Source organism: Halomonas eurihalina (assembly GCF_008274785.1).
In the GTDB taxonomy this organism is placed as follows: domain Bacteria; phylum Pseudomonadota; class Gammaproteobacteria; order Pseudomonadales; family Halomonadaceae; genus Halomonas; species Halomonas eurihalina.
Genome location: NZ_VTPU01000002.1, coordinates 171121 through 227794 on the forward strand (window position 1 = coordinate 171121; position 56674 = coordinate 227794).

At 65.0% G+C, this 56674-nt stretch carries 47 protein-coding genes, 1 tRNA gene and 1 pseudogene (2 of these 49 running past the window's edge); 25 read left to right on the forward strand and 24 right to left on the reverse strand.

Translation table 11 applies throughout. The annotated features are described in order from the left end of the window. Both FZZ93_RS03750 and FZZ93_RS03755 read right to left on the reverse strand, forming a co-directional pair. Positions 1-629: the 5' end (the start) of a Na+/H+ antiporter NhaC family protein gene (locus FZZ93_RS03750; protein WP_149320988.1), read on the reverse strand. 715 nt of this gene lie to the left of the window's left edge; 629 of the gene's 1344 nt are visible here — the first part of the coding sequence; its start codon is at positions 627-629; its stop codon lies off the left edge, out of view. A gap of 64 nt (positions 630-693) precedes the next feature. Continuing rightward, complete coding sequence (locus tag FZZ93_RS03755; RefSeq protein WP_149320989.1) at positions 694-2112, reverse strand: aminotransferase; 1419 nt, start codon at positions 2110-2112, stop codon at positions 694-696. A 390-nt stretch (positions 2113-2502) separates the two neighbouring features. Between FZZ93_RS03755 and FZZ93_RS03760 the strand changes: the two genes are divergently transcribed. From FZZ93_RS03760 to FZZ93_RS03775, 4 genes and pseudogenes are all read left to right on the forward strand, one after another. Continuing rightward, positions 2503-3741, forward strand: coding sequence for a M20 family metallo-hydrolase (locus FZZ93_RS03760; protein ID WP_149320990.1), 1239 nt, complete (start codon positions 2503-2505; stop codon positions 3739-3741). Positions 3742-3891: 150 nt separating this feature from the next. Beyond that, positions 3892-4086: pseudogene (locus FZZ93_RS03765) on the forward strand (aldehyde dehydrogenase family protein); the annotation flags it as partial. A 211-nt stretch (positions 4087-4297) separates the two neighbouring features. Further along, a complete protein-coding gene (locus tag FZZ93_RS03770) occupies positions 4298-4930 on the forward strand; it encodes a DUF1326 domain-containing protein (RefSeq protein WP_149320991.1) in 633 nt (210 codons plus the stop codon). A gap of 11 nt (positions 4931-4941) precedes the next feature. Beyond that, positions 4942-5721, forward strand: coding sequence for a DUF2182 domain-containing protein (locus tag FZZ93_RS03775; RefSeq protein ID WP_149320992.1), 780 nt, complete (start codon positions 4942-4944; stop codon positions 5719-5721). Between the two features lie 24 nt (positions 5722-5745). On the opposite strand, the gene FZZ93_RS03780 is transcribed toward FZZ93_RS03775, so the two are convergent. Beyond that, the gene (locus FZZ93_RS03780; RefSeq protein WP_149320993.1) at positions 5746-6570 is read right to left on the reverse strand and encodes a helix-turn-helix transcriptional regulator; all 825 of its coding nucleotides are present in this window, start codon (positions 6568-6570) and stop codon (positions 5746-5748) included. 20 nt (positions 6571-6590) lie between these two features. Here FZZ93_RS03780 and FZZ93_RS03785 point away from each other — a divergent pair, with 20 nt between their 5' ends. Both FZZ93_RS03785 and FZZ93_RS03790 read left to right on the forward strand, forming a co-directional pair. After that, the gene (locus FZZ93_RS03785) at positions 6591-7655 is read left to right on the forward strand and encodes a cobyrinic acid a,c-diamide synthase (protein WP_246146098.1); all 1065 of its coding nucleotides are present in this window, start codon (positions 6591-6593) and stop codon (positions 7653-7655) included. Between the two features lie 32 nt (positions 7656-7687). Beyond that, on the forward strand, positions 7688-8857 hold the full coding sequence (locus FZZ93_RS03790; protein WP_149320994.1) for a toxic anion resistance protein: 1170 nt from the start codon (positions 7688-7690) through the stop codon (positions 8855-8857). A gap of 172 nt (positions 8858-9029) precedes the next feature. Here the strand turns inward: FZZ93_RS03790 and FZZ93_RS03795 are convergent, their stop codons facing one another. Then, positions 9030-9317 carry a sll1863 family stress response protein gene (locus FZZ93_RS03795; RefSeq protein WP_149320995.1) on the reverse strand — a complete coding sequence of 96 codons (288 nt, stop codon included), beginning with the start codon at positions 9315-9317 and terminating at the stop codon, positions 9030-9032. A 262-nt stretch (positions 9318-9579) separates the two neighbouring features. Between FZZ93_RS03795 and FZZ93_RS03800 the strand changes: the two genes are divergently transcribed. The 3 genes from FZZ93_RS03800 (at position 9580) to FZZ93_RS03810 (ending at position 14378) form a co-directional block, all read left to right on the forward strand. Continuing rightward, a complete protein-coding gene (locus FZZ93_RS03800; RefSeq protein ID WP_149320996.1) occupies positions 9580-10887 on the forward strand; it encodes an ATP-grasp domain-containing protein in 1308 nt (435 codons plus the stop codon). Between the two features lie 14 nt (positions 10888-10901). After that, on the forward strand, positions 10902-12929 hold the full coding sequence (locus FZZ93_RS03805) for a CocE/NonD family hydrolase (RefSeq protein WP_149320997.1): 2028 nt from the start codon (positions 10902-10904) through the stop codon (positions 12927-12929). A gap of 93 nt (positions 12930-13022) precedes the next feature. Next, positions 13023-14378, forward strand: a complete 1356-nt coding sequence (locus FZZ93_RS03810; RefSeq protein WP_149320998.1) for an MFS transporter — start codon at positions 13023-13025, stop codon at positions 14376-14378. Between the two features lie 16 nt (positions 14379-14394). Here the strand turns inward: FZZ93_RS03810 and FZZ93_RS03815 are convergent, their stop codons facing one another. Continuing rightward, on the reverse strand, positions 14395-15006 hold the full coding sequence (locus tag FZZ93_RS03815; RefSeq protein WP_149320999.1) for a flavin reductase family protein: 612 nt from the start codon (positions 15004-15006) through the stop codon (positions 14395-14397). A gap of 115 nt (positions 15007-15121) precedes the next feature. Here FZZ93_RS03815 and FZZ93_RS03820 point away from each other — a divergent pair, with 115 nt between their 5' ends. From FZZ93_RS03820 to FZZ93_RS03830, 3 genes are read left to right on the forward strand one after another with little or no spacing between them, the layout of a single operon-like run. Beyond that, complete coding sequence (locus tag FZZ93_RS03820) at positions 15122-15652, forward strand: retropepsin-like aspartic protease family protein (protein ID WP_149321000.1); 531 nt, start codon at positions 15122-15124, stop codon at positions 15650-15652. A 33-nt stretch (positions 15653-15685) separates the two neighbouring features. Beyond that, a complete protein-coding gene (locus FZZ93_RS03825; protein ID WP_149321001.1) occupies positions 15686-17365 on the forward strand; it encodes a VRR-NUC domain-containing protein in 1680 nt (559 codons plus the stop codon). Further along, positions 17362-19635, forward strand: a complete 2274-nt coding sequence (locus FZZ93_RS03830; RefSeq protein WP_149321002.1) for an ATP-dependent DNA helicase — start codon at positions 17362-17364, stop codon at positions 19633-19635. Before FZZ93_RS03825 ends, FZZ93_RS03830 begins: the two co-directional genes overlap by 4 nt. A 204-nt stretch (positions 19636-19839) precedes the next feature. Here the strand turns inward: FZZ93_RS03830 and FZZ93_RS03840 are convergent, their stop codons facing one another. From FZZ93_RS03840 to FZZ93_RS03865, 6 genes are read right to left on the reverse strand one after another with little or no spacing between them, the layout of a single operon-like run. Beyond that, a complete protein-coding gene (locus FZZ93_RS03840; protein WP_149321004.1) occupies positions 19840-21669 on the reverse strand; it encodes a monovalent cation:proton antiporter-2 (CPA2) family protein in 1830 nt (609 codons plus the stop codon). A gap of 28 nt (positions 21670-21697) precedes the next feature. Further along, complete coding sequence (locus tag FZZ93_RS03845) at positions 21698-21904, reverse strand: DUF3565 domain-containing protein (protein WP_149321005.1); 207 nt, start codon at positions 21902-21904, stop codon at positions 21698-21700. 18 nt (positions 21905-21922) lie between these two features. Beyond that, positions 21923-22360 (reverse strand): NUDIX hydrolase, encoded by a 438-nt coding sequence (locus FZZ93_RS03850; protein WP_246146099.1) that lies wholly within the window; start codon positions 22358-22360, stop codon positions 21923-21925. Next, on the reverse strand, positions 22357-23004 hold the full coding sequence (locus FZZ93_RS03855; protein ID WP_149321006.1) for a CerR family C-terminal domain-containing protein: 648 nt from the start codon (positions 23002-23004) through the stop codon (positions 22357-22359). The genes FZZ93_RS03850 and FZZ93_RS03855 overlap by 4 nt, the downstream gene beginning before the upstream one ends. Before the next feature lies 1 nt (position 23005). Then, positions 23006-26104, reverse strand: coding sequence for an efflux RND transporter permease subunit (locus FZZ93_RS03860; RefSeq protein WP_149321007.1), 3099 nt, complete (start codon positions 26102-26104; stop codon positions 23006-23008). Positions 26105-26142: 38 nt separating this feature from the next. Further along, positions 26143-27258 carry an efflux RND transporter periplasmic adaptor subunit gene (locus FZZ93_RS03865; RefSeq protein ID WP_149321008.1) on the reverse strand — a complete coding sequence of 372 codons (1116 nt, stop codon included), beginning with the start codon at positions 27256-27258 and terminating at the stop codon, positions 26143-26145. Between the two features lie 580 nt (positions 27259-27838). On the opposite strand from FZZ93_RS03865, the gene FZZ93_RS03870 reads away from it, so the two are divergent. The 4 genes from FZZ93_RS03870 (at position 27839) to FZZ93_RS03885 (ending at position 31181) form a co-directional block, all read left to right on the forward strand. Beyond that, positions 27839-28612, forward strand: coding sequence for an SDR family oxidoreductase (locus FZZ93_RS03870; RefSeq protein WP_149321009.1), 774 nt, complete (start codon positions 27839-27841; stop codon positions 28610-28612). Between the two features lie 149 nt (positions 28613-28761). After that, positions 28762-29019: a hypothetical protein gene (locus tag FZZ93_RS03875; protein WP_149321010.1), complete on the forward strand. Its 258-nt coding sequence runs from the start codon at positions 28762-28764 to the stop codon at positions 29017-29019. A 57-nt stretch (positions 29020-29076) separates the two neighbouring features. After that, a complete protein-coding gene (locus FZZ93_RS03880) occupies positions 29077-30258 on the forward strand; it encodes a low temperature requirement protein A (protein WP_149321011.1) in 1182 nt (393 codons plus the stop codon). A gap of 5 nt (positions 30259-30263) precedes the next feature. After that, positions 30264-31181, forward strand: coding sequence for a LysR family transcriptional regulator (locus FZZ93_RS03885; RefSeq protein WP_149321012.1), 918 nt, complete (start codon positions 30264-30266; stop codon positions 31179-31181). Between the two features lie 15 nt (positions 31182-31196). On the opposite strand, the gene FZZ93_RS03890 is transcribed toward FZZ93_RS03885, so the two are convergent. From FZZ93_RS03890 to FZZ93_RS03900, 3 genes are all read right to left on the reverse strand, one after another. Next, entirely contained in the window at positions 31197-31946 is a 750-nt protein-coding gene (locus FZZ93_RS03890; RefSeq protein WP_149321013.1) for a 2OG-Fe(II) oxygenase, read from the reverse strand. After that, the gene (gene ada, locus FZZ93_RS03895) at positions 31943-33016 is read right to left on the reverse strand and encodes a bifunctional DNA-binding transcriptional regulator/O6-methylguanine-DNA methyltransferase Ada (protein ID WP_246146100.1); all 1074 of its coding nucleotides are present in this window, start codon (positions 33014-33016) and stop codon (positions 31943-31945) included. The genes FZZ93_RS03890 and ada overlap by 4 nt, the downstream gene beginning before the upstream one ends. Before the next feature lie 112 nt (positions 33017-33128). Further along, positions 33129-35186: a TonB-dependent receptor family protein gene (locus FZZ93_RS03900; RefSeq protein ID WP_149321014.1), complete on the reverse strand. Its 2058-nt coding sequence runs from the start codon at positions 35184-35186 to the stop codon at positions 33129-33131. A 320-nt stretch (positions 35187-35506) separates the two neighbouring features. Between FZZ93_RS03900 and FZZ93_RS03905 the strand changes: the two genes are divergently transcribed. Further along, positions 35507-35983: a virulence RhuM family protein gene (locus tag FZZ93_RS03905; RefSeq protein ID WP_149321015.1), complete on the forward strand. Its 477-nt coding sequence runs from the start codon at positions 35507-35509 to the stop codon at positions 35981-35983. A gap of 263 nt (positions 35984-36246) precedes the next feature. On the opposite strand, the gene FZZ93_RS03910 is transcribed toward FZZ93_RS03905, so the two are convergent. From FZZ93_RS03910 to FZZ93_RS03920, 3 genes are all read right to left on the reverse strand, one after another. After that, positions 36247-36561 carry a hypothetical protein gene (locus tag FZZ93_RS03910; protein WP_149321016.1) on the reverse strand — a complete coding sequence of 105 codons (315 nt, stop codon included), beginning with the start codon at positions 36559-36561 and terminating at the stop codon, positions 36247-36249. A 422-nt stretch (positions 36562-36983) separates the two neighbouring features. Beyond that, positions 36984-38231 carry a ribonucleotide-diphosphate reductase subunit beta gene (locus tag FZZ93_RS03915; protein ID WP_149321017.1) on the reverse strand — a complete coding sequence of 416 codons (1248 nt, stop codon included), beginning with the start codon at positions 38229-38231 and terminating at the stop codon, positions 36984-36986. A gap of 142 nt (positions 38232-38373) precedes the next feature. Beyond that, the gene (locus FZZ93_RS03920; protein WP_149321018.1) at positions 38374-41280 is read right to left on the reverse strand and encodes a ribonucleoside-diphosphate reductase subunit alpha; all 2907 of its coding nucleotides are present in this window, start codon (positions 41278-41280) and stop codon (positions 38374-38376) included. A 447-nt stretch (positions 41281-41727) separates the two neighbouring features. Here FZZ93_RS03920 and FZZ93_RS03925 point away from each other — a divergent pair, with 447 nt between their 5' ends. Together FZZ93_RS03925 and FZZ93_RS03930 are read left to right on the forward strand one after the other, a co-directional pair. Next, complete coding sequence (locus FZZ93_RS03925; protein WP_149321019.1) at positions 41728-42447, forward strand: winged helix-turn-helix domain-containing protein; 720 nt, start codon at positions 41728-41730, stop codon at positions 42445-42447. Beyond that, positions 42447-44090 (forward strand): ATP-binding protein, encoded by a 1644-nt coding sequence (locus FZZ93_RS03930; protein WP_149321020.1) that lies wholly within the window; start codon positions 42447-42449, stop codon positions 44088-44090. Before FZZ93_RS03925 ends, FZZ93_RS03930 begins: the two co-directional genes overlap by 1 nt. Positions 44091-44114: 24 nt before the next feature. Here FZZ93_RS03930 and FZZ93_RS03935 read toward each other — a convergent pair whose 3' ends face one another. Continuing rightward, positions 44115-45029 (reverse strand): LysR family transcriptional regulator, encoded by a 915-nt coding sequence (locus tag FZZ93_RS03935; protein ID WP_149321021.1) that lies wholly within the window; start codon positions 45027-45029, stop codon positions 44115-44117. Between the two features lie 103 nt (positions 45030-45132). Here FZZ93_RS03935 and metE point away from each other — a divergent pair, with 103 nt between their 5' ends. The 3 genes from metE to FZZ93_RS03950 all read left to right on the forward strand — a co-directional run bounded on the left by metE (position 45133) and on the right by FZZ93_RS03950 (position 49147). Next, the gene (gene metE / locus FZZ93_RS03940; protein ID WP_149321022.1) at positions 45133-47439 is read left to right on the forward strand and encodes a 5-methyltetrahydropteroyltriglutamate--homocysteine S-methyltransferase; all 2307 of its coding nucleotides are present in this window, start codon (positions 45133-45135) and stop codon (positions 47437-47439) included. A gap of 104 nt (positions 47440-47543) precedes the next feature. Next, the gene (locus FZZ93_RS03945; RefSeq protein WP_149321023.1) at positions 47544-48284 is read left to right on the forward strand and encodes a COG3650 family protein; all 741 of its coding nucleotides are present in this window, start codon (positions 47544-47546) and stop codon (positions 48282-48284) included. 260 nt (positions 48285-48544) lie between these two features. Further along, complete coding sequence (locus tag FZZ93_RS03950; protein WP_149321024.1) at positions 48545-49147, forward strand: FMN-dependent NADH-azoreductase; 603 nt, start codon at positions 48545-48547, stop codon at positions 49145-49147. Positions 49148-49152: 5 nt separating this feature from the next. On the opposite strand, the gene FZZ93_RS03955 is transcribed toward FZZ93_RS03950, so the two are convergent. Together FZZ93_RS03955 and FZZ93_RS03960 are read right to left on the reverse strand one after the other, a co-directional pair. Further along, positions 49153-50286 (reverse strand): metal-dependent hydrolase, encoded by a 1134-nt coding sequence (locus tag FZZ93_RS03955; RefSeq protein WP_149321025.1) that lies wholly within the window; start codon positions 50284-50286, stop codon positions 49153-49155. Between the two features lie 7 nt (positions 50287-50293). Continuing rightward, positions 50294-50833, reverse strand: coding sequence for a DNA-3-methyladenine glycosylase I (locus FZZ93_RS03960; RefSeq protein WP_149321026.1), 540 nt, complete (start codon positions 50831-50833; stop codon positions 50294-50296). A gap of 81 nt (positions 50834-50914) precedes the next feature. Here FZZ93_RS03960 and FZZ93_RS03965 point away from each other — a divergent pair, with 81 nt between their 5' ends. Continuing rightward, positions 50915-51355, forward strand: coding sequence for a VOC family protein (locus FZZ93_RS03965; protein ID WP_149321027.1), 441 nt, complete (start codon positions 50915-50917; stop codon positions 51353-51355). A gap of 45 nt (positions 51356-51400) precedes the next feature. On the opposite strand, the gene FZZ93_RS03970 is transcribed toward FZZ93_RS03965, so the two are convergent. Then, entirely contained in the window at positions 51401-51805 is a 405-nt protein-coding gene (locus FZZ93_RS03970; RefSeq protein ID WP_149321028.1) for a DoxX family protein, read from the reverse strand. Between the two features lie 123 nt (positions 51806-51928). Here FZZ93_RS03970 and FZZ93_RS03975 point away from each other — a divergent pair, with 123 nt between their 5' ends. Then, positions 51929-52372, forward strand: coding sequence for an META domain-containing protein (locus tag FZZ93_RS03975; RefSeq protein WP_149321029.1), 444 nt, complete (start codon positions 51929-51931; stop codon positions 52370-52372). Positions 52373-52437: 65 nt separating this feature from the next. Here FZZ93_RS03975 and FZZ93_RS03980 read toward each other — a convergent pair whose 3' ends face one another. Beyond that, positions 52438-53376 carry a tetratricopeptide repeat protein gene (locus FZZ93_RS03980; protein WP_149321059.1) on the reverse strand — a complete coding sequence of 313 codons (939 nt, stop codon included), beginning with the start codon at positions 53374-53376 and terminating at the stop codon, positions 52438-52440. A gap of 612 nt (positions 53377-53988) precedes the next feature. Further along, positions 53989-54065: transfer RNA gene (locus FZZ93_RS03985), tRNA-Met, on the reverse strand. Positions 54066-54255: 190 nt separating this feature from the next. On the opposite strand from FZZ93_RS03985, the gene phbB reads away from it, so the two are divergent. Next, positions 54256-55002: an acetoacetyl-CoA reductase gene (phbB, locus tag FZZ93_RS03990; protein ID WP_149321030.1), complete on the forward strand. Its 747-nt coding sequence runs from the start codon at positions 54256-54258 to the stop codon at positions 55000-55002. A 31-nt stretch (positions 55003-55033) separates the two neighbouring features. Here phbB and FZZ93_RS03995 read toward each other — a convergent pair whose 3' ends face one another. After that, on the reverse strand, positions 55034-56674 hold the 3' portion of the coding sequence (locus FZZ93_RS03995; RefSeq protein WP_149321031.1) for a DUF349 domain-containing protein. It continues 1137 nt past the right edge of the window; only the last 1641 of its 2778 coding nucleotides appear in the window; its start codon lies off the right edge, out of view; the stop codon is at positions 55034-55036.

The following is a 56674-nucleotide window of genomic DNA, read 5'->3' on the forward strand; positions in this document are numbered from 1 at the left end:
TTGGGCACCCAGCCCAGCGCCACCAGCGGCACGATGGCGGCGGCCACCCAGGCGTAGAACATGAAGGGAATGGCCTCGATGTACAGGCTCATGCCATTGCCGGTCACGTTGTTCTCCTCGAGCAGGCCGGCGAAGAACACCGCCCAGGTGGAGAAGGGCACCAGGATGCAGATCGGCGCGGCCGTGGAATCGACGATATAGGCCAGTTTCTCCCGGGAGATACCGAAGCGGTCGGTGATCTTCTTCATCGAGGCACTGATGGTCAGGGCATTGAGGTAGTCATCGACGAAGATGATCAGTCCCAGGAACCAGGTGGTCAGAAGGCTCTGGGAACGGCTGTGGATGCGTCGGGTCATGGTATCGCCGAAGCTGAGCACGCCGCCGGTCTTGACCAGCAGGGCGATCAGGCTACCGAACAGGCCGCAGACCAGGATGATCCAGGTGACGGTATCGTTGCCGAGCACGCCGAGCAGGATGTCCGAGCCCTGGGAGACGACATGGATGGGATCGGTCATCAACAGGCCGACCAGGCAGCCGGTCAGCAGCGATTCGATGGTACGTCGTGTCAGGATGGCCATTCCCAGCACCACCAGTGTGGGAATCAGGCTCCAGGCGCCATAGGGTTCCATGGGTCGCTCTCTATTGTCGTTGTTGGTTGACGGGCCCGGCCGAGCGACGACCGGGCGGTCGGTCTTACAGGAAGCCGTCCTCGCGCAGCGTCTCGGTCGCCGCACCGAAGGCCTCGTCGAGGATGTCGACCACGCGATCGACGGTTTCCCGCGTCCAGATCAGCGGGGGAGAGACGATGTTGAGGTGCCCGACCGGTCGGATGATCAGGCCGCGCTGCTGGGCCTCGAAGGCGACCCGGTCACCGACGCGGGCCTCTACTGGCAGCAGCTCCTTGGTTGCCTTGTCGGCCACGTTTTCCAGGCACATCATGAAGTGGCTGCCGCGCACGTCGCCGACGGTGGCGTGGTACGACAGTGTCTTGAGCCGCTCCTCCAGATAGGGGCCCACCTCGCGAACGTTCTTGCAGATGTCCTCGCGCTCGATGATCTCGATGTTCTTGAGCGCCGCCGCGCAGCTTACCGGGTGGCCCGAGTAGGTAAAGCCGGTACTCAACACGCCGCCCTTGCCCTGGGGCGTGCCCAGCACCTCGAAGAGCTCGTCGGAGATCAGGGTCGCGCCCAGCGGGGCGTAGCCCGAGGAAAGCCCCTTGGCGCAGTTGATGATGTCCGGCTGGGTGTCGAACACCTGCTCCGAGGCGAAGAAGTGCCCCAGGCGACCGAAACCGGTGACCACCTCGTCGGCGATGAAGAGGATGTCGTTGGCGCGGCATGCCGCCTGCATGCGCGCATGATACCCCTCGGGCGCCACCAGCACGCCACCGGCCCCCATGATCGGCTCGGCGATAAAGGCGGCGATATTGTCGGCGCCGATGCGTTCGACCACCTCCTCGAATTCGGTCACCAGGTGATCGCAATACTCGGCCTCGCTCATGCCTTCGGGGCGACGATAGCAGTTCGCCTCGCTGAGGTGGGTCACCAGGTGATCGAGGGTGTCGAATTCCCAGTTGTTGCTCGCGATGCCGGTCAGCGTCGCGGCCATGTAGGTCGTGCCGTGATAGGCGTTGTTGCGCGAGATGATGCGCTTCTTGTTCGGCTTGCCCAGGCGGTTGAAGTAGTAGTGCACCAGGCGAATGGTGGCATCGTTGGCTGCCGAACCGCCGCAGCTGTAGAAGACATGGTTGAGGTGGGCCGGCGCCAGCTCGGCGAGCTTGGCGGCCAGTTCGGCGGCCGGTGCGTTGGAGAGGTTGTTGAAGGTCGAGAAGTAGGCCATGCGCGTGGCTTGATCGGCCATGGCCTGGCCGATCTCGGCACGACCGTGACCGACATTGACGCACCACAGCCCGGCGATGCCGTCGATGAAACGGTTGCCCTTGGCATCCTGCACGTAGATGCCGTCGCTGTCGGTGATCAGGTCGCAGCCCTGTTCATGGAAGGTGCTGTAATCGGTGAAGGGGTGGATGAAGTGATCCTTGTCCTTCTGCCACAGGGTCTCGGCATCGAGGACGGGACGGTCGGTCGTCTGACGAGTGCTTGTTGTGGTCATGGCAATACCTCCTGTCGAGTGTCGGCCAGCCTAGCCAGCCCCGACGGTCGGCGAACATATCCTCATTGGGGTATATCGATCTCGGCTCGAGCCTTCGTAAGGTGATTTCACTGCACTCAGTGGCCTCTGATCGCCAAGGCCGCCGTTTGCGTTGTCGTTCGGAGGCTGAACCGTCGACAGGTCTCCGAGGAGGCGCTGTGAACCCTTCCATGGGTGCTACTTTTGCCATCCATGGCAAAAGACCTCCTCTTCGATCTGTCCCCGGCGCCTCTCGACAGTGGGAGAGGCGAGCTTTTGACCGAGCTGGCGCACCAGCACCGCGTAACGAAGCGACTTGCATGTGCAGGGATTGATGCGGTGCCTTCCTAACAACGACCGAAGAGGCTCACCATGACGATTTCCATCGATGGCCAGCGGCTGTGGGACAGCCTGATGGCCATGGCCGAGATCGGCCCCACCGAGAACGGCGGCAGCTGTCGCCTTGCCCTGACCGAAGAAGACGCCGCCGGCCGGCGCTTGCTGCTCGATTGGTGCGAGTCGCTCGGCTGCACCTGGCGGGTCGATCGTATTGGCAATCTCTTCATCCGCCGTGCCGGCAGGCGTGACGACCTCGACCCGGTGGCCATGGGCAGTCATCTGGACACCCAACCCAAGGGCGGTCGCTTCGACGGCATCCTCGGTGTGCTGGCTGGGCTCGAGGTGTTCCGTACCCTCGCGGATCAGGGCATCGTCACCGAGCGGCCACTGGAGCTGGTGGTGTGGACCAACGAGGAAGGCAGCCGCTTCGCGCCGGCCATGGTCGCTTCCGGCACCTATGCCGGTGCGTTCAGCGTCGAGTCGACCCTGGCCCGCGAGGACCGCGACGGCGCGACGCTTGGCGAGGCCCTCGAGGCCTGTGGTTATGCTGGTGAGTCGCCGGTTGGCGAACCTCGCCTGGACAGCTTCTTCGAGCTGCACATCGAGCAGGGCCCGGTGCTCGAGGAAGAAGGCGAGACCATCGGCGTGGTGACCGGCGTCCAGGGCATGCGCTGGTTCGACGTGACGCTCTCGGGCCAATCGGCCCATGCCGGCCCCACTCCCATGCGCTATCGACACGATGCCCTGGCCGCGGCGGCGCGCCTGATCGACCGGCTGCAGGCCCATGCCCTGGCCGACGAAAGCGGCGACACCAAGGTCACCTGCGGATGCCTGGATATCGTCTCGTCGTCGCGCAATGTGGTGCCCGGCGAAGTGACGCTGACCATCGACCTGCGTCACGTGGTGGAGCGCGAGCTGGATGCCTTGCAGGAGCGCTTCGAGCAGTTGCTCGTCGAGGTCGGCGAGAGCTTCGGCGTGACGGTATCCCAGGAGCGGATCTGGGCCTCCCCGGTGGTTGAGTTCGCCCCCGAGTGCGTCGCCGCTGTGGAGCGGGCCACTCGAGAGCGGGAACTGCCCCATCGTCGCATGATGAGCGGTGCCGGCCACGATGCCGTCTATGTGTCACGGGTCGCGCCGACGGCCATGATCTTCGTGCCCTGTCGCGACGGCATCAGCCACAACGAGGCCGAATACGCCACGCCGGAACACTGCGCCGCGGGTGCCCAGGTGCTCTGCGATGCCATCGTCGAGCGCGCCAACCGTGCGTCCTGATAACAGGAGGTCGACATGACCCGATCCGAAACCTCGATTCCCGAAACCTCGATTCCCAAAACCCATGCCGACTGGCGGGCGCTGGCCGCCTTGCTGGTCGAGCAAGGTCTCGAGACCCGTGCCTATGTCGACGATGCCTTCGTCGCGGCCATCGACCGCATCATGCGGGTGACGCGTCGGCTGCGTTCGGGCCAGGTGTTCGTCAACAACTGGGCGGACATGGACCAGACGGTGCCCTTCGGCGGCGTCAAGCAGTCGGGCAACGGCCGCGACAAGTCGCATCACTCGCTGGAGGAGTACTCCGACCTCAAGGCCGTCTGGATGTCGCTGACCCCCGCGCCCTGAGGGTGCTGAATTCGGTGGCGCGGGGCTGGAGGACCAGGCCCTGCCCGTCGGGCCGATGGTGTGTGGTGTCTTGAGTCTCCGGAGACGATGGTTTTATGTCTACACTGAGTCAGACAGGGAGAAAGATGTCCTGCTCCCGGAAGGAGCCTCACGGGCCGGCGACCCATCCGGCCACCGGCCGCTGTCCGACGGCTAAAGAGAGGGTTCCATTATGTCCCGCCAAGACTGGCGTCTCGAAGGAGACTGGCTCAAGAACTGCAATTGCGCCTTCGGCTGTCCCTGCGACTTCCTGGCGCCTCCCACCGAGGGAGAATGCCTGGGTTTCCTGGGCATGCGCATCACCTCCGGCCATTTCGGTGACACGCGCCTCGACGGTCTGAGTTTCTTCGTGGTGGTGAAGTTCCCGGGGCCGCTGCACGAGGGTAACGGGGATGCTCAGGTGTTGATCGACGAAAGCGCCAGCCCGGCCCAGCTCGAGGCGCTGTCCGAGATTCTTTCCGGAGCGCATTCCGACGAAGGCACGCTCTTCCATATCTTCAGCCTGATCGTGGCTCGGCTGCACGATCCCATCGTCGCGCCGATCGAGTTCGAATTCGATATGGCCGGGCGCACGGCCCGCATCGAAATTCCCGGTGCCTTGAGCTCCCGGGTGACGCCGATCCGCAATCCCGTGACCGATGAGCCTCATCGCATCCGGGTCGTGATGCCGGAAGGCTTTGAGCATCTCGAGGGCGAGGTGGCCTCGGCGGATATCGAGAGTACCGGTGAGCTGGCCTTCACGACCCGTGGGTCCCACAGTACCCTGGCTCATGTGATCCAGACACCCCAGGGGGTCGCCGCCTAGAGGGCTTCGACATGCAAGCGAACCCACTGGAGCGGCTGTTGCGCCACGACCGGCGCTGGGTGCTCGGCGGTCTGTGCCTGGTCATCGTTCTGTGCTGGGCTTACTTGATCGCCGAGGCTGCCCTGATGGCGCGTGGCGGGAGCCTGATGATGCCCATGACGGGGGGCGTCTGGTCGCTCCTCGATGCGGGGCTGATGTTGTTGATGTGGGGCTTGATGATGGCGGCGATGATGCTGCCCAGTGCCGCCCCGATGCTTCTGCTGCATGCCACTATGACCCGGCGGCGGCGCGCCCGTGGCGAAGCTGCCGCGGCGACGGGGCTCTTCGCCGCCGGCTACCTGATCGTCTGGGTGCTGTTCAGCCTGGCAGCGGTACTGCTGCAGTACGGATTGCAGCGGGCGGCACTGCTGTCGCCGATGCTGGCGCTCACCAGCCAGGGCGTGGCGGGGGTGGTACTGATCGGTGCCGGGCTCTACCAGTGGTCGCCGCTCAAGGAGGCTTGCCTGCGCCATTGCCGTTCACCGCTGGAGTTTGTGCTCACCCGGTGGCGCGAGGGCAGGCTAGGCGCCCTGATGATGGGGCTGCATCACGGTGCCTATTGTCTCGGCTGCTGCTGGGTGCTGATGCTGCTGCTGTTTGTCGGCGGCGTCATGAGTCTGGTCTGGATTGCCGGGCTGGCGCTCTGGGTGCTGGTCGAGAAGCTGGCTCCTGCCGGTCACTGGCTGGGGCGCCTTCTGGGCGGCGTGCTGGTGGCCTGGGGTGGGATGGCCCTGTGGGCGGCCCTGACCTGAGGCGCTATCTATTGGAGGAGGCGCTCAGTTGCTCTGCTGACGCGAGACCAGCGCCACGTGGTCGAGAAACAGCCGGAACAGCTGCGACTGGCTGGAGACTTCGAGGCGCTGGTAGAGGTGCTTGCGGTGCACCTTGACGGTGCCGTCGCTGATGTCCAGCTCGCGGGCTGCCGACTTGGTGGAGTGGCCGGCCAGCAACAGGCGCACGATCTCCCGTTCGCGTGCCGTCAGGCTCTCCTGGCCGAAGCTGTCGAAGGCCTCTTCCACCGGCTCTCGTTCGTCCAGGCACTGGTGGAAGCGATGCTCCTGCCATTTCCAGTATTCGCTGAGCAGGACCTCCAGTACTGGTGCGATGTGGCGCAATGCCTGCAGGTCCCGGCGAGTGACTCGGGGCGCGTCATCGCGAAATCCCAGCGACACCACCATCACCACGTTGGTATCGACCCTGGCGAACAGGCCGATTTCGTCGGTGAGCCCCAGGGCACGGTAATAGTGATGATAGTAGTCGCTGCTCTCGAAACGGTCCGGGGCCAGTTCGCGCAGCCGATGCGCGCCGCTCTCCAGGCCGTCGTACACGGCCTTGAAGAAGGGATCCAGCAGATAGGCCTGGCTCAGGTAGCGTTCGATGCCCTGCTCGCGCCGTGCCGGCGGATAATTGTCGTGAATCAGCAGCGGTCGCCGTTGTCCCTTGTAGGTATTGATCAGGATGGTGTCGAAACCGACCAGCTCGCGCAGTGTCTGTTCCAGCAGGGTCGGAAAGCCGCTGCCGGCGGCGGCCTGGAACAGGCGGGCCAGGTGACGGTGCCAGGTCAGGCTGGCGGCATTGGCGAGATGCTCGGTCGGGGTCACGAGGATTACCGTACTGATGGATGACGAACCGCATCCGGCAGCATATCACGGCGGCGTTCGGTGAGCCGCCCTGCAATGCGGGCTGGCTAAGCGGCGCCGTGCACCGCATCATGAAGGGGCCGGACGAGCAAAAGGGGAGGATCGACGACACCATGCTGGAGTTTCTGCAGGGAGCGGCCTATGGCCTGTTCCTCACTTGCCCGCCGTGGTGCCTGGTCGGCCTGGTGAATCCGCGGCTGGCACTGCCCACAGAGCATCCGCAGCGCTGGCGTGTGCTGGTGCGCTACGGCGCCGTGCTGCCCTTCATCAGCCTGTTGATGTGGTTGACATCGCTGTGGGGTGGCTTCGGTCCCAGCCTGTGGGGCTGGCTGGCGGGCCTGGTGGCCATCGCCGTCGGACTGCCCCTGGAGCGTCGCTGGCGTCGCTGGCGAATGCGCCGCCAACAGCGTCGGTTCGAGGCTGCCCGACGCCGCGAGCGTGCACGCGCCGAGTCTGGTGTCGTCGAACTCGATCCCTCTCGTCCGCCAGTGGGGGCCGACGAGCTCGTCCAGGCTCTGTGCCGCGTCAAGGGCGAGCTGCTGGGCGTCGAGCGTCCCGAGCTGGCGTCCCGGGTCGATCGCCTCCATGGCCGTTATCGTCACGTCAACGAGGTGCTGGAGAGTCGCTTCGAGCCCGGCGAGCTGGCCTTCGAGCGGGCTCGCTCGTTGGTTGAGCAGGTGAGCCTGGGGGCGGTGGACGATTTCGACGCCATGGTCGACCGGGCGAAGGGAATTCGCGGCATGGATGTCGACTACGTGCGCAGCCGGCTTGCCAAGGATGCCGTGCGCCTGTCCGCCGAGGAGACCGAAGCCCTGCGCCGACGGCTGGCGTTGATCGAGGAGACCGAGATCGCCCTGCGCCGGCTCGCGGCGCGCAACGAGGCGGCGCTGACGGCACTCGACGATGCCGCGGTGACGCTGTCGCGCGTCGTCACCGGCCGCCCCAAGGCGGCCCTGGGCGCGGAGCGGGCCTGCGACGAACTGCGGCGTTTCATCGAGGGGGCCGAGCGTTATGGGCAACGGCAACAGCCGCACTCATCCGACTGAGACAAGCCCCAGGCTGACAAAGGAGAAACACCATGACTGATGCCTCCGCGGACAAGCCGGGTAGCCGCCTGTCGCTGCCGCCGGTGGAGCGTATCGCCGAGGAGCTGGAGCGGGACGAAGCGGACCATCGAGAGACGCTGGACCCGGAACTCGAGGCGCTGGCCGAGGCCTTCGTCGAGGAGATTCTGGGCGATAACGCCAGCGCTGCCGCCGAGCAGCGCCGTGCGGTGGACGAGATGGGGCTCGACCTTCAGCGTCAGGCCGCCCATCAGAGCGAGATGCTCAAGACGCCGCTGCATCAGCTGGCCCGTGAAGGGGAAGACGGCGGGGCGGTCGCCAAGGCCCTGGGGGACTTGCGAGGCCGGATGACCCGGCTGGATCCGCGCCATCACCGCCTGGAGCCGGGGCCGCTGGACCGTGTGCGGCGGCTGATTCCGGGCGTGGGGACGCGCCTTCAGCGTTACTTCCAGCGCTTCGAGACAGCCCAGCAGGCACTCGATGCCATCATCGCCGATCTGGAAAGCGGCCGTGATCGGCTGGCCCGTGACAACCTGACCCTGAGCGACGATCAACAGGCCCTGCGCGAGACGCTCGGCCAACTGGAACGCCAGGTTGCGCTAGGACGCGCCATCGACGCACGCCTGGAGAACGCCCTGCCGGAGTTCGATGAGCAGCGCCGCAGTTTCGTCGAGGAGGAACTGCTGTTCCCGCTGCGCCAGCGGATTCTCGATCTCCAGCAGCAACAGGCGGTCAGCCAGCAGGGCGTGCTGGCCCTCGAGGTGATCATCCGCAACAATCGCGAGTTGATGCGGGGCGTGGACCGGGCGATCAATGTCACCGTTTCGGCGCTCAGCGTGGCGGCCACGGTGGCCCTGGCGCTGGCCAACCAGCGGCTGGTGCTGGAACGCATCGAGTCGCTCAATGCCGCCACTTCCGAGACCATCGCCGGTACCGCCGAGGCGCTGAAGCGTCAAGGTGTGGACATCCAGACCCGGGCGTCCTCGGCGACGCTGGACATGCAGTCGCTGGAACGCGCCTTCGGCGATGTCATGGGCGCCATCGACGACCTGGCGCATTACCGTCGCGATGCCTTGCCGCAACTGGCGTCGCAGATCGAGCGCCTGGAGGGCCTGGCGCAGCGAGGGCGGTCGGCGACCGAGCGCCTGGATCGAGGCGAGCCGGGCGACGATGAGGCGCGCTGAGCTTCCGATTCAGGAGGCGCTGAATAAATCACCGAGCCTAGTAAAGTGCAGGGCGCCCGGAGCGCAGAAAGCGAGACATAACGAGGGGTTAGGCGAGCTTTCGACCGGGCTGGCGTACCAGCACCGCGTAACGAAGTGATTTGCAGGAGCAGGTATTTATGCAGTGCTTCTTTCACTTGAAGCGTGAGCTGGCTCTTTTCCACGCCTCCCGTAAATGCTCCCAGGCCTCGTCGGCGCCCTGGCGCATGTCGTCCCAGGCTTCCTCGCCGGAGGCCTGGAGCTCATCGAGCCGGCGCCGGGCCTCGTCGCGGCGTGCCTTCAGGCGGTCGATGTCTTCCTGATGGCGCTCGCGGGTCTGCTCGCCGGCCTGGCGCGCCCGCTCGGCCAGCGCCTCGATCTCGGCATTCCATTCGGCGAGGCTCTCCTTCAGGCGTTCGATAAAGGCGTCACGTTGATTCATGGGGGCTCCTCCACAGAGTGTTGTCTGTCTTCTCTTGACGATCCTGCCGGTCGCCATGAGTTCCCCGCTCGAGCGCAAAAGAGCGCTGCGACCTGACTCTCGCACGAGCGTATCTCGATACATCATGGGCAAGTGCCGCCATATCTGGGCACTCTCTGGACTATGCTGAAGGGAGCGATGCTTGCATCTTGCATCTCCTGGAAGGCATCCGGGATGAGCCGCGATGCCTTGACGACGCGGCCTGGAGCCGCAAGGGGCGATCATGGATACCGGAGCGCGCAATGTCTTCGTAGTGGGACTCAACGATGCCAACCGAAAACGACTCGAAAGCCTGAGGGGGGCCGGCGCCAGCCACTTCCATGGGGTCATCGACCCCGAGGTGGTCTACGACACCGAGGTCTTCGATATCGCTTCCATGCTCGACAAGGCGACCGCGCAGCTGGAGGCCTTCGATGGCAGCGTGGATGCCATCGTCGGTTACATGGACTTTCCCGTCTCGACCATGCTGCCGATCCTCTGCGAGCGTTTCGGCACGCGTTCCCCTTCGCTGTCGAGTCTGCTCAAGTGCGAGCACAAATACTGGAGCCGGCGGGTACAGAAGGAGGTCATTCCTGACTATATCCCGGCCTTCACGGCCTTCGATCCCTTCAACGACGATGCCCTGACCCATATCGGCGAGGCGGGGCTCTACTTTCCCTTCTTCATCAAGCCGATCAAGTCCTCGGGGTCGCGACTGGGATTCCGTATCGATACCCCCGAGGACTTCTACCATGCCATCGAGAAGCTGCGCGAGGACATCGGCCTGATTGCCGATCCCTTCAACACCGTGCTCGAGCACGCCCGCCTGCCGGACGAGATTGCCGCCGTGGACGGCCACTTCTGCATGGCCGAGGCGATCATCGGCGGCTGGCAGTGCACCGTGGAGGGATATGTCTTCGAAGGCGAGGTGGTCAGCTACGGTATTGTCGACTCACTGCGCTATCCCCAGGTGCTGAGCTTCTTTCACTATCGTTACCCCTCGGGGCTGCCCGATCCCGTCCAGGACAAGATGCGCGAGCTCACCGACACAGTGATGCGCCACATCGGCTTCGACAACTCGGCCTTCAACATCGAGTACTTCTGGGACGAGGTGCAGGACCGCATCTGGCTGCTCGAGATCAATACCCGTATTTCCCAGTCCCATTGCGATCTCTTCGAAAAGGTCGACGGTGTCAGCCACCAGCAGGTCACCGTCGACCTGGCGCTCGGGCGGCGCCCTGACATGCCGCATCGCGGGGGCGACTACGCGGTGGCGGCCAAGTTCTTCTATCGGGTGTTCTTCGTCGACGCTGTCATCACCCGCGTGCCCAGCGACGAGGAGATCGATGCCCTGGAGGCGGACTTTCCGGGCAGTGTGATCGCTCTGCAGGTGGCGCCGGGACAGCGGCTGTCGACCATGCCCGAGCAGGACAGCTACAGCTATGCCCTGGCCTACATCTGGATGGGGGCCGACAGCGCGGAACGCTTGCTGGATGATTACGAGCGACTCGCAGCGCGATTGATGTTCGATTTCGACGAGATCGAAGGTTGACCAAGGAGACGTGGATGCGCGTTGTCGATGCATTTCCCCGTGCGGTGCATGAGGAAGAAATCTGGATTCCCATGGCCGATGGTACCCGCCTGGCAGCGCGGATCTGGCGACCGATGGATGCCGAACGACATCCGGTACCGGCGATCCTTGAGTACCTGCCCTATCGCAAGCGCGACCTGACCGCCGCCCGCGATGTCCAGACGCATCCTTACTGGGCCGGCCATGGTTATGCCGGGGTGCGGGTCGACATTCGCGGTACAGGCGAGTCTGATGGCGTGCTGACCGACGAGTACCTGCCCGAGGAACTGGCCGACGGGGTGGCGATCATCGAGTGGCTGGCCGCGCAACCCTGGTGCAGCGGCGAGGTGGGGATGGTGGGGATCTCCTGGGGTGGGTTCAATGGCCTGCAGATTGCCGCCCTGGGGCCGCCCCAGCTCAAGGCGGTGATCTCTCTGTGTTCCACCGACGACCGTTATGCCGACGACATCCACCACATGGGCGGTTGCCTGTTGGGCGACAATCTATCCTGGGCGTCGACGATGTTCGACGGCAATGCTTGCCCGCCGGATCCGATGCTGGTCGGGGATCGCTGGCGAGACATGTGGCTCGAGCGCCTCGAAGGAAGCGGCCTGTGGCTGGCCGAATGGCTCGCCCACCAGCGCCGCGATACCTACTGGAAGCACGGTTCGGTGTGCGAGGATTTTTCGGCTATCCGCTGCCCGGTCTATGCCATCAGCGGCTGGGCCGATGGCTACTGCAATGCCGTCTTCCGGTTGCTGGCCGGTCTCGATGTGCCGCGCAAGGGGCTGATCGGGCCCTGGGCTCACAAGTATCCGCACCTCGGCGTGCCCGGTCCGGCCATCGGCTTTCTGCAGGAAGCGCTGCGCTGGTGGGACCAGTGGCTCAAGGGGCGCGACACCGGCATCATGGATGAGCCCATGTTGCGAGTCTGGATGCAGGAATCGGTACCGCCCTCGGCGCGCTATGAAGTGCGTCCCGGGCGTTGGGTTTCCGAGCCCGTCTGGCCGTCGTCGCGCATCGTCGATGCATCCTTCCGGCTCAGCGTGGGTCATGACCTGTTGCCCGAGGAGCAGGGCGACGATGACGACGCCGTGCTCACCCTTCGTTCGCCTCTGTCGGTGGGGCTCTATGCCGGCAAATGGTGTTCCTACAATGCTCCGCCTGATCTACCTCACGATCAGCGGGACGAGGATGGGGGCGCGCTGGTGTTCCAGACGCCGCGTCTCGAGGAGCGCGCGGAGATCTGTGGTCAGCCCGCAGTCGAGCTGGAACTCGAAGTCGATCAGCCGGTGGCCATGGTGGCGCTGCGCCTGATCGATGTCGCCGAGGACGATAAGGCCACGCGCGTTTCCTATGGCCTGCTGAACCTCACGCATCGCGACAGTGACGAGTCACCGGAACCGCTGGTGCCGGGGCAGCGCTATCGGGTACGAGTGGCGCTCAAGCATATTGCCCAGCAGTTTCCCGCCGGCCATGCCATCCGCCTGTCGTTGTCCACCAGCTACTGGCCGTTGGCCTGGCCGGCGCCGCGTCCGGTCATGCTGACCCTGTGCCCCGGGCGCAGCCGGCTCATTCTGCCGATGCGAACGCCGCGCCCGTCCGAGGAAGCAGGCCTTCCCGACTTCCCCGAGCCGGAGGGCGCGCCGCCGATCGCCAAGACCCTGCTCCAGCCCACTCGGGAGAGCTGGCGGGTGATCCGTGACCTGGCCCACGACCAGACCACCCTCGAGGTGATCAACGACGAGGGGCGCTACCGGCTCGACGATATCGACCTGGAGATCGCCGCCCGGGTCACCGAGCGCTACCGCTACGCCTACGGCAGCTACGACAGCGTCAGCGGCTGGACCGAGTGGGAGCGCAGTTTCCGCCGTGACGACTGGGAGGTGCGCACCCTGACCCGGACTCTGATGACCTGCGACGCCGACAATTTCCGGCTGCGCGCTACCCTGGATGCCTGGGAAGGCGAGACCCGGATCTACGCCCAGACCTGGGACGAGACGATTCCGCGGGATCTGGTATAGCGGGCATCTTCACAGGGCATGCGGAGAGGCGGGACGATGGTCGAGGAGGGCGGCGAGCTGCTATCTTGAGCCTTTCTCGACAGGGATGCCCCCATGAGCGTGACGACCGCCGATGCGGCCGCGAAGCCCTGGGCCTCGCGCAAGGAAATCCTCGGCTGGGCGATGTTCGATTTCGCCAACCAGGCCTATACCCTGCTGATCATCACGGTGGTGTTCGGCGAGCTGTTCACCACGGTGATCGTCGGGGACCGAGGCGATGGCTATCGGCTGGCCAACTTCCTGTGGAGCCTGGCGCTGGCGATCAGCTATCTGCTGGTGGTGATCACCGGCCCGCTGTGCGGTGCGGTGATGGATTACCGGGCCGACAAGAAGCGGTTCCTGTTCGCCAGTTACCTGGCCACCATCGGTGCCACCGCCATGCTCTACTTCGTGGCCCCCGGCTACGTGGTGCTGGGACTGGTGCTGATCGTGGTATCCAACTACGCCTATTCGATGGGCGAGTCCTTCATCGCCGCCTTCTTGCCCGACCTGGGGCCGCCGGAGGCTCTGGGCCGCATTTCGGGCTTCGGCTGGGCGCTGGGCTACGTGGGTGGGCTCTTTGCCGCCGGCTTCACCCTGGTGGCCCTGGGCGAGGCCACTGCCGATAACTTCGAGCGCATACGCTGGGTAGGGCCCTTCGCCGCCGGCTTTTTCCTGGTCGCCGCCATTCCCACCTTCCTGTGGCTGCGCGAGCGCGGCACGCCGCAGCCGCCGGGATTGCCCTATCATCGGATCGCCTGGCAGCGGGTTTCCACGACCCTGCACGATCTGCGTCATTTCCGCGATTTGGCAACCTTCCTGGTCTCCCTGCTGTTCTCCATGGCCGGCGTCTACATCATCATCGCCTTCGCCTTCATCTACGGGGCTCAGGTGATCGGCTGGGATGCCGCGATCCGCAATGTCATGTTCATTATCGTCCAGATCACCGCTGCCGCCGGCGCCCTAGGCTTCGGTGCCATCCAGGACCGCATCGGCACCAAGCTCACCTACCTGATCACCCTGGCGCTGTGGGTCGCGGCGATCGTGGCGATCTGGGCCACGCCTGAACTCACCGCCTGGCTCAACGCAAACTTCGGCCTCGGTTGGGAGGCGCAGCACCTCTTCCTGGTGGTCGGCTGCCTGGCAGGGCTCAGCCTCGGCTCGAGCCAGTCCGCCAGCCGTGTCCTGGTGGGATTGTTCTCGCCGCGTCGCAAGTCCGCCGAGTTCTTCGGCTTCTGGGGGCTTGCCAACAAGCTGGCGGGGGTGTTCGGCATCATTGGCCTGGGACTGCTGCAGTCGGTGGTCGGCCTGCAGGCTTCGATCCTGCTGTGCGCGGCGCTGTTCATCATCGCCATTGTGATCTGTCTGGGCGTGAGCCAGGCGCGCGGCATGCAGGCGGCGCGCGACTGGGAAGCCCGCAATGGCGGGTGACGTTCGCTCATCCCCCTTACCGGGGGCGCTCGAGCGAGAAGCGGTCGGTGGTGCGGCTGTAGTCGGCACCGGCGAGGCGGCCGATGGGGCGCAGCACCTCGATGTTCACGTGGCGGCCATCCCAGACGTCGGCGTCGGCATGTACCACCACGACCTCGGCCAGCACGAGATTGCCCGAGCGCGGGCGGTCGCCAAAGCGGATCACATCGCGTACTCGGCAGCCGAAGGCCAGCGGTGCCTCGCCGATGCGCGGAACCTGTAATCCCGGCATGGCGGTCTTGGTCAGGCCGGCATGCAGGAACTCGTCATCGCTGCGGGGCAGGCTGGCGCTGGTGGCATTGAGCGGCTCGGCCAGTGCTTCTCCGCCGATATGCACCACGCATTCCGCCACTTCGTCGAGGTTGTGCAGGGTATCCTTGGCCGCGCCCTGGCCGTCCAGCAGTGGCGAGAAGGCCAGCACGGGCGGGTCGACGCTGGCCACGTTGAAGAACGAGAAGGGGGCCAGGTTGGCGTTGCCGGCTGAGTCCAGGGTCGAGACCCAGGCGATGGGCCGCGGCGCGATGGCGCCCGAGAACAATCGGTAGAGGAGGTCGGCGCCGAGTTCGCTGGCCTTCCGGGTATCTGACATGTCGGTCTCCGCGACGGTGGAAAGCCCTCATCCCAGCATGGGCCACGCCCCGGGTCCAGTGTCATAGTGATGGGGGCGCTCATCGTGTCGGGGTAGCAAGGGCCGAGGAGGAATCGTGGGGAACGAGCAACGCGAGGTGAGGCGATTCGGTCTCGGCATGATGCTGTTGTTCTGGGCGCTGTTGCTGGGACTCGGCACCTGGTGGCTGCAGGGCATGCTGGAGCGCCGGGAGAATCCGAATGCCCATCTGGTCAATATCGAAGCCGGCGAGACGCTGACGCTCGAGCGCAACGCCTCGGGGCATTTCGTCGCCACCGGGCGCATCAATGGCGAGCCGGTGCCCTTCCTGCTGGATACCGGCGCCACCTTCGTGGCGGTGTCCGGCTCTCTGGCCGAGCGACTCGACCTGGAGCGTCAGGGCGAGGCCTGGTTCGCCACGGCCAATGGTCGGGCGCGAGGCCATCTGACCACTCTCGACACGGTCAGCCTGGGCGGTCTGACCGCTCGGGAAGTTCGCGGCTCCATCAGCAACGGATTGCCGGGCAACAAGGCCCTGCTGGGCATGAGTTACCTGGGGCGCTTCGATATTGCGATCAGCGGAGACCGGCTGACCCTGCGGGTGCCGTCCGACGCCTCCTCGGAATAGGGCAGGTCGTGGCGAGCCTGTTATCATGTACGTATGAACAGTGCTTCCTCCACTGAGGGCGTCTCGGCGTCCCTCGATGACCCGCGCTACTACCTGAGCAACTTTCAGTTCGTGCTGGACTGGGTTGCGGTACGGCACGACGACCTGCTGGACGATGCCGAGCGGGCCTTCCTCGAGTCCTTTCCCCGGTTGCCGATGGCGTCCCGGGCCTTGCTGGTGCGCATGGTGATGCGCCGGGGCGAGGTCTTTCGGTACTCGAGGCTCGAATATGCCGAGATCGGCGCGGTGGAGGCGGCCCTGGCGCCGCTGCTGGAAGCTGGCTTCGTCGAGGACGATCCCGCGTGTGATGTCGGGGAACTGTTTCGCCAGTTGCGCCTGTCCGAACTGCGTCAGGCATTGGCCGGGGAGATCGCCGCGGCCGGTCTATCGCGTTCGCTTGGCAAGGCGGTGCTGCGGGAGGCGCTGGAAGCGCGGCTGACCGACCCGCTCCCGCTGACCGAGTGGTGGCCCGAGGCCCCGGATCGCCTGGTGCGTCTGACGGTGATGCCGCTGTGCGACCGGCTGCGCCTGATGTTCTTCGGCAACCTGCGCCAGGACTGGGCGGAGTTCGTGCTGGCCGAGCTGGGTGTGCAGCGCTTCGAGACGGTGCCCTTCGATGTCGACTCGCGGGCGTTCGGCTGCCGCGAGGAAGTCGAGGATTACGTCTTCCTGCATCGGCTGCGCGAGCGTCTCGACGAGGGTGAGTGCCCGCTGGCGCTGGGTGAGCACCTGGGCGAAACACCGGCGCGCAATACCTGGCTGGCAAGCCGGCGAGCGAGACTGCTGGTGCGTCTGGGGCGGGAAGCCGAGCGCCGCGGCGAAGGCGAGGTGGCCCTGTCGTATTACGCCCGGTCCGGGGATGGCGAAGGGCGCATTCGTCGGCTGCGCCTGCTGGAACGACGCGGTGAGCACGAGCGGGCACATGCCTTGCTTGAGCAGGCGGTCCCGGTCGGCGAATACGAGGCCCAGGCCCTGTCGCGCCTGCGACCGAGGCTGTGTCGTCGACTCGGGCTGGCGCCGCCCTCTCCGTCGCCCGAGTCACGCCCCAGGCGCTTCGACCTGGTGTTGACGCCCCATGCCGGCGGGGTGGAGCTGGCCGTGGCCGAGCATCTCGCCAGCCCCGAGGCGCCGGTCCATTTCGTGGAGAACGCCCTGATCTGCGGGTTGTTCGGCCTGTTGTGCTGGGAGGTCATCTTCGCGCCCTTGCCCGGCGCCTTCTTCCATCCCTTCCAGGCCGGGCCGGCGGACCTGGGGCGCGAGGACTTCGTGGCCCGCCGCCGCGGACGCTTCGAGGCTTGCCTGGCCGAGCTGGACGACGGGCGCTATCGACGTAGCATCCTCGACCGTTGGCACGCCAAGCATGGTCTGGCCGCGGTCTTCGTCGACTGGGAGCGGTTACCGCTGCCGCTGGTCGAGCTCGCCCTGGCGCGTTTGCCGGCGGCGCATCTGCGTGCCTGCTTCGAGCGCTTGTTGGCCGATCCCCTGGCGAACCGTTCCGGGCTGCCCGACCTGATCCAGTTCCTGCCCGACGCCGAGTCGCCGAGGTATCGCCTCATCGAAGTCAAAGGACCGGGCGATCGCCTCCAGGACAACCAGCGTCGCTGGCTGAGCTTCTTTCAGGCACGGGGCATTCCGGCGGCGGTGTGCCATGTCGCCTGGCGGGAGACGTCATGACGACGTGCGAGACCGGCGACGGTTACCGGGTGGCGGTACGTGCCCTGTGCGAGTTCACCGCCCGCCAGGGCGATCTGGATCATCGTTTCACGCCCGCGCCCAGCGCTCGCGAGGGCATCGAGGGGCACGCCCGGGTGGTTGCCCGGCGCGGCGATACGTATCGGCCCGAGGTGGCGGTGTCGGGCCGGGTGGAGGGCCTGATCGTCGGCGGGCGTGCCGATGGCTTCGATCCGCATCTGCGGCGCGTCGAGGAGATCAAGACACACCGTGGCGATCTCTCGCGCATGGGCGACAACCAGCGCGCCCTGCATTGGGCGCAGGTCTCGGCCTATGGCGCCTTGCTGTGCGAGGCTGAAGAGCTGACGCGGGTGACGCTGGCGCTGGTCTATCTGGATGTCGTCACCGGCGCCGAGACGCTGCTGACCCGGGAGGCCGAGGCCGGCGAGCTTCTCGACTTCCTGGCGGAACTGTGTCGGCGTTTCCGGGCCTGGGCGGAGTGCGAGGCGAGGCACCGCGAGCGGCGCGACACGGCACTCGCTGAACTCGCCTTTCCCCACGACGATTTTCGGCCCGGGCAGCGCGGGCTCGCCGAGGACGTCTACCGGGCCGCGGCGAGTGGCCGTTGCCTGTTGGCCGAGGCGCCCACTGGCATCGGCAAGACGCTGGGGGCGCTGTATCCCAGCCTGATGGCCATGCCGCGTCGTCACATCGACCGGCTGGCCTTTCTGACCATGAAAACGCCGGGACGGCGGCTGGCACTGGATGCCCTGTCGGCGCTCGGCGCCGAGGCCAGAGATGAGACGCGCCTGCCGTTGCGGGTGCTGGAACTGGTGGCTCGCGACAAGGCCTGCGAGCATCCGGATCGTGCCTGCCATGGCGAGTCCTGTCCGCTGGCACGCGGTTTCTATGATCGACTGCCCGAGGCACGCCAGGCTGCGGTCGAGCGTGGCTGGCTGGACCGTGACGCTCTGCGCGAACTGGCGCTGGAGCATGGCGTCTGTCCCTATTATCTGGGCCAGGAACTCACGCGCTGGTGCGATGTGCTGGTCGGTGACGTCAATCACTACTTCGACGACGGCGCCTTGCTGCACGGCCTCGCCCAGGCCAATGACTGGCGGCTGGCACTGCTGGTGGACGAGGCCCACAACCTGGTGGAGCGGGCGCGGGGCATGTACAGCGCCGGCCTGTCCCAGAAGCGGCTCAACCGGCTGCACCGCGAGGCACCACCGGCACTGCAACGCTCCCTGGGGCGATGGGTGCGTCGCTGGCGGGATCTGCTGCGCGACATGCCGGAGACCGAATGGCAGGCCCTGGCGGCGGTGCCCGACGGCTGGCTCGGTGCCTTGCAGGGAACTGTCTCGGCGATCGGCGACTATCTGGCCGAATACCCCGATGGCGGCGATCCGGCTCTGCGCGACTTCCTGTTCGAGGCGCTGGCCTTCGCCCGGTTGGCGGAGCGCTTCGGCGATCATTCCCTCTGCGAACTGCGGCGCAACGGCCGTGGCCAGGCGGAGCTGGGCATTCGCAATCTGGTGCCGGCGGATTTCCTGGCGCCGCGTTTCGCTGCGGTGCACTCGACGGTGCTGTTCTCCGCGACCCTGAGCCCGCCCGAATATCATCGCGACCTGCTGGGGCTACCGGCCGACAGCGTGGTGCGCCGGGTCGCCTCACCCTTCGACGCCGAACAACTGGAAGTGCGCTGTCGCACCGATATCTCGACCCGCCTCAAGGATCGCGAGGCCTCACTGGCGCCGATCGTCGACGAACTGGCCGGGCAGTACCGCCGATGGCCGGGACATTATCTGGCCTTCTTCAGCAGCTTCGCCTACCTCGAGTCGGCCCGGGCGCGGCTCGAAGCCGAGCATCCGGAGGTGCCGGTGAGGGCTCAGCGGCGCGGCATGAGCGAGTCGGAGCGCGAGGCCTTCCTGGCCGACTTCGCTCCCGGCGGCAGCGGCATCGCCTTCGCGGTGCTCGGCGGGGCCTTCGCCGAGGGCATCGACCTGCCGGGCGAGCGGCTGGTGGGGGCCTTCGTCGTCACCCTGGGGCTGCCGCCTTTCGATCCGATCAACGAGGCGCTCAAGCAGCGGCTTCAGGCCCGTTTCGGGCGTGGCGACGATTACGCCTACCGGGTGCCGGGGATGATCAAGGTGGTGCAGGCCGCCGGACGGGTGATTCGCGGCCCCGGCGACCGGGGCGTGGTGGTGCTGATGGACGACCGCTTCGCGCGGCGGGAAAATCGGGCGTTGTTACCGGATTGGTGGCAGGTCTAGTTGACGGGCTACGGGCTACGACGTGTCAGTATCCTGCTCGCCACTCGCCACTCGCCACTCGCCACTCGCCACTCGCCACTCGCCACTCGCCACTCGCCTTCCTCCTTACCTCTTACCTCTTACCTCTTACCTCTTACCTCTTACCTCTTACCTCTTATCCCTCACCTCTTACCTCTTACCTCTTATCCCTCACCTCTTACCCCTTCAATAATGCGTATCTCGCGTCTCGGTGATCGGCGCTGGTGCCTCGGTGACCACGTCTTCGTCGGCTTCGAACAACTCCTCCAGCTCCTTGGCGGCCTGCTGTGCGGTCTGGATCTGCTGGGCCTCGTCGCCGAAGGTTTCTGTCTGACGCATCAGGGTCGTTGTATCGTGGTGGCGGAAGGTGTCCACGGTGTGCTGCGCGTGTTGGCGCTCGATGCCGAGCGCGACCAGCACCTCCCGGGTCAGCTCGAGACTGGCCGGCAGCAGGTCGCGGACGATGTCCTGAACGCCGGCGCGCATCAGCAATTGGGCGTGATGGCGATTGCGGGCGCGGGCGAACAGGCGCAGTTTCGGGAAGCGTCGCTGGACGCGCTGGACGATGCGCAGAGAGGTCTCGACATCCGAGATGGCGACCACCAGGATGCGGGCGCGGTCGGCGCCGGCGGCCTCCAGCAGGTCGAGTCGAGAGGCGTCGCCGAAGTAGATCTCGTTGCCGTAGCGGCGCACGAAGGCAACGTGCTCGGCGTTGATGTCGAGGATGGTGTAGGGGATGTGCAGCCCCTGCAGCGTACGGCCGATGACCTGGCCGAAGCGGCCGAACCCGGCGATGATGATCTGCGCTGAGGTGTCGGCGGGCTGGTCGTATTCGCGCTTCGGTGCGGGCGGTGCGAACCGTGGACGAACCAGCCGGGTGTGGAGCTGGAAGAGCACCGGCGTGGCAGCCATCGACAGCGAAACCACCAGCACCAGCAGTCCGACCAGATCAGGGGCCAGCAGGGCGGCGGCGCCAGCGGCGGTGAGCAGCACGAAGGCGAATTCGCCGCCCTGGGACAGCAGCACGCCGAGATTCAAGGCGTCTCGCCAACTGGTGCCGTAGGCACGGGAGGCAATCATTACGCTGGCCCACTTGGCCACCAGTAGCAGCGCGGTGAGGCCGAGCACCAGGCCGGGGCGTTCGCCCAGCAGGCCGATCTGGGCGGTCATGCCCACGGCCATGAAGAACAGCCCCAGCAACAGGCCGCGGAAGGGCTCGATATCGGCCTCGATGCTGTGCCGGTACTCGGAGTCGGCCAGCAGTACACCGGCGATGAAGGCGCCGAGCGCCATGGACAGGCCAGCCAGCTCCATCGACAGGGCGGCGCCGATCACCACCAGCAGGGAGGTGCCGGCGAATACCTGCCGGCTGCGCGTGGCGGCGGCGAAGCGAAACAGTGGCCGCAGCAAGTGGCGACCGCCGACGATCAGGGCGATGAAGGCACCCACGCCGATCAGCGTATCGCGCAGCATGACACCCCAGCCGTCCGTCATGACGACACTGCCGGCCAGCAGCGGAATGGCGGCCAGTACCGGAATCGCCGCCATGTCCTGAAACAGCAGCAGCGCGAAGCCGAGCCGGCCGTGGCGGGTGGTCAGCTCGCCCTTTTCGCCGAGCAGTTGCAGCACCAGGGGCGTGGAGCATAGCCCCAGGCTGAAACCCACCACCAGGGCGGGGGCCGGTGACAGCCCCAGCATCAGGGCGAGACCGCCCAGGACCAGGCTGGTGATCAGCATCTGCAGACCGCCGAACCCGAATACCGGCTTGCGCATCAGCTTGAGGCGTGACGGCTTGAGTTCCAGGCCGATCACGAACAGCAGGAAGACGATGCCGACCTCGGAGAACTGCAGTACCGCCTCGGCATCGGGCACCAGGCCCAGCACCGAGGGCCCGATGACGACGCCGGCGATCAGGTAGCCGAGAACCTCGCCGAGCCCCAGGCGCTTGACCAGTGGCACGATCAGCACGGCGGCGGCGAGGAAGATCAGACAGTTGTAGAGCAGGTCGATGGCCACGTGATCACTCCGTCGATGGGGCTGGCATTCAAGGTCGGTCCCGGGGTTCGCCACGCTCGCACTTGCGGCATGTCAGGACGAGGCCGAGCCGGGAGCGTCGGCCTCGTTCGGTCAGTACCCAAGGGCGTTCGGTCCAGGGTGGCTGGTGACGCACGTGCTGGTCGTGGCCGCAGGCGAGTTCCGCCACCCAGTGACCCTCCTCGTCGCGATGATAGCCGATGATGGCCTGATGCATGCGTCGATCCGGGGCGCTTCAGGCCGCGGGGGCGCTGGCCCGGGGCAGCACGATGTCCCGTGTCAGGGGAGCCAGGGGCAATGTCGCGGCATCGACGGGCGAGACCCAGCGCAGTTCGGCGATTTCTGCGGCGGCTTGGGGTGGGCCGTCCAGTTCGACGCGAAACAGATGAGCGTGCAGTCCATGGCCGGGTTCGTTGGCCGCCGGGGCGGTGAATTCGCCGAGCGGCTCGAGGTGGCGGGGTCGGCAGCCGAGTTCCTCGAACAGTTCCCGGGACAGGGCGTCGGCCGGCAATTCATGGGGCTCGATCTTGCCGCCGGCCTGCATGAAGGCGGTAGTGTCGCGTTTACGGACCAGCAGCAGTCGTCCGCTGGCATCCTCGATCAGGGCGGCGGCGATATGCAGGGTGGGCGCGGCAGCGGGCATGGCGAACTCCGACAGTGATGGCCTCGTCATTCTAGCATCGACGACTGCCGGGCCGGGATATCGAAGAGGCGCAGGTGCGAGACGACCACGTCCTCGACGGTGGCCAGGGTCTCGGCATCGAAGGTCTCGAGGGAGAGGCGACGCAGCAGGGGCTCGCGGGCGATCAGGAAGAACACGATCTGCCCGACCAGGGTGTGGGTCTCGAGGGTGGTGACCGGGTCGTCGGCGTCGCGTCCGGTGAGACGGCCGATCAGGCTGCTCAGCGTCGCCTGGACCACGCCGAAGGCCTGGTTCTGCAGGATATCGAAGGCTTCGCTGGGATGGAGCTGCTCGCGCATCACCATCAACAGCCAGTGGCGGCATTCGAGGTCCGTGGCGAAGGTGCGCACCATGCGCCGCACGATGTCTTCGAGGGTCGCCCGGGCGGCTGCGCGGTCGTCGGGTACGCTGCCGGGTGCGCCGATGCCCAGGCGCTCGCGCAGGGCCCCGGCGATGTAGCGCGCCGCGGCGAGGTAGAGGCCGTGCTTGTTGTCGAAGTAGTAAGCGATGGAACCGATGTTGGCTTGGGCTTCATCGGCCAGCATGCGGGTGGTGGTCGGTTTGTAGCCGTGCTCGCCGAACAGCCGGATGCCGGCCTGGATCAGGCGCTCGCGGGTGGTGTCGGCGCTGGACATTTCAGGCACCTCCGTCGTGGTCGGCGGTATCGATGCCGAAGAAGAGGGTGTAGAGCACTGGCACGACCCCGAGACTCATGATGGTGCCGATGCCCAGGCCGAAGGCCATGGCGGCGGCCATGCCGTAGAACAGCGGGTCACGGCCGACGATCAGCGGCAGAAAGCCCAGGATCGTGGTGATCGCCGACATCAGGATCGGCCGGAGCCGTCGCGCCGAGGCGCGCACCACGGCATCGCGGGCGGGAGCGTCTGGGGCCAGCGCGCGGCGTTCGATGTCGATACGGTCGATCAGCACGATGGCATTGTTGATGATGATGCCGGCCAGGCTGTAGAGGCCGAGCATCACCATGAAGCCGAAATCGGCCCGGGTGGCCAGTAGCCCCAATGCCACGCCGACGATCACCAGCGGGATGGTGGCGACGATCAGCAGGGGCCGCTTGAAGGAATTGAACTGGGCCACCAGCAGGATGAAGATCAGACCGAGGCACAGCGGCAGGTTGGCTTGCAGGGCCGCCTGGCCTTCCGCCGATTCCTTGACCACGCCGTCGAACTCGATCCAATGGCCGGGTGGCAGGTCATCTTCCAGTTGTCGCAGTGCCGGCTCGACCCTGGGTACCATGTCCTCGGCGGTCAGGTGGCGGTTACGGCTCTCGACGGTGATGGTGCGCACCAGGTTCTCGCGGTCGATCCGGTAGTAGCCGTTGTCCAGCCGCACCTCGGCGACCTGGCTCAGGGGTACGCCCTCGTCGGCGGCTTCCCCGGGATAGACAGTCAGTGATTCGAGGCGCTCGATGCTGGTGCGCTCGCGCTCGGCGTAGCGCATCATCACCGGGATGATGTCGTCGCCTTCGCGGTAATGGCTGAGGTGATAGCCATCGATGGCGGCACTCAGCGAGCGGGCGATGTCCTCTGAGGTGATGCCGGCGCTGCGTGCTCTTGCCTGGTCGACGTCGATGGTCAGCGAGGGAATGCGCGCTTCCCAGCTCTGGCGAATGTCCTGGGAGCCGTCGATGCCGGCGAGAATGGCTTTCACGCGCTTGGCCGCGTCGAACAGGACTTCACGGTCCGGGCCCTTGACCTGGACCTGGAGCAGGGTGCTGTCGGAAGGTCCCAGGAACATCCGGGTGACCTGAGGCGAGATGTCCGGATGGTGAGTGGCCAGGTAGTGACGCGTGGCGTGAATTACTGCGTCGACGCGGTCGCGGTCGGCCACGTTGAGCACCATGAAACCCTTGTTGGGCGCCGGGTCGATGGGCGTCAGCGAAAGCACGAAACGCGGGCCGCCGAAGCCCGAGTAGGCGGCAACGCTGGTGAGGTCGTCATGCAGAGAGGGGGCCTCGAGCAAGGCCTTGCTCAGTTCGCTGACGCGCCGGTCGGTGGCATTCGCGGCGATGTCCGAGGGAAAGTCGATGGTCACCAGGACCTGGTTGCGGTCCGAGTCGGGAAAGAACTTCTGGGGCACCAGTTGCATCAGGCCCACGCCGCCCACCAGGGCCAGCCCCATGAGGACCAGGAAGATCGCGCGATGATGCAGCATGCGCCGCAGCAGCCGGGCGTAGCGCCCCGACATCCAGCGGAACAGCCGGTCGGAGAGGGGCGGGGAGGCGGAGTCTTCCCGAGGGGTGGTGGGCGCCTTGAGGAAGCGGTAGCACAGGGCCGGCGTCACCGTCAGCGACAGGAACCAGGAGCTTAGCAGGGTGATGGCGATGACGATCGAGATCGAGCGGGTATATTCGCCGGCGACGTGCTCGGCGAGCATCAGCGGCAGGAAGACCAGGATGGTGGTCAGGGTCGAGGAAAACAGCGGCATGGCCAGCTCGCCGCCGGTCTCGGCCAGTGCCTGGTCGCGGGTGGATCCGGCCTCCAGGCGGGTCTTGAAGTCTTCGGCGATGACGATGGCGTTGTCCACCAGCAGGCCCAGGGCGATCACCAGGGTGGCCAGGCTGGCGCGCTGCAGGGTCATCTCGGTCAGGCCCATGATGGCCAGGGTGACCAGCATCACCGCGGGGATGATCGAGCCGACGATCAGGCCGGTACGCAGGCCGAGGAACAGCACCACCACGGCGAGCACGATGACCAGCGTCTGCATGACGCTGGAGGTGACGCCGTAGACGGCATTGGCGACCTGCTCGGGCTGGAAGGTCATGAGGTCGAGGGAGTAGCCCGCCGGCAGCGTGTCGCGCAATTCGTCGAGGCGCGACTCGATGGCGTGGCCGTAGTCGAGCACGCTTTCGCCATCGAGCATGGAAATGGCGAAGACGATGGCCGGCTTGCCGTTGAAGTAGGCGGTGCGGTCGGCCGGATCCTCATAGCCACGGTACAATTCGCCGATGTCGCGCAGCCTCAGGGTGCCGCCTTCGGGCAGTCGAATCTCGGTATCGCCCAGGGCGTCGAGGCTCTCGAACTCGCCGGTCACTTCCAGGGCCAGGCGTTGTTCGCCGCTGTCCATGATGCCGCCGGGGGGATAGATATTGCGGCTCTGGATCTGGCCGGCCAGCTCGGAGGGCGACAGGCCGAGTTCGGCGAGGCGTGCCTCGCCGACGTCGATGAAGATGCGTTGCTCCTGGACGCCCAGCAGTTCGACCTTCTTGGTTCCCTCGACAGCATACAGGGCGGCGCGGATATGCTCGGCGATCTCCTGTTGGTCGGCCTGGGGGAAGTCGTCGGCGGTCAGTGCCGCGGTGACCACTGCCACATCACCGAAGTCGTCGTTGATGATCGGGTCCTGGGTGCCCTCGGGTAGTTGCGGGGTCGTCGCCTCGACCTTCTTGCGCAACTCGTCCCAGATCTGATCGAGATTGAAGTAGCGATCCTTGATTTCCACGTGAAGGATCGAACGGCCGCGCATGGAGGTCGAGCGGATACGCTCCACCTCGCCAATGGTGCGGATGCTCTCTTCCAGTGGCTTGCTGATGTTCTGCTCGACCTGTTCCGCCGGCAGGCCCGGATAGGCGGTGGTCACCAGGGCCTCGCGGATGGTGATTTCCGGATCCTCTCGGGCGGGCATGGCGAAGTAGCTGAAGATGCCGTAGAGCATGGCCACCAGGGTGGCCAGGTAGAGAACGGGACGGCGCCGATGGGCGAGCTGGCTGAGGTTCATGGAAACCCTGGTCGTTGTCGCGTTAGGGAAGTACTTCCTTAGTTGTAGCGTTCCGGGCCTTGGCCAAGCAGGCTCACTTGCTGGCCCGGATCGACGAATTCGGTGCCTCTGGCGACGATCCGCTCGCCCGGTGCCAGATCACCGCGTACCTTGGCGCGTTCTTCGCCGATATCGACCACCGTCACCTCGACGCTTTCCAGGCGGTCGTCCTCGTCGATGCGCAGGACGTGCGCGCGTTGCCGGTCGTCATGGACCAGGGCGGTGAGGGGAATGGGCAGAACGGATGCATCCCGAGCCGGTTCGGCCAGCGCCAGTTCCACTTCGGCGGTCATGCCGGCGCGCACGCCTGCGGGCGGTTCATTCAGGGCCAGAATGACGGGATAGTTGTTGGACGAGCGAGGCTGGGTACCCAACTGGGTGAGCGTGGCCGGCGCCGTGATGCCGCCCAGGGCAGGGAAGCTGACCTTGTGGCTCGAGCCGGTCGACAGGGCGTCGACCAGGGTCTCGGGCACACTGGTTTCCACTTCGAAGCCATCGCGATCGGAGATCACCTCGAGAATGGTCTGATTGGCGGCGACGCGCTCCGAAGGCTCGGCCTGACGCGCGCTGACCGAGCCGGCGAAAGGCGCACTCAAGGTGGTTTGCGTGAGATCGCGCTCGGCGAGCTCCTGGGCGGCGACTGCCGAAGCGTGACGTGATTCGGCGGTGTCCAGCCCGGCCCGCGCGGTATCGAGCTGGGTCTCGCTGACATAGCCCTTGTCGGCGAGACTCGACTGGCGGCGATAATCCTGGCGCTTCTCGATTAACGAGGCTTCGGCCTCGCGGGCTTCGGCGCGGCGTTGCTGAGCCACCAGATGGTAGCGCTCGTCATCGAGGGTCGCCAACGTATCGTCGGTGTCGAAATGATCGCCCACGTCGACATCGAGGCTTTCGAGCTTGCCGGAAATCTCGAAGCTCAGCGTGGTGCGCTCGGCGGCCCGCACCCGGCCCGAGAGATGGGTGAGTTCGCGTCCGTTGCCGGCCTGGATTGTGTAGCTGTCCACCACCGTCGGAATCTCGGTGGTGGATGACGTCTCCGGCGAACAGCCGGCCAGCGGCAAGACGAGGCCAAATAGCAGCGTGACAAGAACCGACGGTCGATGCGCGCGGAACATGGTGGCGATCCTCGAGAACGAAACGGTCAGGCGCAGCCGAGGCGCCCAAAGTCTCGAGGCAGTGTATTAATCAATTGATTAAATCGCAAGAAACAAAAAACGGCAGCAGAGCCCGCCGGATTTATAGCGTGGTCCTCGGGGGGCTGATTCGACGGGCCGGCGGTATACGGGCCGCTGGCCCGACCGAAAGCCGTGGGGTTTCAGCTGTCGTCGGGCTTCCGGTAGTGCCCGGGCACCGTGACACGGTCGCCATTGGGCATTTGACGCACATGTGTGGGGACGTAGACGCGCTTGATGACGCTCTTGCGTTCACTCATGGGAACCTCCTTGCCAGCCGTCAACGCAACGGTACCAAGGCGTACCCTAGCCAGAAGTCTGGGTGAGAATCAATATTATTCTTGAAAAAATATGGCAAGGCGGCTCTGGTCGGTGGAAGGAGAGCTGGTCGGTGCCAGAAGAGACGTCATGCTGGATTGTTGGTGGTTCATGGATGCTGCTGACAATATGAGCGAATTATCTTGCTCGCCTGGCCACCTAGACTGTCTCCCGTCATTGTCTGGTACAGCAAAGGAGACTTCCCATGGTGGATCGTACGCTCGAAGGCAAGGTGGTGTTGATCGCTGGCGGCGCCAAGAATCTCGGCGGCTTGTTGGCACGGGATCTCGCGGAAAATGGTGCCGCTGCGGTGGCCATTCACTACAACAGCGATGCTACGCGTCAAACCGCCGAGGAAACCCGGGAGTCGGTCAAGGCACTGGGCGCCGACGCTGAACTCTTTCAGGGCGATCTGACTCGCGCCGATAACGTCACTGTGCTGTTCGATGCAGTGTCGAGCCGGTTTGGCAAGGTGGACATTGCCATCAACACTGTGGGCATGGTGCTCAAGAAGCCGATGCTGGAGATCAGCGAGGCCGAGTACGACACCATGTTCGACATCAATTCGAAGAGTGCCTTTTTCTTCCTCAAGGAAGCCGGGCGAGTGTTGGAGGATCACGGCAAGATCGTGACGCTGGTGACTTCGCTGCTCGGCGCTTTCACGTCCTATTATTCGACCTATGCGGGTGGCAAGGCGCCGGTGGAGCATTTCACGCGTGCGGCGGCTCAGGAGTTCGGCGAGCGTGGCATTTCGGTGACGGCTGTCGGCCCCGGGCCGATGGACACCCCCTTCTTCTATGGTCAGGAAGGCGAGGATGCGGTGGCGTTCCACAAGAGCGCCGCTGCGTTGTCGGCGTTCAGCAAGACGGGACTGACGGACATCGAGGACGTGGTGCCGCTGATTCGCCACTTGGTGACCGATGGCTGGTGGATGACCGGCCAGACCCTGCTGGCCAATGGCGGCTACACCACCAAGTGAGCCGAAGACGGCCGGGCGGGATGCCTGGCCGCTGTTTTCCTGCCCGTGTGAGCCTGGTACGCCTGTCGGCATTCAACGGCTAGGCTGGGAAAGCAGCTAGGCTAAACAGGTGTAGTGAAAAAGGTGTCACCGGCTTTCAGGGAGGACAGATGCGCACCTTGTTGATTCTGTTGATAGGCATCGTGGCGGTGTGGCTGCTGGCCCGCTATTGTCCGCGAGCGCACAGGCGCCCGGCGGCGGTGGCCTTCACGCTGGTCTGGCTGCTGGCCTGTGGCTGGAATCTCGCCATTGGGCTTTCGCACGGGTACGCGCTCGGCGAGGAACTGGCGATTCATGCCGTGCTGTTCGTCATCCCCGTTGGGCTGGCGTGGTGGCGGCTCGGGCGTCGTGTGCCGCCGCCTTCATGAGGGGCCGCTGCACCGGCATGACATCCTCTTTCGTTTTTAGCGTTATCGGGAGCCTGCATGACATCGGCACGTCCCCATCCCTTGATGCGACCTCGTGATGGGCACGAGGCCGCCGTCAGCTACGTCGAGCTGTTGTTCGACCTGATCTACGTCTTCGCTATCATCCAGGTCTCGCATTTCCTGCTGGAACACTTGAGTCTGCTGGGCGCGGCGCAGGCGCTGCTGTTGTGGTTCGCGGTCTGGCTGGGCTGGCAGTACAGCGGTTGGATGACCAACTGGTTCGATCCTGACACCACGCCCATTCGACTGGTGCTGTTCGTTACCATGGCCCTGGCGTTGATGATGGCGGCGGCATTGCCGGAGGCCTTCGGCGATCGGGGCCTGATATTCGCCGGGTGTTTCGCGGCGATGCAGGTGGGGCGGTCGCTGTTCATCCTGTTGAGTCTGCGAGGGCATGCCCTCACGGATCTGACGGCAAACTATCAGCGCATTCTGGGCTGGGCATGCATCGGTGCCGTGTTCTGGCTGGCGGGCGGCCTGGTGGAAGGGCCGACACGCCTCGTCCTCTGGGCGCTGGCGGTAGCGTGCGAGTATGTCTCGCCGATGTTCGGCTTTCGCCTGCCTGGTCTCGGGCGGTCATACACGCGGCACTGGACCATCGAGGGTGGCCATCTGATCGAGCGTTGTGCGTTGTTCATGATCATTGCGTTGGGCGAGACGATCCTGATCACCGGGGCCACCCTGGCCGGGGCCGGTACCTGGAGCGGCGGCACCCTGCTGGCCTTCGGTGTCGCCTTCCTGGAAACCGTGGCCATGTGGTGGGTGTACTTCCACATCGCCATTCGCGATGCCTCCCGGGTGATTACCGAATCCGACGATCCCGGCCGGATCGGTGCCTACTTCCATTATGTCCACGTCATCATCCTGGGCAGCGTGATCCTCTGCGCGGTCGGTAGCGAACTGGTGATCGCCCATCCCGTCGGGCATCTGACGACGACGGTGACGAGCGTGCTATTGGCCGGCCCGATGGCGTTCCTGGCAGGCATGGCGATCTACAAGTTTGTCGTCTATGGGCGGCCGCCGTTGTCGCATCTGGTCGGGCTGTTACTGATGCCGGCGCTCCTGATTCCCCTGACGGTCTCGCACAGTGCGTTGCTGTTGCAGGGAGTCAGCGCCGTGCTGTTGCTGGGCGTGGGGACCTGGGAGATGTTGTCGCGCCAGGGCGTGCTGCGGATCTGATCGTCATGGACAGGATCGATCAGTGGCAGGCCTTCATCAGGGTGGCGGAAATGGGCAGCTTCACTCGGGCCGCCGTGGCCCTGGCCTGGCCCAGGGCGACCGTGTCGCTTGCCGTGCGGCGCCTCGAGGAAACCCTCGGCGTGAGGCTGTTGCACCGCACGACGCGCAAGGTGCGCCTGACGCCGGACGGCGAACGTTTCCTGCAACGAGCCAGGACCCTGGTGGCGGAAGCGGAAGAGCTCGAGCGACTGTTCCGGCAACCGAGCGAAGAAGCAACGGGGCGACTGGTCGTCGATGTGCCGAGTCGTGTGGCCAGGCGACTCGTCGCGCCGGCGCTGGGGCAGTTGCTGGCAAGGCATCCCCGTCTGCAGGTGGTGCTGGGGTCCTCGGATCGCCATGTCGACCTGGTGGCCGAGGGAGTCGACTGTGTCGTGCGTTTCGGTCCCTTGCAGGACAGCGATCTGGTCGCACGCCGACTGGGGCGGGTGGCGCTGGTGAACTGCGCCAGCCCCGATTACCTGAAACGCCATGGCATGCCTCGCCAGGTCGAGGATCTTGCTGCAGGGCATCTCATGGTGGGCTATGCCTCTCCGCACAGTGGCCGCGAGGAATGCTTCGAGGTGGTCGAGCACGGCCAGGTACGGGATATCGCGCTGGCGAGCCGGGTCGTGGTCAACAACGCCGAAAACTACATCGCCTGCTGCCGGGCCGGGCTCGGCCTCATCCAGGTACCGCGCTTCGACGTCGACGACCTGCTGCGTGGCGGCGAGCTGGTCGAGGTACTGCCCCAGAGTCGAGCCAAAGGCATGGACGTCTCGGTGCTCTATCCGCATCGACGGCACCGTGCAGTGCGCATCGATGTCTTCATGGATTGGTTCGCTGCCATGATGGCGCCCTATCTCGAGAAGGATGGGGCGTCATGACACGCAGGGTGCCGCCTATTCGGCATCGTGGAAGATGAGGCCGGCGGCGAGTCGCTGACCTGCACGTACCTGGCTGACACCATGGCGCATCTTGACCCGATAGATGCCCCGAGTTCCCTGCACTGGTCGATGGTGACTGGCAAAGATGGCCACGTCGCCCCGATGCAGCGGGAGCACCTCGACGCGGGACTGACGTCGCGGTCGCTGTTCGCTCAGCACGAACTCGCCTCCCTCATGCTCCTGACCGGGTTCCGTCAACAGGATCACCGCCTGGAGGGGGAAGGCTAGATCGCCATACAGGTCCTGGTGCAGGCAGTTGTTGTCCCCGGCGTGGTAGCGCAGAAGCAAGGGGGTTGGGCGGTGTTGGCCTGCAGCGTGGCACTCCGCCAGGAAGTCGACGTGTTGTCGGGGATAGCGCCGTTCCTGTCGCATCGCGAGATTCCAGCGGTTGGCGATGGGGACGAGTCGCGCGTAGAGGGCCGCACGCAGCTCGGCCACGAGGCGGGGGAGCGGATAAGCGAAGTAGCGATATTCGCCGTGCCCGAAACCGTGGCGGGCCATCTCGATATGGCGACGGAAGAGCTCGCGGCGGGCATAGAGCCCGCCGAGGAGCCGACATTCGCCCTCATCGAGCAGTCCCGGCAGGATGGCCATGCCTCGGATATCGAGATCGCTCTCGATATGCTGCCAATCGAGAGTCGCCAGGCGGGTGACGGCTGTCGGCAGAAAGGGCTCGGTGCGCGAGGAGGCATCCGGCATGGTCATGCGTCGGCCTCCCGTTCCAGCAGGGCTCGTTTGCGCTCGATGCCCCAGCGATAGCCGGAGAGGTTGCCGTCCTGGCGCACGACCCGATGGCAGGGAATCGCCACGGCCAGCGGGTTGGCTGCACAGGCCCGCGCGACGGCCCGTACCGCGGCCGGCGAGCCGATGCGTTCGGCGATTTCGGTGTAGCTGGCGGTGGTGCCGGCGGGAATCTCGCGCAGCGCCTGCCAGACGCGTTGCTGGAACGCCGTGCCGCGGATGTCCAGCGGAAGTTCGGTGCCCAGGGCGGGATCGTCGATCAGGCCGACCACCTGGGCAACCCAGGACGCGAAGGCCTCTGAACCGGCATCGAGTTCGGCTTGCGGAAAGCGGTCCTGGAGATCGTGGACCAGATCATCGGGATCGTCGCCCAGCAGGATGGCACACACGCCGCGTGCGCTGCATGCCACCAGCACCGATCCCAGCGAACATTCGCCGACGGCGAAGCGGATGGCAGTGTCCCTGCCGCCACGCTTGTAGGTCGTCGGTGTCATGCCGAGCATGGCGTCGGCGTTTTCGTAGAAGCGGCCACTCGAGCGGAAGCCAGCGCCGTGGATGGCCTGGGTGACGTCTCCGTCCGGATCGCTCAGCGCCTCGCGTACCCGATGCGCTTGATGCGCCCTGGCATAGGCCCGGGGCGTGAGGCCGGTGACGGCCTTGAAGCGATGGTGCAGGTAGGAAGGACTCAGGCCGACCCGTTCCGCGAGTTCGAGCAGACCGAGCGGTTCATCGGCCTGCTCGATGATCCGGCAGACCCGTTCGACGAGCACGGCGATCGGAGACGAGAGAGCGTCCGGCGCGCAACGCTTGCAGGGGCGATAACCCGCCGCTTCGGCGTCTTGCGGACTGTCATGGAAGGAGACGTTCTCCGGGTTCGCCCGGCGCGATGGGCAGGAGGGGCGGCAATAGACGCCGGTGGTCAGCACCGCGTAGACGAAGCTTCCGTCCGCCGAGGCGTCGCGTTGCACCACCGCCTGCCAGCGGCGGTCGCGTTCGGTGTCGCAGGGACGCTGTGTTGCCATGGTGAGGTTCATCCCGGTGTCCTTTCATTGTGGGCCATGTGCCGAGTAAAGGACACCGGGTGGGGCGGCGCACTCCGCTGCTGGCTTTGCAATCTCACCCAGCGAAGCGCGCAGAATCGAGCTGTCAGAAGGCCAGTTCGACTCCCGCATAGACACTGCGGTCCGGCGCCGTGGAGAAGTAGCGCCCGCGTTGGTCGTTGATGACGATGTTGTCGAAGTGCTCGCGGTCGAACAGGTTCTGCACGCCGACGTAGGCCTTGAGCAGGGTGTCGTTGCCGAGCCGCCAGCCGTCGCCGGCGCGCAGGTTGGCCAGCCAGTAATCGTCGACCTTCACGCTGTTGGCGTCATCGGCATACATCGAGCCGACATAGCGGGTCTCCAGGGTGGCGAAGCGCTCGCCGATGCCCTGCCAGGTCAACTGGTTGACCCAGGTGCGTTCGGGCAGGCCCGGGATGCGGTTGTTGGCGTGATCGTTGCCGTCGTCGTCCACATAGTCCTGGAACTCGTAGCGCGCCAGGGTCAGGGCGCTGTCGAGACGCCAGTTTTCGGCGAAGTCCCAGCCCAGAGACACTTCCAGGCCGTCCTGGCGGCTGCGTCCGGCGTTGCGATAGAAGTCGCGGCCGTCGCTGTTCTTGTAGGCGATCAGCGAGTCGCGCACCCGGGTCGAGAACAGGGCGACGTCGTAGTCCAGGCCGCTGTCGACGAAGTTGCCGCGCAGGCCGAGCTCGCGATTCCAGGCCTTCTGCGGCTCGATGTCGGGATTGAAGCCGCCGACGCCGGCCGGGTTGGCGAACTCGGTGAAGGTCGGTGTCTCGTAGGCGGTGCCCACCGAGAGATAGGCCTGGTGGTTGGGGCGGTAGCGATAGTTCAAGCCGGCGCTGCCGCTCCACTGGTCGAAGGTGCGATCGCCGCTGTTGTCGCCATCGGCGAGGTAGTTGTCGTCGATATCGAAATCGATGTGATCGAAGCGGGTACCGAGCGAGAGGCTCCACTGGTCGGTCAGGTCGAGGTCGCCCTGGGCGAAGACGCCGAGCGAGGTGGCGGTCTGGGCCTCGTCGGCGACGCGGCCCTGGTGGTCGCCATCGATGGTGACGTCGTCGCGGTAGCGATCGTCCTCTTGGCGGGCCACCTCGACCCCGGCCACGTAGCGCATCGGCAGTTCGCCGAGTGACAGCGACTGGCGGTATTCGGCGTTGGCGCCGTAGTAGTCGCGGTCATAGGCGACGAAGCTGTCGCCGGCATAGGCAAGCTGCTGCTCGAAATCGCGCTTCAGGTAGAAGCCTCGCAGCGTCAGTTCACCCGGGCCGGCGGCACGGTCCTCGTACTCGAGACCGAGCACCTGCTGGTCGACCGACTGCCCGGCATCGATGCGGGTCGGCGAGTAGAAGTTGCTGTCGATCGTGCCTTGCCGGTCCTCGGACACGGCTTCGGCAGTCAACCCGCCGGGGTCTTCCGAGCGGGGGTTGTCGAGCAGGTTGAGGATGGCGGTGAGGGAGCGGTCGGCGTCCAGTTCGCGCTTCAGCTTGGCGTTGAGCAGGTACTTCTCGACGCTGCTGTGGTCACGGTAACCGTCCATGCCCAGCGCCGAGACGTCGATGTGGTGCGACCAGGGGCCTTCGACGCCGCCGTTGCTGACATTCAGCTTGCGATAACCGTTGCTGCCGCCCTCGACGCGCAGACGAGTACCGGGGTCGCTCTCGCCGTCGGCGGTGGTTACGTCGATCGCCCCGCCGGCGGCATTGCCGTACTGCACCGCCGCCGGACCGCGCATGACTTCGATGCGCTGGGCGCTGTCGAGGTCGATGGCGTCGAGCTGGGCCTGGCCGTCGGGCAGGGTGTAGGGGATGCCATCGACCCGCACCCTGATGCCCCGCACGCCCCAGGGGGTGCGGGCGCCGAAGCCGCGGATCGAGACCCGCTCGCCCTGGACGAAGTTATGGCGATTCTGGAGATAGACGCCGGGCACGGTCGCCAGCGATTCATCGAGGCGCTCGCGCTGCTGGCCCTGGGCGATCTTCTCGCGATCCACCACCGAGACGGCGGCGGGCGTGTCGTAGAGCTCGCGGTCCAGGCGTGGGGCGCTGACCTCGAGAGTGTCCAGCGTGATGGGCTCGGCCAGGGCCATCCCGGAAACGCTCAGGGTACCGGCGACGAGGAGAGAAGGCGCGGCGCGGTGGGGCATGAGGCAACCTCGATAGACGACGAAGAAGGATAGGGCGCAAATGATCTCACCGGAATGCCTCGGCGACAAATCGAGCTGGCCTTTGAAGAGGTCTTTGAACCGATCCCTTGAGAAAGCCTGTGGTGAGCACTGGTGGAGTAATGGTCCAGAGGGCACGGTTGCGTACCAATGGCCACCGCCATGCGACATGGGTGCCCGGTGATAGCAAATGGGTGACTGCTCAGGACCATTTGCTATAGCCTGCTAAAACTCATCCGCGATCTGGACGGGAAGCCACCACGCGCGGACCAACCCGGGTGCCTGGACCAAGGGGATGAATGATGGAACACAGCCCCATCGTCATATATGAGGATGCCGATAAGGCGGTCGAAGTGCGGCTGGATGCCAGCCAGGAGACGGTCTGGCTCACTCAGCGGCAATTGGCGGAGGTATTTGATACCTCGACCGATAATATCGGCCTGCACCTCAAGAACATCTACGCTGACGAGGAATTATCCGAAAATGCAACTACCGAGGATTCCTCGGTAGTTCGCCAGGAAGGCCAGCGGCAGGTACGAAGGCGGGTCAAGCATTACAATCTCGACGCCATCATTTCGGTCGGTTACCGAGTGAATTCTCGTCGTGCCGTACAGTTTCGCCAGTGGGCCACCCGCGTGTTGCGCGAGCATCTGACCCAAGGCTGGACCCTCAATCGCCAACGTTTCGAGGAAAATGCCCGTGAGCAGGAGGCCACGCTGGCGCTGGTGCGCAAGACGGCTCAGAGCTCGGCGCTGGACACCGCAATGGCCGCCTGCTGAATGCTGCCGGTGAACCGATGATCAATGATGTGGGGCTGGCCGCTCTGACTCTGCTCGTGGCCGAGTCCGATCCGGGTAACAAGGAAACCATGATCCGCCTGATCATGAATATGCTCGCGAAAGCCGATGAGTGAATGACGCGACTTTCCAAAAAGGAGCAGAGACGCCAGGCATTGTCCGAAGGATGTGGGAAAATGCGTGCCGCGCGATCGAAGAAAGGTGAAGGCGCCACCGCCCCGCTCATGGAGACGGTGGCGGGGTGATCAGTGGTAACGCCGGGTTTCGTCCTCGAGGCGCGTGAAGCGCACCGGCGGGCTGTACTCTTCGCCTTCGGGGGCGCGTTCGGGAGCGGGGCGGACGCGCCAGCCTCGGTGGGTCGCCCACTCCTTGAGCCCTCGATAGTCGAGCAAGGGGTACTCGCGGGTGTAGGGGTTCGGCGATGATGAGGGAAAGGCGTAGGCCACATGCGGGTAGTGGGCGAAGGCATCTTCGCTACCATGCGCGGCCAGGGCGCGATCCAGGGCCGACTGCCAGTCATGAGCGTCGCGTTGGATACCGTTAGCTTGGGATACATGCATCGGATTGCCCTCCGTAAAATGTCATGACCATGCGCATTTCTAACAGACTGTCTGTTTCCCTAGCCAAAAAAAGGGGCCGCTCCTTGTAGGAAGCCCCTTTATTCGTCAGTTTGGTGTAGAGCGATAATGCTCAGGCACCTTGACGGACTTTCCCGAAGGAAGTTTCCGCGTGTGCTCGGGCACATGCACCTTCTTGTTGCCGGATTCTGTTTTAGCCATGGCTAAATATCCTCAAGCTTTGGTGCGGCCAACTTGACCCTGGCTAGACTAGAAAGGACAATGCCCTCGTTTTGGTAGCTAGCCTACCCAGGCCGGCCCAAGGGGTGGTCGCACACCCTGCCGGTCAAGACGCTCGAAGTTGCTGCTTCGGGCGTCTTTTCGTTTGAGCCTCGCCATCCGGCGAGGCTCAATGCCTTCCGGTATTAGTCCCAGCTCAGCGCGCCGCCGACTTGATATTCGGTGACGCGGGTCTCGAAGAAGTTCTTTTCCTTGCGCAGGTCGATGATCTCGCTCATCCAGGGGAAGGGGTTCTGCGCACCGGGGAACTGCTCCTTGAGGCCGATCTGGGCCAGGCGACGATTGCAGATGAAGTGCAGGTATTCCTCCATGATCGCTGCGTTCATGCCCAGGACGCCGCGCGGCATGGAGTCGCGAGCGTAGGCGATCTCGAGTTCGGTGCCCTCGAGGATCATCTGGGTGCATTCGTCCTGGAATTCCGGCGTCCACAGGTGCGGATTCTCGATCTTGATCTGGTTGATCATGTCGACGCCGAAGTTCAGGTGCATGGATTCGTCGCGCAGGATGTACTGGAACTGCTCGGCGACGCCGGTCATCTTGTTGCGCCGGCCCATGGAGAGAATCTGGCTGAAGCCGCAGTAGAAGAAGATGCCCTCGGTCACGCAGTAGAAGGCGATCAGGTTGCGCAGCAGTTCCTGATCGGTCTCCGGCGTGCCGGTGTGGAAGTCCGGGCGCGCCAGCGACTGGGTATGCTTGAGGCTCCAGGCAGACTTGGCGGCCACCGAGGGAATCTCGCGGTACATGTTGAAGACTTCGCCTTCATCCATGGCCAGCGACTCCACGCAGTACTGGTAGGCGTGGGTGTGAATCGCCTCCTCGAAGGCCTGGCGCAGCAGGTACTGGCGGCACTCGGGGTTGGTGATCAGGCGGTAGAGCGCCAGCACCAGGTTGTTGGCGACCAGGGAGTCGGCGGTGGAGAAGTAGCCCAGGCTGCGCTCGACGATGCGTCGTTCGTCGTTGGTGAGGCCGTCGGCGCTCTTCCACAGCGCGATGTCGGCGTTCATGTTCACTTCCTGGGGCATCCAGTGGTTGGCACTACCGTCCAGGTACTTCTGCCAGGCCCACTCGTACTTGAAGGGTACCAGCTGGTTGAGGTCGGCGCGGGCGTTGATCATCTGCTTGTCGTCGACCTCGATGCGCGCCGCGCCCATCTCCAGCTCTTCCAGGCCAGCGGCCACGTCGAGCTCGTCCAGAGAGGCCCGGGCACGCGCCAGGCGGTCCTGCTCGGCGACCTGGTAGGTGCCGGCGCTGTCACGGACCTCCGCAGCGGGCGCTTCGGGGGCTGGCTGGGCGGCCGGTTGCGGGGCTGGAGCCGGCTGGGGCTGCTCGGCCACCGCGCTGTCGTCTTCGTGGAAATCGTCCCAATCAATCATGAGTCGTCCTGTTCTCTTGCTGGTGGCGTCAACGCATGACGCGGGTCGCTAGGCTTGTTGGCTTCGAGCTTCGAGCTTCGAGCTTCGAGCTTCGAGCCGCTCGCTGCTCGAAACTCGTCGCCCGTGACTGGCGAGAAGCGCCTTACTGACAGGCCTCGCAGCCCAGCTCGTCGATCTCGCCCGCCGAGGGTGCCCGGGAGCCGCTGCCGCTCTTGCCCTGCAGGAAGTCGTCGATGCCACGCGGTTCCTGTGCCCGGGGCGTGGCCTCGGGGGCCGGCGCCGGAGCAGTGGAAGGCGAGGCGTTGCTTACGGCATTGAGGTTGCCGCGGTCGACCGTCGACTTCTCCACCGAGGTGGCGCCCAGGGCGCGCAGGTAGTAGGTGGTCTTGAGACCGCGGAACCAGGCCATGCGATAGGTCACGTCGAGCTTCTTGCCGGAGACGCCCTGGATGTAGAGGTTCAGAGACTGGGCCTGGTCGATCCACTTCTGGCGACGCGCGGCGGCTTCCACCAGCCACTTGGGTTCCGTCTCGAAGGCGGTGGCGTACTTGGCCTTGAGGTCCTCGGGCACGCGGTCGATGGCCTGAACGCTGCCGTCGTAGTACTTGAGGTCGTTGATCATGACCTCATCCCACAGGCCGCGTTCCTTGAGGTCGTTGACCATGTAGGCGTTGACCACGGTGAACTCGCCCGACAGGTTCGACTTGACGAACAGGTTCTGATAGGTCGGCTCGATGGACTGCGAAACACCGCAGATGTTGGAGATGGTCGCGGTCGGGGCGATGGCCATGACGTTGGAGTTGCGCATGCCCTGGGTGGCGATCTTCTCGCGGATGCTGTCCCAGTCCTGGGTGGTGGAGGTGTCGACCTCGATGTACTTCTCGCCGCGCTCCTGCTTCAGCTTCTCGATGGAGTCGATGGGCAGGATGCCCTGGCTCCACAGCGAGCCTTCGTAGCTTTCATAGTGCCCGCGCTCGGCGGCCAGATCGCTGGAGGCCTCGATGGCGTGATAGCTGACCAGTTCCATGGAGGTGTCGGCGAAGGCCACGGCCTCGTTGGAGGCGTAGGCGATGTCCTGGGCGTAGAGCGCGTCCTGGAAGCCCATGATGCCGAGCCCCACCGGGCGGTGCTTGAAGTTCGAGTTCTTGGCCTGCGGCACGGCGTAGTAGTTGATGTCGATCACGTTATCGAGCATGCGTACTGCGGTCTTGACGGTCTTTTTCAGCTTGTCGCCGTCGAACTTGCCGTCCGTCACGTGCTGGGCGAGGTTGATGGAGCCCAGGTTGCAGACCGCGATCTCGTCGGGGCTGGTGTTCAGGGTGATCTCGGTGCACAGGTTGGAGCTGTGTACCACGCCGGCATGCTGCTGTGGGCTGCGCAGGTTGCATGGGTCCTTGAAGGTGATCCACGGATGGCCGGTCTCGAACAGCATCGACAGCATCTTGCGCCACATGTCCTTGGCGCGGACGCGCTTGAAGAGCTTGAGCTGGCCGTTGCGGGTCATCTCTTCGTATTCCTGGTAGCGCTTCTCGAAGGCCACGCCGTAGAGATCGTGCAGGTCCGGGCAGGTGGCCGGCGAGAACAGCGTCCATTCGCCGTCGTCGAAGACCCGCTTCATGAACAGGTCCGGTACCCAGTTGGCGGTGTTCATGTCGTGGGTACGGCGGCGGTCGTCGCCGGTGTTCTTGCGCAGCTCGAGGAACTCTTCGATATCGAGGTGCCAGGTCTCGAGGTAGGCGCAGACGGCGCCCTTGCGCTTACCGCCCTGGTTGACGGCCACCGCGGTGTCGTTGACCACCTTGAGGAAGGGCACCACGCCCTGGGACTTGCCGTTGGTGCCTTTGATGTAGGAGCCCAGGGCGCGCACCGGCGTCCAGTCGTTGCCGAGGCCGCCGGCCCACTTGGAGAGCAGGGCGTTATCGCGGATGGCGCTGTAGATGTGATCCAGGTCGTCCGAGACGGTGGTCAGGTAGCAGCTGGAAAGCTGGCTGCGCACGGTGCCCGAGTTGAACAGCGTCGGCGTGGAGGCCATGTAGTCGAAGCTGGAGAGCAGCTCGTAGAACTCGATGGTGCGAGCCTCGCGGTCGTCCTCGTTGAGCGCCAGGCCCATGGCGACGCGCATGAACATGACCTGGGGCAGCTCGTAGCGCACTTCGTCGCGGTGGATGAAGTAGCGGTCGTAGAGCGTCTGCAGGCCCAGGTAGGTGAACTGGGCGTCGCGGGTATGATCGAGAGCATCGCCCAAGCGCTCGAGGTCGAACTCGGCCAACTGCGGGTCGAGTTGCTCGAACTCGATGCCCTTGGCGATGTAGGCCTGGAAGGCCGGCTTGTAGTAGTCGGCCATTTCCTGGTAGGTGGCTTCCTCGGCGATGCCCAGGAACGACAGCGCCTCGCGGCGCAGGTTGTCCTGCAGCAGGCGGGCGGTGACGTAGGTGTAGTTGGGGTCCTTCTCGACCAGGGTACGCGCGGTCATCATCAGCGCCTGGGAAACGCCGTCCACGCTCACGCCGTCGTAGAGGTTTTTCAGGGAATCCTCGACGATCTTGCCCGGCTCGACGTTGGCCAGGTTCTCGCAGGCTTCGTACACCAGGGTCTCGACGCGGCCGAGATCCAGCGGTCGGGTACTGCCGTCAGGGGCGGTGACGTTCAGCGTGGGGTGGGGCTTGGCGATATCGCCGCCGGATTCGGCCCGGGCCCGGGCGTGTTCCTCGCGATAGAGCACGTAGGCACGCGCCACTTTCTGCTCGCCGGCACGCATCAAGGCCAACTCGACCTGGTCCTGGATGTCCTCGATATGCAGGGTGCCGCCGTCGGGCATGCGGCGCAGGAAGGCCTGCTCGATGTTCTCCGAGGCGCGCTGGACGAAGTCGCGGACCCGCGAGGATGTCGCGGCGTTGTCGCCTTCCACGGCGATGAAGGCCTTGCTCAGGGCGACGGCGATCTTGCTGCTGGAGAAGGGCACCACGTCGCCGGTGCGTTTGATGACACGCAGCGTCTGCGGGGCGGTAACGGAGACGGACGGATGGTCCTGAGTAACGGGGGTATCCATGGCGCCGGGGTTCCCTACCTTTTAGAGTCGATGAAATGGAAGATGAAGGCCGCCGTTGAGCGGTTGTTGACAGGTTTTTCGAAAATTGCTAAGGCACATTATCTTGTGTGAAGGTGGAGCTGGCACACAAGATAGTGTGCTTTCTTCGGGTCATCAAGTGGATAAGCTGTGGACGGCCTGTGGCCATTCGGGGGGCATTTTTCGAGGGTGCGGTTAGCCCGCATGGTTGAGCCGGTCGTGGGGTTTCGATGCGTGCCCGGATCGAGCGAAAGATGTCTATGTCGAGTATCCTTCCCCCTTGAACCTCCTTTCCCGAACGATAAGCGGGATCGGGCTGCCCGGTGGTGATGACGACCGGATCCCTTGGACGGAGGCGCTTGTACAGGATGTCGTACCGCCAGCGACACTCCGTTGACCGACCACTGCCTGTCGAGGTGACAACTGAGAATGGAAGCGAGTGTGGATACCCCTGGCATGGAACACGTACTGATCATCGAAGACGATGAACGGTTGGCCGAACTGACCCGAGACTATCTGGTCGCCAATGGTTTTCGTGTGACGCTGGAAGCCGACGGCGCCCGAGGCGTGCAATGCATTCTCGATCTGCAGCCGGATCTGGTGATCCTGGATCTCATGCTGCCGGGCGAGGATGGCCTGTCTATCTGCCGACGAGTACGAAGCGACTATCCCGGCCCGATTCTGATGCTCACCGCCCGCACCGATGATATGGACCAGGTGCTGGGGCTCGAGATGGGTGCGGATGACTATGTGGCCAAGCCGGTGCAGCCCCGAGTGCTGCTGGCGCGCATGCGCGCCCTGCTGCGCCGAAGCAATGAGCCGTCGGGCAACGGCAACGGCGAGGCTCGCCTGTTCTTTCGCGATCTCGAAATCGATAGCGGCACCCGCGAGGCCTGGCTGGGAGGTGAGCGCATCGACCTGACCAGTGCCGAATTCGATCTGCTCTGGCTGCTTGCCAGTCACGCCGGGCGCGTCCTGACGCGGGAAGAGATCTTCGCGCAATTGCGCGGCATCAAGTATGACGGCCAGGACCGCTCCATCGATGTCCGCGTATCGCGGATCCGGCCCAAGATCGGCGATGACCCGCATCATCCGCATCGCATCAAGACGGTGCGCAGCAAGGGATACCTATTCGTTCGAGATGCCTGATGCCACTGTTGCGACTGCTGCCACGCGCCCTGGTCGACAGTACCTTCCTGCGCGTCTATGTGCTGCTGGCCCTTGCCCTGGTACTGGCGCTCGGGCTGTCCCTGTCGGCTATTTCGCTGGTCGACAAGGTGCGCCGCGAGCAGTACCACGAACGGCTGGCCGATGTGCCGATGACGCTGTTAGTGCAGCGCTTGTCAGCGCTGCCGAAGGCCGACCAGGCTGGCTGGCTGGCGAGTCATGGCGAACGGCTTGCCGTCGACTTGACGCTGCACGAGAGCCGCGACGATTCACTGGGGTATTTTGAACGCCTGCGGTTGTCCGAGGGGCACACTCTGGTGAGTCGTGCCCGGAACGGGCATTGGCAACTATACCGTCGGCTACCCGGTGAGGCTCGCCTGTTGCGGGCCGAACTGGGAGACGTGAGCGAGGCTCAGTTGCGGGGGCTGGTACGCGTTCTGGGAGAGTGGCTGCAGCCACTCCCTTCGGCGGTTCGGCAACGGTGGCTGGAACGGCTGAGCAACCCGGCGGTGCCATTGGCGATTGATGACGGGCCGCCGAAGGAACGGCGCGAGACCGCTGGCCGCGATGTCGTGGCACGCTCACATCCTGCGGAAGGGGCATTGTCGCTGTATTGGCCGCTTTCGGGAGGGCAGGTCTCGGGCGATGTGCCCGAGGCCAAGTGGCTGACCGTTGGGCCGCTGCAGCCCTACCGGCCGCCGTCGGTCCCAGTGCTGTCACTGGTGGTGGTGATGGTGCTCAGCATCCTGGCGGTGATCATCTATCTGATCGTGCGCGGCGTGGAATCGCGCATGACGCGTCTCGAGCAGGCCGCCACGCGCATCGCCGGCGGGCGTCTGGATACTCGCGTCAAGGTGCAAAGCGGCGACTTCCTTGGTCGTCTGGGGATGGCCTTCAATGGCATGGCAGAGCAGGTGCAGTCGTTGCTGCGGGCCCAGCAGGATATGACCCGAGCGGTGTCCCATGAGCTACGTACGCCGGTGGCGCGGATTCGCTTCGCGGTGCAGATGGTCGAGGACATGACCGACGACCCCGCGGTGCGGCATCAACTGCGCGGTGTGGATGGCGATATCGCCGAACTCGACGCCCTGGTCGATGAGATCCTCACCTATGCACGGCTCGACAGTTGTGCGGCCAACGAGGGAGGGCTCGAGACCGAGCCGGTCGAGGGGGGCGCGCTGGCCGAGCGGGTCATCACTTCCGTGAGCGATCTGCATGGACATCTCGATATCGACCTGGTGGCCGGCCCTGAGGTGGAGTTCACCGCCGACCCTCGTTATCTGCAGCGAGCCTTGCAGAATCTGGTGACCAATGCCTGTCGCCATGCCACCTCCCGGGTGCGGGTGAGTGTGGAAGGCGAGCCCGGCGTGGTGCGTTTCGATGTCGAGGATGATGGCCCCGGTGTGCCGGAGCGGGCGCGTCGCGAGATATTCAAGCCCTTCGCCCGCCTCGACGACAGCCGAGACCGGCGGTCGGGCGGCTATGGGCTGGGCTTGTCCATCGTGCAGAAGGTCATGGTCTGGCACGGTGGCAGCGTGATGGTGGATACCGGCCCGGCACTGGGTGGGGCGCGTTTCACCTTGCTGCTGCCTCGGCAGGAGATTGCCCCCGTTCGGGAGGCGTGATTCCCCCCGAGACGTGGGAGGGGCTCACGCCGGCTTGATGCCTTCGAGTACCGCGAAGGAGGTTTCCCGAGCGGTGCGCAGGAAGTCTTCCATCCACGGCGCCTCTCGGGTGTCTTCACGGATCGCCGCGAACAGTGTGCTCCACACGCCGCGCTCGCCGAGCGACACCGCCTTGACGTAGTCGCGCTCAAGGTATTCGGTCAGGGCCCAGTTGGGCAGCGCACAGACGCCCCGACCGCTGGCTACCAGTTGCATCATCATGATGGTCAGCTCGGCGGTGCGAATCTCCTTGGGCTGGATGCCGGCGGGGTCGAGGAACTGGGTGAAGACATCCAGGCGGGCATGTTCGACGGGATAGGTGATGAGCGTCTCGTCGGCGAGCGCCTCGGGCGTGACATGCGGCTTGCCGGCCAGGGAGTGCTGGCGGGAGACCGCCAGGAGTCCTTCGTAGCGGAACAGCGGCTCGTAATGGACACCGGGCAGTGGCTGGGGGTCGGCGGTGATCACCAGATCGAGTTGCTCGCGGGCCAGGGCCGCAAGCGGCTCGAAATGATGGCCGTCGGGAATGTCGACCTCCACCTCGGGCCAGTGGTCGCGGAAATGGTCCATGGTTGGCATCAGCCACTGGAAACAGCTATGGCATTCGATGGCCATGTGCAGCCGACCCTGCTCGTTGCCGGCCAGGCGCGCCAGGTCGCGCTCGGCCATGCGGACCTGAGGCAGCACCTGTTCGGCGAGGGCCAGCAGGCGCAAGCCGGCTCGCGTGAAGGTCACTGGCCGGGTCTTGCGGAGGAAGAGCGGGCTGCCCAGTCGCTCCTCCAGATCCTTTATCTGATGGGAAAGGGCGGACTGGGTCAGGTGCACGCGTTCGGCGGCTTCCACCAGGGAGCCGGCGTCACGCAGGGCAACGAGGGTGCGAAGGTGGCGCAGTTCGAGCATTGTCCTGAGCTTTATTCATGTTGAAGATTAATAAGTTTAGTTTGATTCAGTCGTGGTGGCTAGCGAGACTGGGCGGCATCGATCAAACCGCTCGGGATTCACCATGACGCTGACACACGTACTCGGTTATCCGCGCATCGGCGCGGACCGCGAATTGAAGAAAGCCACCGAAGCCTACTGGAAGGGCGAACTCGATCGCCAGGCCCTCGAGGCCGAGGGGCGCGAGCTGCGCAAGCGTCATTGGGCGGCGCAGCGTGACGCCGGCCTCGATCTGGTGACCGTGGGCGACTTCGCCTTCTACGACCAGGTGCTCAACGTCTCGGTGCTGCTGGGGGCGGTGCCGGCGCGATTCGGCGCCGAGGGCGATCTGGCCCGGGGCGAGGTGGATCTGGACACGACTTTTCGCATGGCCCGGGGCCGAGCACCCAGCGGAGAGCCTGCCGCCGCCTGCGAGATGACCAAGTATTTCGATACCAACTATCACTACCTGGTCCCTGAGCTGCATGCCGGACAACGCTTCCGGCTGGCCAGTTCGCGACTGTTCGACGAGGTCGAGGAAGCGAAAGCCGAAGGTCATGCGGTCAAGGTGGCGCTGACCGGCCCGCTGACCTGGCTGTGGCTGGGCAAGGCGCGTGGCGACAATGCCGAGGATGTCGACCGTCTCGCGCTGCTCGATGGCGTACTGGAGGTGTATGGCCAGGTGCTCACCAGGCTGGCCGAGCAGGGCGTCGAGTGGGTGCAGCTCGACGAGCCCGCCCTGGTGCAGGATCTGCCCGCGGATTGGCGTCAGGCCTTCGAGCGCGCCTATCACCGCCTGCAGTCGGCGCCGGTGAAGCTGTTGCTGGCAACTTACTTCGGCGGCCTGGGAGACAACCTCTCGCTGGCCGTCGGTCTGCCGGTGGATGGCCTGCACCTCGATGCGGTCAGGGCGCCGGACCAGGTCGACACAGTGGTTGATCGACTGCTGCCCCACAAGGTGCTGTCGCTGGGCGTCATCGATGGCCGCAACATCTGGCGAGCCGATCTGGCAGCGCTGCGCGAGCGTCTGGCGCCGCTCAAGGCGCGTCTGGGTGAACGCCTCTGGGTGGCACCGAGCTGCTCGTTGCTGCATGTGCCGGTGGATCTGAGCGCCGAGACCGAGTTCGATGCCGAGCTCAAGAGCTGGCTGGCCTTCGCTAGGCAGAAGCTCGACGAGACGGTGGTGCTGGGTCGCGCCCTGAGCGGTCGCCTCACGGCCAGCGACGAGGCCTTCCTGGCCGATGCCGCCGCGGCGCTGGCCGCACGCCGCGAGTCGCCGCGCATCCATCGCCCGGCCGTGGCCCAGCGTCTATCAGCGGTGAGCCGCACCGACAGCGAGCGGGCGCATCCCTATGTCGAGCGGGCGCGTGCCCAGCGTCGGCACCTGGCGTTGCCGCTGTTTCCGACCACCACCATCGGCTCCTTCCCGCAGACCACCGAGATTCGCCAGACGCGCCGAGCCTACAAGCAGGGCGAGTTGTCCGCCGCCGACTATGAAGCGCGCATGCAGGACGAGATCGCCGAGGCGGTGTCTCGCCAGCAAGCCCAGGGCCTCGACATGCTGGTCCATGGCGAGGCCGAGCGTAACGACATGGTCGAGTACTTCGGCGAGCAGCTCGAGGGGTTTGCCTTCACTCGCTTCGGCTGGGTGCAGAGCTATGGTTCCCGTTGCGTCAAGCCGCCGGTGCTGTTCGGCGACGTGGTGCGCCCCGAGCCGATGACCGTGCGCTGGAGCCGCTATGCCCAGTCGCTGACCGACAAGCCGATGAAGGGCATGCTCACGGGCCCGGTGACCATCCTGCAGTGGTCCTTCGTGCGCGATGACCAGCCCCGCGAGACCACCTGCCGGCAGATTGCCCTGGCCCTGCGTGACGAAGTGGCCGACCTGGAAGCGGCGGGCATTCGCGCCATCCAGATCGACGAGCCGGCGCTGCGCGAGGGACTGCCGTTGCGCCAGGCCGAGTGGCAGGGCTATCTCGACTGGGCGGTGGACTGCTTCCGGTTGAGCGCCGCCGTGGCCGATGATGCCACCCAGATCCACACTCACATGTGCTATTCGGAGTTCAATGACATCATCGCGTCCATCGCCGCGCTGGATGCCGATGTCATCACCATCGAGACTTCGCGGTCCGACATGGAGCTGCTCGATGCCTTCCGCGATTTCGACTATCCCAACGAGATCGGGCCGGGCGTCTACGATATCCACTCGCCGAACATTCCCGAGGTCGACTGGATGGTGCAACTGATGGAGAAGGCGGCCGAGCGGATCCCCGTCGAGCGCCTCTGGGTCAACCCCGACTGTGGCCTCAAGACCCGCGGCTGGGCCGAGGTCGAACCGGCGCTGGCCAACATGGTCGAGGCCGCGCGGCGGCTGAGGCAGCGTCACGCCTGAGGGGCAGGGAAATGCATGGCAACGCGCCGCCGGGCGGGGCAAGTCATCCGGCGGCTGTTATCCTGTAGATTCGATGGACATCAACCCTACAAGGATATTTGCCAATGCCCCGTCTTCCCTCCGTTGCCTTGCGACATCTCGGTGCTTCCCTACTGGTTCTTGGCTTGGCCGGCTGTGCCACGTCCGCTCACGAGTCTGGCGTCGCACCGCCGGATTTCGGAGGCTCCGACGATGCGGCCAAGGCGCCCCTGCTGCCCTCGGCGCTGTTTCCCGGTGATGCCGAGCACTTCGTCGGCTGGCGCTGCACGCCGGACCAGGAACTGGTGACCGCCCATGACGAGGAGGAGCTTCGCCTGTGGTCGGCACATGGCGCCTATCGTCTGACGCCGTCCGTGGTGGCCAGCGGTACCCGTTATGAGCAGGGAGGCCTGAGCTTCTGGTCGAAGGGCGAGGGGGCTGTGGTCGAGAGTGACAGGGGGCGGCTGGAGTGCCAGCAGAACACTCGGCATCGCGTCCTGACCCGGGAGACGCATCCCGGCGTGATGTTCCGGGCCAACGGCAACGAGCCGGGGTGGAACATCGAGCTGGCCCATGACACGCCGCAGATCAAGATGATGCTGGACTATGGCGAGCGTGAAGTCACCCTGCCGTATCGCGTGACCTCGCTCGACAACGAGACGGGGCGGGTGACGCTGGCCAGTGGCCAGACGGCACGGCCTTTCGAACTACGCATTGAGGCACGAGCCTGTTTCGACGACATGAGCGGGCAGCCCTGGCCGGCCCGGGTGACTCTGACGTTGAATGATCGGGTGTATCGGGGGTGTGGGCAAGGCATCGCCCCTTAGATGTGGGGAAAGTATCTGCGCTCGGTTATACGGCGTTAAAAATCAGCTCAGAGTGCTCATTTACGTCTTGTAAACTCCGCCTCTTCGCTGATTTTTGCCCTGTCTAACCTTCGCTTCGCTCGCGACGTTTCGACATTCAGCACGAGACGCTTTGTTCGAATTTTTCGAAAGCTAGGTGCGGTTTTTCCCGCTTATCATCGACAAAAACGAACATATACTGGTGATCATTCTTCCATGCCTGCTGTATGAAGGAGATCACCATGACCACTCGCGTTCTCGTTCTGACGTCTTCCATCCTCGATGGCAATTCCCTGGCACTGGCCGAGCATTTCAAGGCTCAGCTTGCCGCGCGTGATGATGTTGCCATCACCACGCGCGACCTGATCGCCGATGAACTGCCCCACCTGGGGCTGCCGGAGCTTTCCAGCTGGCAAGTGCCGGCGGGCGAGCGCACGCCCGAGCAGCGTGAACTGGCGGCGCGTTCCGACGCCTTGATCGATGAGCTCCAGGCGCATGATGTTCTGGTGCTCGGGGTTCCGCTCTACAATCTGGGCATTCCGTCACAGATGAAGGCCTGGTTCGACCGCATCCTGCGGGCCGGCGTCACCTTCCGCTATACCGAGGATGGGCCCCTGGGCCTGCTCGAGGGCAAGCGGGCGATGATCCTCGCGGCGCGGGGCGGCCAGTATGCCGGCACCGAGCTCGACAGCCAGACGCCACATCTCAAGCACATGCTCGGCCTGATCGGTATCACCGAGGTCGATACCGTGTTTGCCGAGGGACTGGCCATGGGTGAAGAATTTCGTGAAGCGGCCATGGGCGAGGCGCGTCAGGCGATCGAGGGGTTAACAGAACGTCTCTGAGGTGCCTATCCCAATCCAGCACGTTCGGCGGGCGGTCTTTCGACCGCCCGCTTGTCGTTGAGACCAGGCTGTTGGCATTCGGCGGGCACCTCGACGATCCACTCCCGGGACACGAAGCGGCTGGTGCACAGCATGGGCTCCGGCGCCAGGATGCGACCCACGAGGTGGCGCATGGCGGAACGATCGTCACCGCCAGCCTCGGGTAATTGCCGTGTCGTCGCCAGGGGATGCCACTCAGCTTCCTGACGGCTGGCCAGGGCGTAACGGAAGGGGTGGAATCCAGGAAAACCGAGTCGCAGATCGGTGGCCACCAGGATGTCCTGCCCGTTGCGTTCCATGACCTCGTAGCGCAGATAGGGCCCGGCGAACCAGTCCAGCCGCTGACCGGCAGCGCTGGCCAGTGCTGCCGGTTCGAGCTCGGCGCCTCGCGAGAAGGTTTCCAGGCTCGGCGGATGACCGCCGTCGAAGACACCAACCAGCGCTTCATGGTAGGCACCATCGTCGATGATGGTGGCGCGCCACAGCAGGATGTTGAAAGGCGTCGGTTGCACCAGGCGTGGCGCTTCGCCGAGACCGCGTTCGGCCAGCACCGGTGCCAGACGCTGCTCGACCAGGGTCTTGGCGCCCAGCGAGGCGACCAGATAAGCGCAGGACAGGGCCAGTCCCCATGCCGGGGCACGGACGCCGTTGCCGGTGATCAGCGCCACGCCAATGCCAATCAGCAAGGGCAGGCTGTAGAGCGGGTCGATGATGAACACCAGCGGCGCGGCCACGGGAGGCGCGTCCAGGGGCCACCAGAGCTGGGTGCCGTAGGTGGTCAGGGCGTCGAGCAACGGGTGCGTCATCAAGCACAGCCCGAAGAAGGCCAGCCAGCGACCGAGGCCGATTTCACGCAGTGGTGTCAGCCGTCGGGCGAGCAGGGCCAGCGCCGTGGCCAGGCCGGCCAGGACGAACAGCGAATGGCTGAAGCCGCGGTGCTGCGTGACGTTGGCCACGGCATCGCCGTAGTCGATGACCACGTCCAGGTCCGGCAGGGTGCCCAGTACGGCTCCGAACAGCACGGCCCGGCGCCCCAGGTGCCGACCCAGCACGACGCCACCAATGGCGGCACCCAGTGCGGCTTGCGTCACGGAATCCATGGCGATCTCAGGTCTCGCGGGTCCAGGGTGGCGCAGCGGCGATGATGCGGCGTTGAACCGGGCAGTCGTCACGATGGGCGCCGGGCAGGTACCCCGTGCTCATCAGAAACTCACCGACGATCTCGGGGCCGGTGAAGCGGAAGGTACGCTTGAACAGCTTCACCCAGTCGGCGTGTGCCAGCGGATGGTGCCAGTCCAGCCAGGCATGGAAGCTGCCATACTCCTGGCGCAGTGTCTGAATCACGCCGGCGTTGTGGATCGCGGCGTCGACCTTGAGGCGGTTGCGAATGATGCCGGCGTCGCTCAGCAGGCGGGCCCGCTCCGCGTCACCGTAGGCAGCCACCCGGTCGATGACGAAGTCCTCGAAGGCCGTGCGGAAGGCGTTGCGCTTCTTAAGGACAGTGAGCCACGACAGGCCGGCTTGGTTGATTTCCAGTACCAGGCGCTCGAAGAGGGCGTCGTCGCTCTTTACCGGGAAGCCGTATTCGTGGTCATGATAAGGGCCGTGAAACGGATGGGCCGGTGCCAGGTCACAATAGTCGCTCATGGGGTATCGATCTCGTCGCGAGAGTGGCGGATCGATGACAGAATGCCCCTATTCGCTTCCACTGTGAACAAGGAGATTCTCATGCAATATCTGCACACCATGGTTCGGGTCGCCGATCTCGAGGCCTCACTGCATTTCTACTGCGACCTGCTGGGCCTCAAGGAAGTGCGCCGCAAGGAGAGCGAGAAGGGGCGTTTTACCCTGGTGTTTCTCGCGGCACCTTCCGATGAGGCACGCTCGACGGAACTCCAGGCTCCGGAACTCGAGCTGACCTACAACTGGGACCCTGAAACCTATACCGGCGGGCGCAACTTCGGCCACCTGGCCTATCGCGTCGATGATATCTACGCGCTGTGCCAGCACCTTCAGGACAATGGCGTGACCATCAATCGGCCGCCGCGCGACGGTCATATGGCCTTCGTGCGCAGCCCCGATGGGATCTCTGTCGAGCTTCTGCAAGCCGGCGAGGCCCAGGAGCCGCGGGAGCCCTGGGCGTCCATGGAGAATACCGGCACCTGGTGAGGTGTCGCACGGCATGGGCACGGAAATGCCACCGGCGGCTCGGCCTCAGTCGGGTCGCATGGCCATGCGACCGCTGCCGAGAAATACCAGGGCCAGGGCGCTGAACAGGAACATGCCCTGCAATTCCAGTGCCCAGCCGCCGCTGTCGCCGAGCTGGAAGAGTTCGCCCATGTGTACCAGGACGATGGCGACCAGCATATTGCCGGCTATCAGCAGTCCCGCCAGCCGAGTCTGCCAGCCGAGGATGGCCATTGCCGGGGCCAGCACCTCGCCGATCAGCACGCCATATGCCAGTGATGACGGGAGTCCTTGATTGGCCAGCAGGTTTTCGATCCACCCCAGAGTGCCGGGGTCGAGCAGCTTGGCGATACCGTGGAGCAGTATCAGCCCACCCACGGCGAGGCGCAGGATCAGTTTGCCGAGGGCGTCGTTGCGCAGGACGTCGAGCATGGTGTCTTCCTTCATCGAGTTCGCTGGTACCAGCATTGTTCTGAACTGCGTGCTGGGGCAAGCTGAGGCGTCCATGCGGGGGCTTTCCGACCCGCATTCCTCAATCGCAAGGAAGATAGCACGATGACCATCACGTTACGCCGTATCCTGATGATGACTGCCATTGCCGTGGGACTGGCCGGTTGTGCCAGCGAGCCGGGGACGGACATCGCTCCGGATGGCGAGGTTTCTGGACCGGTGGTGGGGCCGCGTTGGAATCTGCTACTGGTGGGAACCAGCGAGCGGCTCGACCTGTCGCCCACGCCGCATTTCCGGATCACGCCCGATGGGCGGGTCAGCGGTCATGACGGCTGCAATCAGTTCGGCGGCAGCGTCGAGCTTGGCGACAAGAATCGCATCGAATTTGGCGATCTGGCCTCTACCATGATGGCGTGTCCGAACATGGCCGATGCCAGACGTGTCACGGACATGCTCGATGAGGCTTACCGTTATTTGATCGACCACGACAGGCTGGTGTTCTTCGGTCCCGATCAGCGCGTACTGGGAGGTTTTCAGCGCGTCGATTGACCGGTAATCGGCTGGCACGAGCACCTCGGCCGCCCCGCGGCGGCCGAGCGTGAGAGCCCGGGAGCTCAGTAGAGCAGGGCGAACAGCTTGCGCCGATAAGCAACGGTCAGAGGGTGATCGGCTCCCAGGGCATCGAAGACGCGCAATAGCGTCTTGCGGGCGGCGTCGTCGCCATAGGTGCGATCTGAACGCATCAGCGCCAGCAGGCTCTCCAGGCCGGTTTCGTACTGGCCATCGGCGACCTGGCGCAGAGCGCGCTGATAGCGGGTTTCGCTATCGTCGCGATCTCCCAGAGCGGCGATCTCCTCGGCAGAGAGGGCTTCCTCACCGAACTCGATACTGGCGCGCACACCGCGTGCCGACGGGGCATCGCGTTCCTCCGGCGGCAAGGCCTCGAGCAGCTGCCGTGCCTGCTGCGGCTCGCCGTCGGCCACCAGAACGCGGGCCAACTCCACCTGATAGGCGGTATGGTCGGGCCATTGCTGGACCAGCTCTTCGTAGATGCGGCGGGCGGTGGCACTGTCACCGGCCTCGAGGGCGGCGGCGGCTTGCTCCTCCGGGCTCTGCTGCGCGCCCTCGGGTGCTTGGAAGTACTTGCCGAGCCATTCGCGGACTTGCTGTTCCGGCTGTGCCCCCTGGAGTTGGTCCACCAGGCCGCCCTGGCTGACGAGCTTGACGTCCGGTACCGACTGGACGCCCAGTTGCCCCGCGATGTCCGGGTTGTCGTCGATATTGAGCTTGCCGAGGATGAAGGCGCCGCCGTGCTCCCGGGTCAGCTTCTCCAGCACGGGTACCTGGTGCCTGCTGGGCTCCGACGAAGGCGCCCAGCAACACAGCAGCACGGGAACCTGCATGGAGGCCTCGAGCAACTGCTGGATATTGCTGCGGTCGACATCGATGATGATATCGGCGTCGGATGGCTGGCCCTGGGATGGGGCGGTGTTCTGCTCCGCGTCGCCGCTGGGAGTGAGCGGCTCGCCGGTGCGAGGATCGACGATCGGCATGGTGTTCAAGCCTTGAATGCGAGTGAGTTTGCCATGGAAGATGCGGGTGAAGCGCGAGGGATTCAAGGCCTGCGCCCAAGTCGCGAGGCTCGAACGGACTTCGGACCGCAGATTGCCGGAGGCCCGAAGAAAAAGCCGGCTCCCTGAGGGACCGGCCTTCTCGGTATTGGGTAGCGGGGACCGCTGAACTTGAAACAAGAGCGAACCGATGCCCCTCCTGAGGTAATGGGACGCCCAAAGAAAAAGCCGGCTCCCTGGGGAACCGGCTTTCCCGGTATTGGGTAGCGAGGACCGCTGACCTTGAAACAAGAGCGAACCGATGACCTTCCAGAGGTGATTGGATGCCCAAAGAAAAAGCCGGCTCCCTGAGGAACCGGCTTTCCCGGTATTGGGTGGCGGGGACCGCTGCCCTTGAAACAAGAGCGAACCGATGACCTTCCGGAGGCGATGGGACGTCCAAAGAAAAAGCCGGCTCCCTGGGGAACCGGCTTTCCCGGTATTGGGTAGCGAGGACCGCTGACCTTGAAACAAGAGCGAACCGATGACCTTCCGGAGGTGATGGGACGCCCAAAGAAAAAGCCGACTCCCTGAGGAACCGGCTTTCTCGATATTTGGTAGCGGGGACCGGATTTGAACCGATGACCTTCGGGTTATGAGCCCGACGAGCTACCAGACTGCTCCACCCCGCATCAACGTGGGACGTATTCTACACATCCTGAGCGCTGCGTCAACCACGGCTTTCGCAGATGATTCCGTTTGGGCAGCGTTGGTCCATACTCGAAAGAGTGTCACATGGATGTCCCGTACAGGAACGACACTTAATAGAGGCCTGGAGGATACTCCCAGGCATGGTGTGAACCGGAAAGGGAGAGCTGCCTTATGACAACAGAAACGACAGTCGCCTGGGTAACCGGAGGTACCGGGGGAATAGGTTCCGCCATCTGTCGCACCCTGGCCGATGCCGGGTACCAGGTGGTTGCCGGGTATCGCAACCCTGACAAGGCGAGGAACTGGCTCGAGACGCAGCGGGCCGATGGTTACACGAATATTGCGCTCTCTGGCGTCGACCTCTCCTGTTATGAGGATTGCGTGAAGGGAACCCAGGAAATCCGTGATGCGCATGGACCGATTGGTGTGCTGGTCAACTGTGCCGGCATCACCCGCGATGGCACCCTGAAGAGGATGACATCCGAGCAGTGGCACGAGGTCCTCGATACCAATCTCAACAGTGTGTTCAACACCTGTCGTAGCGTGATCGAGGAAATGCTCGAACACGGCTATGGCCGTATCATCAATATTTCGTCGATCAACGGCCGCAAGGGACAATTCGGGCAGGCCAACTATGCGGCGGCCAAGGCGGGCATGCATGGCCTGACCATGTCGCTGGCGCAGGAGACGGCGACCAAGGGCATCACCGTCAATACGGTGTCGCCGGGCTATATCGCCACCGACATGATCATGGATATCCCGGAAAAGGTCCGTGAGTCGATCCGCGAGTCGATCCCCATGAAACGCTTCGGTACGCCGGAAGAGATCGGTCGGCTGGTAGCCTTTCTGGCGGCCGAGGGGTCCGGTTTTATCACCGGGTCCAATATCGATATCAATGGCGGGCAGTTCATGGGCTGAGCGCTCGCGCTTTCCACGGCGCGTGCTGTCTTCAGGGAGGTGGAAGCTGGGTCAGGCTCTCCAGGCTGCGATCCAACTCGCCGACCTCCCGTTCCCACAAGGCCGGAGGGATCGGCCCGGTGGCGAGCAATTCGCACAGCACGCTGCGCAACTCTTCGACCCGTGAGGCTTCCTGTCCCAGATTGTCATTCAAGCGCTCGACCTGAATGGCCAGCCGCAAGGGGTCGTCCCGCTGGGCGACCTGTCCTCCAGCGAGCAGAGCCAGGTGGATGCGGACGCGCGCCAGGCGCTCTTCGACGTCCGCCTGGTCCGGCGGGAAATGCCGGGCCTCGTTGCGCCGCTTGTGGGCGCATTCCAGATCGTTCGATAGGGCAGGCTCTCCGGCATGCTGGACGTCCTGAGGCGTCTCGCCTCCCAGGCTGGCAGCGTCCGCGCGCAGGTGGGCGTCGAGCAGCGGGCGTACCCGGTGCCAGCGGTGGACCACTTCAGCCAGGGCAAGGCGTGCCAGGCGTTCACGTCGGGCGCGGATGATGCCCGACCAGCGCTTGCGCATGCCTTCACTGCGGCGCCCATGGGGCAGCGGCTCCAGCGCCAGGGCCTCGTTGATGGCGTCGTCGAGCTGTGAGGTGTCGTCACTGGCATTGGGGTGCCAGGCATCCAGTCGCTCGATCAAGGCCTGCATGGCCTCGAGCTTGGCCTTGTTGCTCTTGTCATGCTGCTGGCGAGCGGCATCCCGACTGGCAAAAATTTCGTCGCAGATGTGGCGGAAGTCGTGCCACAGGGCTTTCTCTTCGTGGCGGGGGGCGCGACCGAGGGCGCGCCAGCGTTTCTGCAGCGCCTTGGCGCTTTCTGCCCGCTGAACGGCGGTTTGTCCGCTCTCGCGTAGCTGGCGTGCCTCATCGATCAACTGGCGCTTGGCCTCGGCGACCTCGTTGGCACGGCGCTCGATCAGTGCCTGGAGTGCGTGGCGGATACGCCCGAAACGGCGACCGATGGGTTCTGCCTGGTCGCGGGGCACCGGTGAATGGCGTCGCCATTGCTGGCGAGCCCGGTCGCGAATTTCGCGCAGGGCGTCGGGGTCTGCCTGGTTCGAGGGTTGATCGAGCAGGGTTTCCAATTGTTCGCACAGTGCCTCCCGTGCTTCCAGGTTGCGCTGTCGCTGTGTCTGTTGCTGTTCGCGCCACGATTTCAGGCGCTCGTGGATGCGGTCGGAGACGGCGCGGAAGTGCCTGGCTTGTTCGCGGTTGGCGGCGGCATCGCCGAGGTCTTTCCACTCTTTGACGAGTCGGCGATGGCGGCGGTCCAGTTCCGCGTCGCTGAGGGTGCGGTCGTCGGCCAGGGCGGCAATCTCCTGGCAGAGCTGATCGCGCTTGGGGCCGGCGACGAAGCCTCGCCAATCGCGAAGTTCGGCGAGCCGGGCGCCCAGGCGCTTGAGTCGGCCGGCGTCGATGCGCTTGCCGGGAAGCTCGTCGGCCTGTTGGCGGAGTCGTTGATGGAGTCGGCTGGCGCCCTTGAAGGCACCGCTTTCCAGCAGGCGCTCGAGCCGCTCCAGGTCATCGTGGAAGCGCGCCAGGCGCGCCTCGAGGTTGTCGTCTGCCGGCGTTTCCTGGCGTTCGAGCTGGTCGTGGGCACGTTGCAGCAGCGGGGAGGGCGGCAGCTCGTCGGGCCAGCC

Coding starts and splice junctions, on each gene's coding strand:
- FZZ93_RS03755 (WP_149320989.1), bottom strand. CDS start 2,112: ATGACCACAACAAGCACTCGTCAGACGACCGACCGTCCCGTCCTCGAT.
- FZZ93_RS03760 (WP_149320990.1), top strand. CDS start 2,503: ATGACGATTTCCATCGATGGCCAGCGGCTGTGGGACAGCCTGATGGCC.
- FZZ93_RS03770 (WP_149320991.1), top strand. CDS start 4,298: ATGTCCCGCCAAGACTGGCGTCTCGAAGGAGACTGGCTCAAGAACTGC.
- FZZ93_RS03775 (WP_149320992.1), top strand. CDS start 4,942: ATGCAAGCGAACCCACTGGAGCGGCTGTTGCGCCACGACCGGCGCTGG.
- FZZ93_RS03785 (WP_246146098.1), top strand. CDS start 6,591: ATGACGAACCGCATCCGGCAGCATATCACGGCGGCGTTCGGTGAGCCG.
- FZZ93_RS03790 (WP_149320994.1), top strand. CDS start 7,688: ATGACTGATGCCTCCGCGGACAAGCCGGGTAGCCGCCTGTCGCTGCCG.
- FZZ93_RS03795 (WP_149320995.1), bottom strand. CDS start 9,317: ATGAATCAACGTGACGCCTTTATCGAACGCCTGAAGGAGAGCCTCGCC.
- FZZ93_RS03800 (WP_149320996.1), top strand. CDS start 9,580: ATGGATACCGGAGCGCGCAATGTCTTCGTAGTGGGACTCAACGATGCC.
- FZZ93_RS03805 (WP_149320997.1), top strand. CDS start 10,902: ATGCGCGTTGTCGATGCATTTCCCCGTGCGGTGCATGAGGAAGAAATC.
- FZZ93_RS03810 (WP_149320998.1), top strand. CDS start 13,023: ATGAGCGTGACGACCGCCGATGCGGCCGCGAAGCCCTGGGCCTCGCGC.
- FZZ93_RS03815 (WP_149320999.1), bottom strand. CDS start 15,006: ATGTCAGATACCCGGAAGGCCAGCGAACTCGGCGCCGACCTCCTCTAC.
- FZZ93_RS03825 (WP_149321001.1), top strand. CDS start 15,686: ATGAACAGTGCTTCCTCCACTGAGGGCGTCTCGGCGTCCCTCGATGAC.
- FZZ93_RS03830 (WP_149321002.1), top strand. CDS start 17,362: ATGACGACGTGCGAGACCGGCGACGGTTACCGGGTGGCGGTACGTGCC.
- FZZ93_RS03845 (WP_149321005.1), bottom strand. CDS start 21,904: ATGCATCAGGCCATCATCGGCTATCATCGCGACGAGGAGGGTCACTGG.
- FZZ93_RS03850 (WP_246146099.1), bottom strand. CDS start 22,360: ATGACGAGGCCATCACTGTCGGAGTTCGCCATGCCCGCTGCCGCGCCC.
- FZZ93_RS03855 (WP_149321006.1), bottom strand. CDS start 23,004: ATGTCCAGCGCCGACACCACCCGCGAGCGCCTGATCCAGGCCGGCATC.
- FZZ93_RS03860 (WP_149321007.1), bottom strand. CDS start 26,104: ATGAACCTCAGCCAGCTCGCCCATCGGCGCCGTCCCGTTCTCTACCTG.
- FZZ93_RS03865 (WP_149321008.1), bottom strand. CDS start 27,258: ATGTTCCGCGCGCATCGACCGTCGGTTCTTGTCACGCTGCTATTTGGC.
- FZZ93_RS03870 (WP_149321009.1), top strand. CDS start 27,839: ATGGTGGATCGTACGCTCGAAGGCAAGGTGGTGTTGATCGCTGGCGGC.
- FZZ93_RS03875 (WP_149321010.1), top strand. CDS start 28,762: ATGCGCACCTTGTTGATTCTGTTGATAGGCATCGTGGCGGTGTGGCTG.
- FZZ93_RS03880 (WP_149321011.1), top strand. CDS start 29,077: ATGACATCGGCACGTCCCCATCCCTTGATGCGACCTCGTGATGGGCAC.
- FZZ93_RS03885 (WP_149321012.1), top strand. CDS start 30,264: ATGGACAGGATCGATCAGTGGCAGGCCTTCATCAGGGTGGCGGAAATG.
- FZZ93_RS03890 (WP_149321013.1), bottom strand. CDS start 31,946: ATGACCATGCCGGATGCCTCCTCGCGCACCGAGCCCTTTCTGCCGACA.
- ada (WP_246146100.1), bottom strand. CDS start 33,016: ATGAACCTCACCATGGCAACACAGCGTCCCTGCGACACCGAACGCGAC.
- FZZ93_RS03900 (WP_149321014.1), bottom strand. CDS start 35,186: ATGCCCCACCGCGCCGCGCCTTCTCTCCTCGTCGCCGGTACCCTGAGC.
- FZZ93_RS03905 (WP_149321015.1), top strand. CDS start 35,507: ATGGAACACAGCCCCATCGTCATATATGAGGATGCCGATAAGGCGGTC.
- FZZ93_RS03910 (WP_149321016.1), bottom strand. CDS start 36,561: ATGCATGTATCCCAAGCTAACGGTATCCAACGCGACGCTCATGACTGG.
- FZZ93_RS03915 (WP_149321017.1), bottom strand. CDS start 38,231: ATGATTGATTGGGACGATTTCCACGAAGACGACAGCGCGGTGGCCGAG.
- FZZ93_RS03920 (WP_149321018.1), bottom strand. CDS start 41,280: ATGGATACCCCCGTTACTCAGGACCATCCGTCCGTCTCCGTTACCGCC.
- FZZ93_RS03925 (WP_149321019.1), top strand. CDS start 41,728: ATGGAAGCGAGTGTGGATACCCCTGGCATGGAACACGTACTGATCATC.
- FZZ93_RS03930 (WP_149321020.1), top strand. CDS start 42,447: ATGCCACTGTTGCGACTGCTGCCACGCGCCCTGGTCGACAGTACCTTC.
- FZZ93_RS03935 (WP_149321021.1), bottom strand. CDS start 45,029: ATGCTCGAACTGCGCCACCTTCGCACCCTCGTTGCCCTGCGTGACGCC.
- metE (WP_149321022.1), top strand. CDS start 45,133: ATGACGCTGACACACGTACTCGGTTATCCGCGCATCGGCGCGGACCGC.
- FZZ93_RS03945 (WP_149321023.1), top strand. CDS start 47,544: ATGCCCCGTCTTCCCTCCGTTGCCTTGCGACATCTCGGTGCTTCCCTA.
- FZZ93_RS03950 (WP_149321024.1), top strand. CDS start 48,545: ATGACCACTCGCGTTCTCGTTCTGACGTCTTCCATCCTCGATGGCAAT.
- FZZ93_RS03955 (WP_149321025.1), bottom strand. CDS start 50,286: ATGGATTCCGTGACGCAAGCCGCACTGGGTGCCGCCATTGGTGGCGTC.
- FZZ93_RS03960 (WP_149321026.1), bottom strand. CDS start 50,833: ATGAGCGACTATTGTGACCTGGCACCGGCCCATCCGTTTCACGGCCCT.
- FZZ93_RS03965 (WP_149321027.1), top strand. CDS start 50,915: ATGCAATATCTGCACACCATGGTTCGGGTCGCCGATCTCGAGGCCTCA.
- FZZ93_RS03970 (WP_149321028.1), bottom strand. CDS start 51,805: ATGCTCGACGTCCTGCGCAACGACGCCCTCGGCAAACTGATCCTGCGC.
- FZZ93_RS03975 (WP_149321029.1), top strand. CDS start 51,929: ATGACCATCACGTTACGCCGTATCCTGATGATGACTGCCATTGCCGTG.
- FZZ93_RS03980 (WP_149321059.1), bottom strand. CDS start 53,376: ATGCCGATCGTCGATCCTCGCACCGGCGAGCCGCTCACTCCCAGCGGC.
- phbB (WP_149321030.1), top strand. CDS start 54,256: ATGACAACAGAAACGACAGTCGCCTGGGTAACCGGAGGTACCGGGGGA.